The sequence below is a fragment of the Saccharibacillus alkalitolerans genome (genome assembly GCF_011090185.1).
Classification (GTDB): domain Bacteria; phylum Bacillota; class Bacilli; order Paenibacillales; family Paenibacillaceae; genus Saccharibacillus; species Saccharibacillus alkalitolerans.
This window is the reverse complement of the sequence record NZ_JAAFGS010000003.1, coordinates 688,525-731,307: the sequence shown is the minus strand read 5'-3', so window position 1 is coordinate 731,307 and position 42,783 is coordinate 688,525. Positions and strand designations below refer to the sequence as shown.

General features: G+C 56.5%; 38 protein-coding genes and 6 tRNA genes (1 of these 44 only partly in view). 36 read left to right on the top strand and 8 right to left on the bottom strand.

All coding sequences use genetic code 11. The annotated features are described in order from the left end of the window. Positions 1 to 254 precede the first annotated feature (254 nt). From GYN08_RS12025 to GYN08_RS12010, 4 genes are all read left to right on the top strand, one after another. Positions 255 to 2,624, top strand: a complete 2,370-nt coding sequence (locus GYN08_RS12025) for a glycoside hydrolase family 31 protein (RefSeq protein WP_166274415.1) — start codon at positions 255 to 257, stop codon at positions 2,622 to 2,624. 194 nt (positions 2,625 to 2,818) lie between these two features. After that, entirely contained in the window at positions 2,819 to 3,058 is a 240-nt protein-coding gene (locus GYN08_RS12020; RefSeq protein ID WP_166274414.1) for a YkuS family protein, read from the top strand. 241 nt (positions 3,059 to 3,299) lie between these two features. Next, entirely contained in the window at positions 3,300 to 4,292 is a 993-nt protein-coding gene (locus tag GYN08_RS12015) for a 3'-5' exoribonuclease YhaM family protein (protein ID WP_166274413.1), read from the top strand. Positions 4,293 to 4,542: 250 nt separating this feature from the next. Then, complete coding sequence (locus GYN08_RS12010; RefSeq protein ID WP_166274412.1) at positions 4,543 to 5,184, top strand: NAD(P)-dependent oxidoreductase; 642 nt, start codon at positions 4,543 to 4,545, stop codon at positions 5,182 to 5,184. Positions 5,185 to 5,660: 476 nt separating this feature from the next. Here the strand turns inward: GYN08_RS12010 and GYN08_RS12005 are convergent, their stop codons facing one another. From GYN08_RS12005 to GYN08_RS11995, 3 genes are read right to left on the bottom strand one after another with little or no spacing between them, the layout of a single operon-like run. After that, positions 5,661 to 6,584, bottom strand: coding sequence for a glycine betaine ABC transporter substrate-binding protein (locus tag GYN08_RS12005; RefSeq protein ID WP_166274411.1), 924 nt, complete (start codon positions 6,582 to 6,584; stop codon positions 5,661 to 5,663). After that, a complete protein-coding gene (locus GYN08_RS12000; RefSeq protein WP_206023698.1) occupies positions 6,584 to 7,450 on the bottom strand; it encodes an ABC transporter permease in 867 nt (288 codons plus the stop codon). The genes GYN08_RS12005 and GYN08_RS12000 overlap by 1 nt, the downstream gene beginning before the upstream one ends. After that, positions 7,425 to 8,645, bottom strand: a complete 1,221-nt coding sequence (locus tag GYN08_RS11995; protein ID WP_166274410.1) for a quaternary amine ABC transporter ATP-binding protein — start codon at positions 8,643 to 8,645, stop codon at positions 7,425 to 7,427. Before GYN08_RS11995 ends, GYN08_RS12000 begins: the two co-directional genes overlap by 26 nt. Positions 8,646 to 9,042: 397 nt before the next feature. Here GYN08_RS11995 and GYN08_RS11990 point away from each other — a divergent pair, with 397 nt between their 5' ends. The 8 genes from GYN08_RS11990 to GYN08_RS11955 all read left to right on the top strand — a co-directional run bounded on the left by GYN08_RS11990 (position 9,043) and on the right by GYN08_RS11955 (position 17,309). Further along, positions 9,043 to 9,603, top strand: a complete 561-nt coding sequence (locus tag GYN08_RS11990) for a GbsR/MarR family transcriptional regulator (protein ID WP_166274409.1) — start codon at positions 9,043 to 9,045, stop codon at positions 9,601 to 9,603. 203 nt (positions 9,604 to 9,806) lie between these two features. After that, positions 9,807 to 11,021: an alanine racemase gene (gene alr / locus GYN08_RS11985; protein WP_166274408.1), complete on the top strand. Its 1,215-nt coding sequence runs from the start codon at positions 9,807 to 9,809 to the stop codon at positions 11,019 to 11,021. A 166-nt stretch (positions 11,022 to 11,187) separates the two neighbouring features. Continuing rightward, positions 11,188 to 11,469, top strand: a complete 282-nt coding sequence (locus GYN08_RS11980) for a CopG family ribbon-helix-helix protein (protein WP_166274407.1) — start codon at positions 11,188 to 11,190, stop codon at positions 11,467 to 11,469. A 3-nt stretch (positions 11,470 to 11,472) separates the two neighbouring features. Continuing rightward, entirely contained in the window at positions 11,473 to 11,823 is a 351-nt protein-coding gene (locus GYN08_RS11975; protein WP_018975909.1) for a type II toxin-antitoxin system PemK/MazF family toxin, read from the top strand. A gap of 400 nt (positions 11,824 to 12,223) precedes the next feature. After that, the gene (gene sdaAB / locus GYN08_RS11970; protein ID WP_166274406.1) at positions 12,224 to 12,913 is read left to right on the top strand and encodes an L-serine ammonia-lyase, iron-sulfur-dependent subunit beta; all 690 of its coding nucleotides are present in this window, start codon (positions 12,224 to 12,226) and stop codon (positions 12,911 to 12,913) included. After that, entirely contained in the window at positions 12,910 to 13,845 is a 936-nt protein-coding gene (sdaAA, locus tag GYN08_RS11965) for an L-serine ammonia-lyase, iron-sulfur-dependent, subunit alpha (RefSeq protein WP_166274405.1), read from the top strand. The genes sdaAB and sdaAA overlap by 4 nt, the downstream gene beginning before the upstream one ends. 147 nt (positions 13,846 to 13,992) lie before the next feature. Continuing rightward, the gene (locus tag GYN08_RS11960; RefSeq protein ID WP_235946155.1) at positions 13,993 to 14,931 is read left to right on the top strand and encodes a TRM11 family SAM-dependent methyltransferase; all 939 of its coding nucleotides are present in this window, start codon (positions 13,993 to 13,995) and stop codon (positions 14,929 to 14,931) included. A 230-nt stretch (positions 14,932 to 15,161) separates the two neighbouring features. After that, on the top strand, positions 15,162 to 17,309 hold the full coding sequence (locus tag GYN08_RS11955; protein ID WP_408015065.1) for a Tex family protein: 2,148 nt from the start codon (positions 15,162 to 15,164) through the stop codon (positions 17,307 to 17,309). Positions 17,310 to 17,457: 148 nt separating this feature from the next. On the opposite strand, the gene GYN08_RS11950 is transcribed toward GYN08_RS11955, so the two are convergent. Beyond that, positions 17,458 to 18,945 carry a serine hydrolase domain-containing protein gene (locus tag GYN08_RS11950; RefSeq protein WP_166274404.1) on the bottom strand — a complete coding sequence of 496 codons (1,488 nt, stop codon included), beginning with the start codon at positions 18,943 to 18,945 and terminating at the stop codon, positions 17,458 to 17,460. A 160-nt stretch (positions 18,946 to 19,105) separates the two neighbouring features. On the opposite strand from GYN08_RS11950, the gene GYN08_RS11945 reads away from it, so the two are divergent. The 7 genes from GYN08_RS11945 to GYN08_RS11915 all read left to right on the top strand — a co-directional run bounded on the left by GYN08_RS11945 (position 19,106) and on the right by GYN08_RS11915 (position 20,762). Next, entirely contained in the window at positions 19,106 to 19,585 is a 480-nt protein-coding gene (locus GYN08_RS11945; protein ID WP_166274493.1) for a SprT family protein, read from the top strand. A gap of 160 nt (positions 19,586 to 19,745) precedes the next feature. Next, positions 19,746 to 20,051: a hypothetical protein gene (locus GYN08_RS11940; protein ID WP_166273847.1), complete on the top strand. Its 306-nt coding sequence runs from the start codon at positions 19,746 to 19,748 to the stop codon at positions 20,049 to 20,051. Beyond that, positions 20,045 to 20,120, top strand: a tRNA-Asn gene (locus GYN08_RS11935). The genes GYN08_RS11940 and GYN08_RS11935 overlap by 7 nt, the downstream gene beginning before the upstream one ends. An 8-nt stretch (positions 20,121 to 20,128) precedes the next feature. Further along, a tRNA-Ser gene (locus GYN08_RS11930) sits at positions 20,129 to 20,220 on the top strand. Between the two features lie 241 nt (positions 20,221 to 20,461). After that, positions 20,462 to 20,533 (top strand) — tRNA-Glu (locus GYN08_RS11925). A gap of 6 nt (positions 20,534 to 20,539) precedes the next feature. Then, a tRNA-Lys gene (locus GYN08_RS11920) sits at positions 20,540 to 20,615 on the top strand. Between the two features lie 64 nt (positions 20,616 to 20,679). Beyond that, positions 20,680 to 20,762: transfer RNA gene (locus GYN08_RS11915), tRNA-Leu, on the top strand. 301 nt (positions 20,763 to 21,063) lie between these two features. Here GYN08_RS11915 and GYN08_RS11910 read toward each other — a convergent pair. After that, positions 21,064 to 21,336 (bottom strand): hypothetical protein, encoded by a 273-nt coding sequence (locus GYN08_RS11910; RefSeq protein ID WP_166274403.1) that lies wholly within the window; start codon positions 21,334 to 21,336, stop codon positions 21,064 to 21,066. Between the two features lie 169 nt (positions 21,337 to 21,505). Here GYN08_RS11910 and GYN08_RS11905 point away from each other — a divergent pair, with 169 nt between their 5' ends. Then, positions 21,506 to 21,892 (top strand): helix-turn-helix domain-containing protein, encoded by a 387-nt coding sequence (locus GYN08_RS11905; protein ID WP_166274402.1) that lies wholly within the window; start codon positions 21,506 to 21,508, stop codon positions 21,890 to 21,892. 56 nt (positions 21,893 to 21,948) lie between these two features. On the opposite strand, the gene GYN08_RS11900 is transcribed toward GYN08_RS11905, so the two are convergent. Beyond that, positions 21,949 to 22,599 carry an urease accessory protein UreF gene (locus tag GYN08_RS11900; protein WP_166274401.1) on the bottom strand — a complete coding sequence of 217 codons (651 nt, stop codon included), beginning with the start codon at positions 22,597 to 22,599 and terminating at the stop codon, positions 21,949 to 21,951. Positions 22,600 to 22,905: 306 nt separating this feature from the next. On the opposite strand from GYN08_RS11900, the gene GYN08_RS11895 reads away from it, so the two are divergent. Together GYN08_RS11895 and uvrA are read left to right on the top strand one after the other, a co-directional pair. Further along, positions 22,906 to 22,988 (top strand) — tRNA-Leu (locus GYN08_RS11895). A gap of 465 nt (positions 22,989 to 23,453) precedes the next feature. Then, the gene (uvrA, locus tag GYN08_RS11890) at positions 23,454 to 27,377 is read left to right on the top strand and encodes an excinuclease ABC subunit UvrA (protein WP_166274400.1); all 3,924 of its coding nucleotides are present in this window, start codon (positions 23,454 to 23,456) and stop codon (positions 27,375 to 27,377) included. Between the two features lie 250 nt (positions 27,378 to 27,627). Here uvrA and GYN08_RS11885 read toward each other — a convergent pair whose 3' ends face one another. Continuing rightward, a complete protein-coding gene (locus GYN08_RS11885; protein WP_166274399.1) occupies positions 27,628 to 28,107 on the bottom strand; it encodes a glutathione peroxidase in 480 nt (159 codons plus the stop codon). A 165-nt stretch (positions 28,108 to 28,272) separates the two neighbouring features. Here GYN08_RS11885 and GYN08_RS11880 point away from each other — a divergent pair, with 165 nt between their 5' ends. The 13 genes from GYN08_RS11880 (at position 28,273) to GYN08_RS11820 (ending at position 41,209) form a co-directional block, all read left to right on the top strand. Next, positions 28,273 to 28,695: an organic hydroperoxide resistance protein gene (locus GYN08_RS11880; protein ID WP_166274398.1), complete on the top strand. Its 423-nt coding sequence runs from the start codon at positions 28,273 to 28,275 to the stop codon at positions 28,693 to 28,695. A 200-nt stretch (positions 28,696 to 28,895) separates the two neighbouring features. Then, the gene (locus GYN08_RS11875) at positions 28,896 to 29,168 is read left to right on the top strand and encodes a hypothetical protein (RefSeq protein WP_166274397.1); all 273 of its coding nucleotides are present in this window, start codon (positions 28,896 to 28,898) and stop codon (positions 29,166 to 29,168) included. A gap of 264 nt (positions 29,169 to 29,432) precedes the next feature. After that, positions 29,433 to 29,903, top strand: a complete 471-nt coding sequence (locus GYN08_RS11870; RefSeq protein WP_166274396.1) for a thiol-disulfide oxidoreductase DCC family protein — start codon at positions 29,433 to 29,435, stop codon at positions 29,901 to 29,903. Positions 29,904 to 30,077: 174 nt separating this feature from the next. Continuing rightward, complete coding sequence (locus GYN08_RS11865; protein ID WP_166274395.1) at positions 30,078 to 31,244, top strand: P-loop NTPase family protein; 1,167 nt, start codon at positions 30,078 to 30,080, stop codon at positions 31,242 to 31,244. 23 nt (positions 31,245 to 31,267) lie between these two features. Then, the gene (locus GYN08_RS11860) at positions 31,268 to 32,518 is read left to right on the top strand and encodes a CpaF family protein (protein ID WP_166274491.1); all 1,251 of its coding nucleotides are present in this window, start codon (positions 31,268 to 31,270) and stop codon (positions 32,516 to 32,518) included. Then, positions 32,515 to 33,393: a type II secretion system F family protein gene (locus tag GYN08_RS11855; RefSeq protein WP_328802931.1), complete on the top strand. Its 879-nt coding sequence runs from the start codon at positions 32,515 to 32,517 to the stop codon at positions 33,391 to 33,393. Before GYN08_RS11860 ends, GYN08_RS11855 begins: the two co-directional genes overlap by 4 nt. 13 nt (positions 33,394 to 33,406) lie before the next feature. Then, positions 33,407 to 34,285, top strand: a complete 879-nt coding sequence (locus tag GYN08_RS11850) for a type II secretion system F family protein (RefSeq protein WP_166274394.1) — start codon at positions 33,407 to 33,409, stop codon at positions 34,283 to 34,285. A gap of 36 nt (positions 34,286 to 34,321) precedes the next feature. Further along, positions 34,322 to 34,510 (top strand): Flp1 family type IVb pilin, encoded by a 189-nt coding sequence (locus GYN08_RS11845; RefSeq protein WP_166274393.1) that lies wholly within the window; start codon positions 34,322 to 34,324, stop codon positions 34,508 to 34,510. Between the two features lie 6 nt (positions 34,511 to 34,516). Continuing rightward, complete coding sequence (locus tag GYN08_RS11840) at positions 34,517 to 35,221, top strand: TadE family protein (RefSeq protein ID WP_328802930.1); 705 nt, start codon at positions 34,517 to 34,519, stop codon at positions 35,219 to 35,221. Between the two features lie 60 nt (positions 35,222 to 35,281). Further along, positions 35,282 to 37,570: a DUF5702 domain-containing protein gene (locus GYN08_RS11835; RefSeq protein WP_166274392.1), complete on the top strand. Its 2,289-nt coding sequence runs from the start codon at positions 35,282 to 35,284 to the stop codon at positions 37,568 to 37,570. A gap of 16 nt (positions 37,571 to 37,586) precedes the next feature. Next, positions 37,587 to 38,543: a TadE/TadG family type IV pilus assembly protein gene (locus tag GYN08_RS11830; RefSeq protein ID WP_166274391.1), complete on the top strand. Its 957-nt coding sequence runs from the start codon at positions 37,587 to 37,589 to the stop codon at positions 38,541 to 38,543. A gap of 188 nt (positions 38,544 to 38,731) precedes the next feature. Next, on the top strand, positions 38,732 to 39,247 hold the full coding sequence (locus tag GYN08_RS11825) for an A24 family peptidase (protein WP_166274390.1): 516 nt from the start codon (positions 38,732 to 38,734) through the stop codon (positions 39,245 to 39,247). Between the two features lie 12 nt (positions 39,248 to 39,259). After that, positions 39,260 to 41,209, top strand: coding sequence for a DUF6382 domain-containing protein (locus GYN08_RS11820; RefSeq protein ID WP_166274389.1), 1,950 nt, complete (start codon positions 39,260 to 39,262; stop codon positions 41,207 to 41,209). Between the two features lie 123 nt (positions 41,210 to 41,332). Here the strand turns inward: GYN08_RS11820 and GYN08_RS11815 are convergent, their stop codons facing one another. After that, on the bottom strand, positions 41,333 to 42,235 hold the full coding sequence (locus GYN08_RS11815) for a TIGR01777 family oxidoreductase (protein WP_166274388.1): 903 nt from the start codon (positions 42,233 to 42,235) through the stop codon (positions 41,333 to 41,335). A 323-nt stretch (positions 42,236 to 42,558) separates the two neighbouring features. On the opposite strand from GYN08_RS11815, the gene GYN08_RS11810 reads away from it, so the two are divergent. Beyond that, positions 42,559 to 42,783, top strand: partial view of a deoxyribonuclease IV gene (locus GYN08_RS11810; RefSeq protein ID WP_166274387.1) — the 5' end (the start) only. It continues 903 nt past the right edge of the window; 225 of the gene's 1,128 nt are visible here — the first part of the coding sequence; it begins with the start codon at positions 42,559 to 42,561; its stop codon lies off the right edge, out of view.

Sequence of the window (42,783 nt, the reverse complement as noted above, 5' to 3'; positions counted from 1 at the left end):
TTTTGATGTGAGCAGACGTCGCCCGTTTTCCCGCTGCTCTTCCGCTTTTACGGTCGCAGACTTCTTTTTCGCCCGAAAAAAATGCGTTGGGATTAAGCGTACCGCTGCTATCCTTTCGATTCGGACGAGAGGGACTTGTTTGCCGGCCTGCCCGGCCCTTGTTCGGGACCGATTTGACAACGTTCTCATTTTGCTGCAAGGTAGAGAATAGAGGAATAGAGCAAACGATTGCACAAAAGGAGGAAAATAAGCAGATGTGGGGCAAACGGACAGGGTACGACAAGGAAGGCCGGCGGGTACATATTCATTTCGAACACGGCGAAGGGCAGATCGAGGTCGTAAGCCCTTGGGTTGTCAACGTATTTTCGCCGCTGTATACGCAGGAACGGGAATCGCGGGCCGTCGAGCATCCGAATGCCGCGTTTGAGGAGTGCGAGTTCCGGCTCAGCGAACGCGACGGACGAATCGAGATCGCGACGGAGCAGTTGACCGTGCGCGTCTACGACCATTTCCATGTGGATTTCTACGATGCCGCCGGCACGCCGCTGTGTCTCGATTATCGCGGCGGCCGCGATCCGTTCGTGCGCCGCGGCAACGTGGATATCGCCGAAGAAGAAGGGCATGACGCCATGCGGACGAGCGGAGAGCACAAGATCCAGATTCTCAAGGCGATGGAAGGCGGAGAGAAGTTCTACGGACTCGGGGACAAGACGGGCCCGCTCAACAAGAAGGGCTACGAATACGAGATGTGGAACACCGACGATCCGTCTCCGCATGTGGAAAGCCATAAGTCGCTGTATAAAAGCATTCCCTTTTTCATCACGCTGAAGGAACGGGCGGCGTACGGGCTCTTTTTCGACAATCCGTTCAAAACGTTCTTCGATCTGGGAAAGGAAAACGCGGATTATTATTACTTCGGCGCCGACGACGGCAATCTGGATTATTACTTCATCTACGGACCGGACATGAAAAACGTGGTCACGCGCTATACGGGACTGACGGGCCGCACGCCGCTGCCGCAGCTGTGGACGCTCGGGGCGCATCAATCCAGATGGTCGTACGCGCCGGAAGCGAGAGTCATGGAAATCGCGGAGAAGTTCCGGGAGCATGACCTGCCGCTGGACGCGATTCATCTCGATATCGATTACATGGACGGCTACCGCGTGTTTACGTGGGACGGCGAGCGCTTCCCCGACCCGGCCGCGATGATGGACAAGCTGAAGGAGCAGGGCATCAAGATCGTGACGATTATCGATCCCGGCGTGAAGAAGGACAGAGGCTATTCGATTTACGACGAAGGATTGAACAAAGGATACTATGCCACCGACCGCGACGGCGTGACGTACGTGAACACGGTGTGGCCGGGCGATTCCGTCTATCCGGACTTTTCCGACGAGCCGGTGCGCCGATGGTGGGCGGGCAATCAGAAGATCATGACGGACGCGGGCGTGGCGGGCATCTGGAACGACATGAACGAACCCGCAAGCTTTACGGGTCCGCTGCCGGACGACGTGCGCTTCAAAAACGACGGACGGGAGACGGATCACCGCGAAGTCCACAACGTCTACGGGCATCTGATGTCGAAATCCACGTTCGACGGCATTTTGGAAGCGACGGGAAAGCGGCCGTTCGTCATCACGCGGGCCGCTTACGCGGGCACGCAAAAATACTCGACGGTGTGGACCGGCGACAATCAAAGCTTCTGGGAGCATCTGCGCCTGTCCATCCCGATGACGCTGAATCTCGGCCTGAGCGGCTTCGCCTTCAACGGCTGCGACGTGGGCGGCTTCTCTCACGACTGCACGCCTGAGCTGCTGGCGCGCTGGGTGCAGGTCGGCGCTTTCAGTCCGCTCTTCCGCAACCATACGGCGATCGGCACGCGGGACCAGGAACCGTGGGCTTACGACGAAGCGACGCTGGACGCGTACCGCAAAGCGATGAAGCTGCGCTATCGGCTGCTGCCGTATCTGTACGACCTGATGCGCGAAGCGGAGCAGACCGGTCTTGCGCCGACCCGTCCGCTCGTGCTGGAGTTCCCGGAAGATCCGGCCGTGCACGAGATCGACGATCAATTCCTGTTCGGCAGCCGGATGCTGATCGCGCCGGTGGTGGAGCAGGGCAAGCGGCATCGTGCCGTCTACCTGCCGGAAGGCAAATGGTATGACTTCGTCACCGGCGAAGCGCAGGAAGGCGGACGTGCGATTCTGGCCGACGCGCCGCTCGACGTCTGTCCGATCTATGTGCGCGCGGGAGCGTTCCTGCCGACCTATCCGGATCAGAAGTACGTCGGCGAGCGAAAGATCGAAGAGCTGCTGCTGGACGTGTATCCGGGCACCGGAGAATACGTGCATACCCAGGACGACGGCGAAAGCTTCGATTACCGCAGCGGAGGCTACAACGAATATCGTTTTGAACAGACGGAGCGGGACGGGGAATTGGAGATCGCCTTGGAAAAGACGCATGCCGGTTACGCGGACGCTTATCGTTCGTTCCGGATCACGGTACACGGCCTGAACGCTTCTTCGGTCGAGCTGGGCGGGCAAGCGGTCGAGTTCTCGTCGGGAACGGAAGGGACTACCTTCTCGGTTCCGGCGGACGGCGGCAGAATTCGGTTGACGCGGTAAATCGGCATCCGCGCAGCTTCCTTGTTCGTCCGATTCCGAACGTTCGCGAGAGGGTGCTGTCCGCGCTCGAGCGGGGCCCGGCTTAAGTCTGGTCTGGACGGTCCCGGTTTCAGCAAGCGCCGAAAAGGGGAAGAATAAGATGGACGGCGGAAACGAACAACCGCCCATATTCTTTGAACCGGAGGTGCCTGACCATGGCCAAGATTGCAGTGGAACAGCCGTTTGCCGACGTGAAAGAAGCGCTGGAGGAAAAAGGACACGAAGTGAAGCTGTTCGAAAGCGACGAGAACATCAGCGGATACGATCTCGGCGTGGTGCGGACGCTGAACGACGGAAATTCGGATCAGTTCGACTTCCCGGTCGTAAGCATCGAGGGAATGTCGATCGACGAAGTCGTATCCCGCGTCGAAGACACGCTGAGCCGGCTCTCTTGAGCGCTCTGCCGGACTAACCCAGCTCCAAACGGATACCCTGCAGCGAAGGACGCGGCACAGTCGCGTTCCCGGACCGCAGGGTATTTTTTGTCAGGCGGAGGAGAAGGGGAATGAGCGGACCGATTTTTCCGGCTCCGGGGCAAAGGGGTTTTATTCCTGGACGCGGACTCTATATAATAGAAGAAAGAGATTCGGTCCGACAGGGCTTCGATCCATGACTCAACACAACCGGAGGAATCAAATGAAAACGATCAAAGAATTTATCGAAGGCGACGACATCACGGGGTTCTACCTGCTGAAATCCGCCGAGTTGAAACAGACGAACGCCACTCCGCCGAAAGATTACTTCGATCTGGTGCTGGCCGATTCGAGCGGCGAAATTCCGGCCAAGTTCTGGGACGTCAGCATTGCGGACAAAGAGACCTTTTTCGCGCCGATGCTGGTGAAGGTGCGCGGCGTGGTTCAGAAGTATAGGGAAAAGCCGCAGTTCAAAGTCGTCAAGCTGCGCCCGGCCGATCCGGCCGACGGCTATACGCTGACCGATTTTATCCGTTCCGCGCCGGTGCCTCCGAACGATCTCGTCTATACGATCAAGACGACGGCCGCGGGCATTGCGGACACGGATCTGCGCCGCATCGTCGACTACTGCGTCGAGAAGGTCGGCGACAAGCTGATGCATTATCCGGCGGCCAAGGGCATGCACCATGCTTTCTATGCGGGGCTGGCCTATCATACGGTACGCATGCTGGAGCTGGCCGAGTTCATCTGCAGGCAGCGTCCGTTCCTGAACCGGGACCTGCTGCTGGCGGGCATCATTCTGCACGATATCGCGAAGACGGAAGAGATGACCGCCGAACTCGGCGTCGTGTCCGAATACAGCTTTACCGGCAAGCTGATGGGACACTTGGCGCTGGCTTCCACCTGGGTGACGGAAGCGGCGATCAAGCTGGACATGGACCCGACATCGGAAAAAGTGATCCTGATGCAGCATATGATTTTGGCGCATCATAACAAGGGCGAGTGGGGCAGCCCGGTGCAGCCGCAGACGGCCGAAGCGATCGCGCTGCATTACATCGATCAGCTGGACGCCAAGCTCCAAGCGGCCGAAGACGCGCTCGACATGATGCCGGACAACGAACAGTGGACGATTCCGCTGCGCGTGCTGGAAGGCAAAGCGCTGTACCGGGGGCCGAAAGACGGAGCCGGACCGGCGGAAACGGAAAAGACGGAATAATTGACGCGACGAAGCAGCATTTTCGACCTTAAGAAAAAGGCGGGAATGCTGCTTTTTTTAGAAGCTCGAAATTCTGCGTCAAGACTTGGCCGCGAACATTCCGGATGACTTTCAAAAAGAGAGTTGACAAACGAATTATAATGTAACTATAATAGTTACAAATGAAACGGAACCGTTCGCCTCTCCGATAACCGGTATTCCGGCGGTTGGCGAACGGTGTCCGAATTCTAATTAAATGGAGGTTTTACTTATGAAAATCGCAGTTATCGGCGCTACAGGCAAAGCGGGAAGTCTGATCGTTCAAGAAGCGAAGACGCGCGGCCATGAAGTGACGGCCATCGTGCGCGACGCGTCCAAGTTTAAGGAAGAAGGCGTATCCTCCGTCCAGAAAGACGTCATGAACTTGACGGCCGAAGACGTACAGGGCTTCGACGCCGTGGTGAACGCGATCAACATGCCTATGGGTCAAGAATCCGGTCATGTAGAAGCCGGCCGCAAGCTGATCGAAGCGTTCAAGGGCGCTCCTGAAACTCGCCTGATCGTCGTCGGCGGCGCGGGAAGCCTGTTCGTGGACGAAGCGAAAACGACCCGCCTGATCGATACGCCGGATTTCCCGGACGAGTACAAGCCGACCGCTTCCAACCAGGGCCAGAACCTCAAAGACCTGCAGGCTTCCGAAGGGCTTAAGTGGACATTCGTCAGCCCGGCGGCGTTCTTCGACGACCAAGGCGGCAGAACCGGCAGCTATCAGGCTGCGGGCGACGTTCTGACGACGAACGCCGCAGGCGACAGCTACATCAGCTACGCCGACTATGCGATCGCGATCGTCGACGAGATCGAGAGCGCCAAGCATGTGAACGAGCGCTTCAGCGTGGTGGGCGAGAAAGCCTGACTCCAAGGGCTAACAGCCGGTAAAGGCTTCGGAGAGCGGACTTTCAAGACAGCCTGAAGCCCTTTCTCCTGAAGGGGCGTCAGCGTATCCCAAATTCCAGTAAACCCGCCTCTCCAAACGGAGGAGCGGGTTTTTGTCATAGGCTCAGAGCTTAGGCATAACTGCGTATGAACAGCTAATTGGTCGCTTTTGGCTCAATCATCAGAAATAACGGCTTCAGAGCAGCTGTTTCACAAAAAAGAGGGGCAAAAAGCGCTCGAACACAAAATTAGCTGCTCTCCTGCATCTATTTCCTTAAAAAGATCGGTTTGAAGTAAAATAAGTGCTTCTATGCAGTTATCGAAGCACAACGACTCGCAGTATCAGGTCTACGCGAAAGAAGCTCTCTCCGGAAAGGCCTCCGGGCCTTGCTAAACGAAAAGGAATCGCACAAAAAAAGCGATCCCCGAAAGGATCGCTTCCATTTCTTGCTTCTCTTACTTCCCGTCGACCAAGTCTTCGATCGAAGTCGCTTCGACGTAAGCCGGAACGACCAGACCCGTCTTCACGCCGGTCATGTTGGCGCCGAGATCTTCGACTTTGTCTTGGTATTTCGCCCAGTAGTCGGCGTGGGTCAGCGGCAGCCATGCGGCAAGAGTCGCGTCGGCGTCGCCCTGCGCTACGCCCAGCCACATCGGGCCGGCGTCGACCTGCAGTTCTTTGACCGTATAGCCGAGTTTTTCGTGCAGGACGTATTTCGCGAGGTTCGTGCTGGCAACTTCCGAATCCCAGTTGACGAGAGCCAGCGTAATGGTGTCGCCGCTTACCGGCGCAATGCCGTCGGTCCATTCGGCGATGCGGTCGGGGTGAGCTTCGGCAAAGTCGGCCGCCGCCTTCTCGGGCGCGGTGCCTTCTTGAATCGCGACCATGATCTCGCCCATTTCGTCTTCCGTCCATTGGAAATTGTCCAGGAACTGATAAGCTTCCGGCTTGTCTTCTTTCAGCCCGAGACGGGCGATCGTATGAATCTCTTCGGCTTCGCCGTACGATTTCTTCGGATCTTCCAGATACTTCAGGTCATACTTCGCGAACATCCAGTGCGGCGTCCAGCCGGTTACGATGATCGGTTCTTTTTTCTTGATCGCTTTGTCGAGCGAAGCGGTCATCGCCGCGCTGGAGCTTTCCAGCAGCGTCCAGTCGCTGAGGCCGTAATCGTCGATCGCTTTTTGCGTGGCGTTCATGATGCCGGCGCCGGGATCGATGCCGGTAATTTTATGAGCGACTTGATCGCCCAGCGAAGCGTCCGAGCCGGAAGCGCTGGAGGAAGATCCTCCGCCGCCCGAGCAGGCCCCCAGTACCAGTACAGCCGCGAGGCTTGTCATGCCGAACCATTTTTTCGTGCCGAGTTTGATCTTTTTCATTACGCATTTCTCCTTTTTTGTGCAGGTTTGAAAATATTTTGGGACAAACGGTCGAGTACGATGGCGAGTACGACAACGGCCAAGCCGGCTTCAAAGCCTTGACCGATATGCAGCTGCGTGACGGCGCGATACACTTCGACGCCGATGCCCTGCGCGCCGATCATCGAAGCGATGACGACCATCGACAGCGACAGCATGATCGTCTGGTTAATGCCGGCCAGAATGGTCGGCATGGCCAGCGGAAGTTGGACCTTGAACAGCTTCTGCGCGCCGGTCGATCCGAACGCGTCGGCGGCTTCCACCAGTTCGCCAGAAACCTGCTGAATGCCCAGGTTCGTAAGGCGGATCGTCGGCGGAATGGCGAAGATGATCGAGGCGATCACGCCGGGAACCACGCCGAGGCTGAAGAACGTGACGGCCGGCAGCAGGTATACGAAGGCGGGCATCGTCTGCATGAAATCGAGCAGCGGCGTGATGATGTTCGAAGCGGCGCGGCTTTTCGCGCACCAGATGCCGATGGGGATCCCGATGATGATCGAGATCAAGCCGGACGTCAGCACGAGCGCCAAAGTGCTCATCGTCGCGTCCCAGTAGCCCAGATCCCAGATCAACAGGAAACCGAGCACCGTGAAGAGCGACAGCTTCCATTTGCCCGCGAAGTAGGCGATAACGGCCAGGATGACGATGAACACGATAGGGTGGGGAAAAGTGAAGATGTTCGTAAAGGAAGTCACGACTTTGTCGATCGCGGTAGAGATTCCTTCAAAAATTCCTTCCAGATTCATGCTCATCCAATCGACCGCCTTATCCACCCACTCCGCGATCGGAAGCTTGGGCAGCTCAGCCGATATCAAGTTGCTGTACATTCGCGTTCACCCCTTCGTTTTCCACTTCTCCGGCCATGGCGCCCAGCAGGCTGCCCCTGACCACAACCCCGAGCAGGCGGTTTTCCACATCGACGACCGAGATCGGAATCGGCGACGTGCTGCTGAGTTCGAACATTTCGCCGATCAAGCGATCGGGCGGAGATACCGGACAATCCGGAATCAGAATATCTTCGATCGAAAGCTTTTCTTTCGCGGCACGCGAGGCGTCTTCGGCCGTAATGGCGCCGAGCAGCCGTTTGCCTCGGTCGATGACGAATAGGTTCGAGACGCCGCGCTCGCGCATCAGCTCCAGCGCGACGCGAGGGCCGCGATCCCGCGTAATGGTCTCGGGGCGGCGCATGACGTGCGAAGCCGTAAGAACCTTCGACAGATCGACGTCTTCGACGAAGCGCCGCACGTAGCCGTTGGCCGGCTGAATCAGGATCTCTTCCGGCGTGCCGATCTGTACGACCTCGCCGTCTCTCATCAGCGCGATGCGGTCTCCGATGCGGAGCGCTTCGTCCAGATCGTGCGTGATAAAGATAATGGTCTTCTTCATTTTCTCCTGCAGATCAAGCAGTTCGTCCTGCATGTCCCGGCGAATGAGCGGATCGAGCGCGCTGAACGCTTCGTCCATGAGCAGCACTTCCGGATCGTTGGCGAGCGCCCGGGCCAATCCGACGCGCTGCTGCATGCCGCCGCTGAGTTCGTCGGGCCTTTTGTCTTCCCAGCCCTTAAGTCCGACGAGTTCGAGCGACTGTTTGGCTTTCTCGCGGCGTTTGGCCTTGGCCACCTTTTGAATTTCAAGCCCGTATTCGACATTGTCGAGCACGGAGCGGTGGGGGAAAAGCGCGAATTTTTGGAACACCATGCTGATCGTTTTGCGGCGCACCTCGCGCAGCTGCTCGGCATTCATCTTCATAAGATCTTTGTCGTGTACGAGAATTTGCCCGGCGGTCGGCTCGATCAGCCGATTGAACATGCGGACGAGCGTGGATTTGCCGCTGCCCGACAGACCCATAATGACGAAAATTTCGCCCTGCTCGATATCCATGTTCACCTGGTTGACCCCGACGGTGATTTGTTTCTCTTTGGCCAGCTTTTGTTTGTCATAGCCCTGCTCCAGTAACTTGACGCTCTGGGCGGCGTTAGGTCCGAACAATTTGCTTACGTTGCGGATGCTTAGAATCGGCATTTCGTTCACCCCTTCTGTTATTCAGTAAAAACGTGCTGCGAAACGGATCGCGAGTGCGGCTTGACGAACGAGCCGGGCTCCCGGAACCAAGCGAGTTTTGTGATACCAACGTCCTAAATGGTAACAAATTAATCCTTTGCTTTCAACCTGTAATTCTGTACATTAAGTACGTACAGTAAAAACTGTACAAAGTTATAGTCGAAAATGCTCGAAATTACTTGCGAATGCTCGCTCTTTGAAATCTTTACAATTATCAAACGTTCTCCTAGAATGAAGATTGGCAAATCGTGTGATGATCATGCAAAACGTGCATTGGCGCGCGCATGAAACGTGTACGACGCGCGTATTCGAATAGATTAAGTAGTTGAAAAGGACCGATATTAAGGAGGTTTCAGGCATGGGCTTGGACCACGGCCAGTGGAATGAACAAGAACACGAGATCGTGCACCGAATCCGCAAGCGCGTAATCGAAGTTGTGGGAAGGAATATGGAGCTGTACGGCGTAACGTTATCGACCGGCCATCTGTATGGGCTGCTTTTTTTTGCCGATAAACCGATGACCCTGGACGAAATGGGACGCGAAATGCAGATGAGCAAGACCAGCATGAGTACCGGCGTACGGACTTTGCTTGATTTGAAGATGGTGAATAAGGTCTGGGAAAAAGGATCCAGAAAAGATCTGTACGAGGTCGAATACGACTGGTATCAGACTTTTACGGATTACTTCGCCAACGAATGGAGAAGCGCGGTCGAGAGCAATCTTCAGGTGCTCCGCAGAGCCGTCAAAGAGATCGAACGGCTGCTGGGGTCGGAAGACACGAGCGAGTTCGCCCGCGGCGTGCTGGAAAGGGATCTCGAAAAAATCCGCCAAGCCGAAAAATACTACCGCTGGCTGGATCGGCTGATCGACGCGATGGAGGACGGAGAAATCTTCGACTTGGTGCCGCGGGAGCCTTAAGTTTCGAAAACGATATAAAAGACGCCGCCCGCGCTTCTAAAAAACCCGGCGCGGGTAATGTTTGGATTGTAGGCGGATTTCGTCCTCTGGCCTGCTTTTCGCGTATAATTCTATGGCTTTGTGGACTGGTCTGACGGCATTGACAGCCCCGCTTCCCGAGCTTACGCTGGAATTAATAAATTTTAAGTTTAGAGGTGGCTGTTTTGCCTATGCAGTATCGTCCTACTCAAGCCGTCGTGGATCTGGATGCGCTTCGCGCCAACTACGAGGCTTTTCGTTTGCATCTGGACCCTTCGACTCTTCTGCTGGCCTGCGTCAAAGCGAATGCTTACGGGCATGGAGCGGTAGAAGTCAGCCGAGAGCTGGAACGCCTGGGAGCCGATTATTTAAGCGTGGCGTTTCTTGACGAAGCGCTCGAGCTCCGCGATGCGGGTGTCGGGTTGCCGATTCTGGTTCTGGGCTACACGCCGCCCGAAGGGCTGCGAGTCGCGCGGGAGCGCGGCATCACGATCGCCCTGTTCAGCGAGGAAGTGCTGGAAGCGGCGCGCCGTCTGGAACGTTCGTCTTCGGGCCGCCGGCTTAAGGTCCACATCAAAGTGGACAGCGGGATGGGGCGTCTGGGACGCGCGGCAGGCGCCGACGCGACGGCATTCGTCAAAAGAGCGGTCGAGACGGAAACGATCGAGGTCGAAGGAATTTTTACGCACTTTGCGAGGGCGGATGAAGCCGACAAAACCTATACACGGTTCCAGTATGAAGCGTTCCGCAGCACGGTCGACGCGCTTGCGCAGGAGGATATCGATATCCCGCTGATACATACCGGCAACAGTGCCGCCGCGATCGACACGCCGGGGTTATCCCCGAAAATGGTTCGAATCGGGATTTCGCTGTACGGTTTTTACCCTTCCTGCGAAGTGAACCGCGCCGCCGTGAAGCTGCAGCCGGTGCTGTCGCTCACAACGCGCGCGGTATTCGTCAAAACGCTGCAGCATCCGACGGGCATCAGCTACGGTTCTCTTTATACGGCCGAAGCGGGCGAGCGGATCGCCACGCTTCCCGTCGGTTACGCCGACGGTTACTCGCGGATGCTGGGCGGCAAGGCGGAAGTGCTGATCCGAGGCCGCCGCGCGCCGGTAACGGGAACGATCTGCATGGATCAGTGTATGGTATCGCTCAAATCTTTCGCGGATGCGGAAGATATCCAAGAAGGCGAGGAGGTTGTCCTGCTCGGCAGTCAGTCCGGGGAAGCCATTACCGCGGACGAAATTGCCGCCAAGCTGGGAACGATCCACTATGAAGTGGTGTGCATGCTCGCCCACCGCGTGCCGCGAATTTATGTTCGCAAAGGCGCGGTTATTGCACGATTAAACCCCCTTTTTGATGAAAACCCGGCCGCCGTCCATGTTTTTTCTGAGTAAATTGTGAAGAAATGGGCTGTACGGATGAAAGATTGTAGGCTATAATGGGTGGCAGCATAGGTGATATACGCATCGTATATACGCTTTTCAACAGTTCCCGCAACAAACGGCCAGTCCGTACGGAAGGAACCGTTGACGGGTATAAGCTCATGGGGGTGGACAAACGGTGGCGAACTTGCAAAGCACCAAGAGAGTGATGATCAGCTTGCCGGATCATCTTCTGCAGGAAGTGGATGGAATCGCAGCTTTGGAAAATTCCAATCGTAGTGAACTGATCAGGCTGGCAATGAGACAGTATTTGGTCGACCGGAAGAAGCGGTATATCCGCGAGTCGATGCAGCGGGGTTACATGGAAATGGCCCATATCAATTTGTCGATGGCCTGTGAGGCTTTTCATGCGGAGGAAGATGCGGACATCACTCTGGTTCGCTTAGTAAGCGGGGTGTAACTATTGCTTGTAAAACGCGGTGACGTATTTTTTGCGGACCTGTCGCCGGTGGTGGGGTCCGAGCAGGGCGGGGTGCGTCCGGTTCTGGTCATTCAGAACGATATCGGCAACCGCTTCAGCCCTACGGTCATCGTCGCGGCGATTACCGCCCAAATTCAGAAAGCGAAGCTGCCGACCCACGTGGAAATCGATGCGAAGACGCACGGATTCGACCGTGATTCCGTCGTTCTGCTCGAACAGATTCGAACGATCGACAAGCAGCGTTTGACGGACCGGATCACAAGACTCGGCGAGGAAACGATGAAAAGGGTCGACGAATCTTTGCAGATCAGCTTGAGTCTGGTCGATTTTTGATTGTCGATGCGGCGCCGTACAAGCGGCGTTTTTGCACGGCTCTCCTACGGCAGGGGCGCCGGGGAGCAAGCAGTGAACGAAAGAGGAGCACGACCTGTGCGAAACATTCGCACGGGACGGCTCCTTTTTTTTGCGCGCGGTCCCGCGGCGATCGGAACGGTTAGGGCGAGATTATGATCAATCAAACCTAAACATGACGCATACCTGACAAGGATAGAGCCTGCGGAAGGTGAAGGTCCTTGTTCGGACATAGCTTCGCTGCGGTATCGAAGCAGTGCGAAGGAGTCGACGTAAAAGCTTTTGGCGTGTAAAATAGCGGTTGAAGCCGAAGAAAATAAACGCTCCAACCTATAGACATATAATCGGCATTTATTACGGGATAAGCGAGGAGAGCTCACAGATGCGTTTTAAAAATGTGTTTTCCATTATAGGACCTTCCATGGTAGGTCCTTCTAGCTCACATACTGCAGGGGCCGTTCGCATCGGACTGATTGCAAGGCAGCTGCTCGGCACGGAGCCGGTCAGCGTGAAAATCGCCTTGTACGGATCGTTTGCCGAGACGTATTGGGGACATGGGACGGATCTGGCCCTGGCGGGCGGCCTCCTCGGCTACGCGACCGACGACTCGCGGGTGGCGGAAGCGTTGGAAGAGGCGGAGCGGCGAGGCATCGAGATCACGTTTGTCAAAGGCGTGGGGCTCGCTCCGCATCCCAATGCGGCCAAGCTGGAATTGAAAGACGCGGACGGGCGCACGGCCCAGGTGGTCGGCGCTTCGATCGGCGGAGGCACCGTCATGATCCACGAGATGAACGGATTCGACGTTCGCTGCAGCGGGGAGTATCCGACGATCGTCGTGCTGCACCGCGACCGCCCGGGGGTCATCGCTTCGCTGACCGCCGTTCTGGGCGCCAGCGACACGAACATCGGCTATATGGGCGTCGACCGCAAAGGGCGCAGCGCCGAAGCGATGACGGTCATGGAACTCGACTCCGTGCCGAACCGTTCGCTGCTCGAAGCGCTGCGCCGGATCGACGATGTCATAGAAGTGACCGTAATCAACTTGAGCAGCAGGGAGGCGAAGGACGAATGAGATTTCGGACACTGAAAGAACTGGCGGCAATCAGCCTGAACGAAGGCAAAACGCTGGCCGAGGTCATGATCGAGGATCAGGCGGCGGAAACGGGCGTCCCGCGCGAGGAAATCGTGGCGCAGATGGCCGACTATTACGAAAAGATGAAAGAAGCGGTACGCCGCGGGTTGACGGAACAGACCGTGTCGCGCAGCGGGCTCAGCGGCGGAGACGCGGTGAAGGTGCTCGACTTAGCGGAAAACGGCACGCCTTCCTCGGGAGACCCTTCGTCGCGCGCCATGGCTTACGCTCTCGCGGTGTCCGAAGTGAACGCCTCGATGGGCCGCATCATCGCCACGCCGACGGCAGGTTCCTGCGGCATTATTCCCGGCGTGTTCGTCAGTTCGCAGGAGCGCTTCGGCTGGAGCGACGAGCATATGGTGAACGGGCTGTTCGCGGCGGGAGCTATCGGCTACGTCATCGCCAACAACTCGTTCATTTCCGGAGCCGAAGGCGGCTGCCAGGCGGAAGTGGGCTCGGCGATCGGCATGGCGGCCGGCGCGCTTGTCGAGCTGCGGGGCGGCAGCGCCGAACAGGCGATGCATGCCGTCGGATTGGCGCTCAAAAATACGCTGGGCCTGATCTGCGACCCGGTGGCGGGCCTTGTCGAGATTCCGTGCATCGTGCGCAACGGGCTCGGCGCGGTCAACGCGTTGGCCGCGGCCGATATGGGTTTGGCCGGCGTGCGCAGCGCCATTCCGTCCGACGAAGTGGTCAGCGTCATGCTGGAAGTGGGCGCGGCGATGCCGAGCGGACACCGCGAGACGGGACAGGGCGGGCTTGCCCAGACGCCGACGGGACGCAAGCTGACCGAAGGGCTGATGAAAGGGCGCAAACCGCTGGAGCCGGAAGCGGAAGAAGCGGCGGCTCCGGTCGGCGAAGGAGCGGAATAAGCCGGATTTTATATTTTTGCAAAAGAGAGCATGAACGTTTGCGGACAAAAGTTGAAAGAATCGAAGTCTGCGCGAAAGAACGGCGGAGCGGACCCGGGCGGCATGAACGACCGGGCGCTCCGTCTTTTTGATGGGGGAATGGAGCGGATGGAGAAAGTGGAACGGGATTCCGTTTATTTGTACGATTTCGCCTGCCACGAGGATGAACGGCCGCTCTGCGAGCTGGAGCTCGGTCTGCTGCTGAACGGTGAGCCGGGGGAGCGCTTCATGCTGTCGGACCGTCTCGTCGATCCGTCGCGCAGCCCTTTTCTGCGCGGCCGTTTGACGGTCGAAAAAAGGGGCGGCAGCCTGGAGGAGGCCTCGGAAGCGGCTTCGGAACTGGCGCTGAACGGGGAAACGTTCAAGCTTCGGTATATCGAGGCGGACGGCGAAGCCGATTACGACGAGCGCCGGCGCATCGAGCGGACGGTAGGGGCGAATATTCGGGGGAAAGCCGAAATGAAGCGGCCGCAGCGGCTGTACGGCATCGCGCGTTCCGGCGAGGAATGGCTGCTCGGTCCGTATACGGAGAGCGAGCCCGTCTGGCTGCGTCATAACGAGAAGCCGCGCCAGTATTCGACGGCGCTCGGCACGCGGACGGCCCGGGCGGTGGCGAATATCGCCGTGCCCGTGCCGGAAGGGATCAAGGCGGTCGATCCCTGCTGCGGCATCGGGACCGTATTGATCGAGGCGAAGTCGATGGGCATCGATATGGACGGCTTCGACTTGAATCCGCTGGCGGCGATCGGAGCGCGGGAAAATCTGGCGCACTTCGGCCTGCCCGGCACGGTAGTCGTGGCGGACATGCGAACGCTCGAAGGGCATTACGATGCGCTCGTTCTCGACCTGCCGTATAATCTGTGCTCGGTGCTGACGGCAGAGGAAAGGCTCGAAATGCTCCGAGCGGCGCGGAGATTGGCGAAGCGCTGCGTAATCGTGGCGACGGAAGAGATCGGTCCCCAAGTCGAAGCGGCCGGCTTCCGGCTCGCGGAGCACTGTATCGTGCGCAAAGGACGTTTCGCACGCCATATCCGCGTGGGCGTATGAATGTCCGCCGGGTCGACCGAACATTTTGGTTTGCCCAAGGACGCGTTCGTCTGTCATAATAAAAACACCGTTTTTCGCGGCGAACGCCCGCGAAATGCGCCGGAACGTCCGGGCGTAAGCCGGGACGGCCGGAGAACAAGCAGCAGCAGAAAGAGGGAGATTTTGTGTCGGATCTGGAAGTGACCACGGAAACCGGCTCGTCCGAAATGACGGCCGCCGAACGCGACGCGATGTTCCGCCGGACGGCGGAAGCGCTGGGCATAGCCGCCAAGCAGGTGAAAGCGGCGGTATCGCTGCTCGACGAGGGCAATACCGTGCCGTTTATCGCGCGTTATCGCAAAGAAATGACCGGAGAGCTGGACGAGAACCAGCTTCGAGATATCGAAGACAGCGTGCAGTACGCGCGCGGCCTTCACGTGCGCAAGCAGGAAGTGCTGCGCATCATCGAAGAGCAGGGCAAACTGACGGGAGAGCTGAAGCGCTCCATCCTGGACGCGGTCAAGCTGCAGCAGGTCGAAGACCTGTACCGCCCGTTCCGTCAGAAGCGCAAAACGCGCGCCAGCGTAGCGAAAGAGAAAGGGCTTGAGCCGCTGGCGGAATGGCTGATGAGCCAGCCGGGACGCGCCGACGTCGATAAGGAGGCGGCCCGCTTCGTTTCCGACGAAAAAGGCGTGGCTTCCGCCGAGGAAGCGCTGCAGGGGGCGCTCGACATCGTGGCCGAGCAGCTCGCCGACGACGCGAAGATTCGCGCCTGGGTGCGGACTTATACGCTCGATCACGCGATTCTCGTCACGGAAGCGAAAGACGCTGCCGCCGAGTCCGTGTACGAAATGTATTACAAATACAGCGAGCTGGCCAAAAAAATGCCGCCGCACCGCATTCTCGCCATCAACCGCGGGGAACGCGAAAACGTGCTGAAAGTATCGCTGGAGACGGATTCCGCGCCGATTCTGCGCTATATCTCCAAGCGGATCATCAAAGGCTCTTCGCCCGTGCATCCGCTGCTGGAGCGCGCGATCGAAGACGCCTACAAGCGCCTGATCGCCCCGTCGATCGAGCGCGAAGTTCGCGGCGAACTGACGGAAAAAGGAGACGCCCAGGCGATCTCGATCTTCGCCGGCAACCTGCGCAGCCTTCTGCTGCAGCCGCCGGTGCGCGGCAAGCGCGTGCTGGGCGTGGACCCGGCTTTCCGGACGGGCTGCAAGCTGGCGGCGCTCGACGAGACGGGCAAACTGCTCGAAGTCGCCGTCACTTATCCGACGCCGCCGCGCAGTCAGGTCCGCGAAGCCGCCGAGAAATTCAGCGAGCTGGTGGAAAAGTATGACCTGGAGCTGATCGTGATCGGCAACGGCACCGCTTCGCGCGAAACGGAACAATTCGTCGCCGATTGGATCGCCGGCCACGCCGGACGCCGCAAGCTGGCGTATCTCATCGTCAACGAAGCCGGCGCCAGCGTATATTCGGCGTCGAAGATCGCCCAGGAAGAATTCCCGGACATGGACGCCGCGGAGCGCAGCGCCGCTTCGATCGCCCGCCGGGTGCAGGACCCGCTGGCGGAACTCGTCAAGATCGATCCGAAAGCGATCGGGGTCGGGCAGTATCAGCACGACGTCTCCCAGAAGCAGCTCGAAGGCCAATTGAAAGCCGTCGTCGAATCCGCCGTTAACCACGTCGGCGTCGACGTGAATACGGCTTCGCCGTCGCTGCTCTCCTATGTCGCGGGCATCAACCAGACGACCGCCCGCAACATCGTCAAATACCGCGAGGAGAACGGTTCGTTCGCCAGCCGCGCCGAATTGAAAAAAGTGCCGCGTCTCGGCGCCAAAACGCTGGAACAGTGCGCGGGCTTCCTGCGCATCGAGGGAACGAATCCGCTCGACCGGACGCCGATTCACCCGGAATCGTACAAAGTCGTCGACCGGCTGTTCGCCGAACTCGGCGTGACCGCGGCCGACCTCGGCACGGTGAAGATGCGCGAAGCGCTGGAAGCGGCGGATGCCCAGGCGCTGGCGGACAAGCTGGAAGTCGGCCTGCCGACGCTGCGCGACATTATGGAGAGTCTGCTGCGTCCGGGCCGCGACCCGCGCGAAGAACTGCCGGCGCCGATCTTCCGCACGGACGTGCTGAAGATCGAAGACCTGCAGCCGGGCATGGAGCTGCAGGGCACGGTGCGCAACGTCATCGACTTCGGCGCGTTCGTCGATATCGGCATCAAGAGCGACGGCCTGGTGCATATTTCGCAGCTCAGCTCGAAATTCGTCAAGCATCCGATGGACGTCGTGGCTGTCGGCGACACCGTGACGGTCTGGGTATTGAACGTGGACCTCAAAAAAGGCCGCGTCGGTCTGACGATGCGCGGGCCGGTGGAGCGGGGCTGAACCGCGTTCCTTGCTTCATGATTGAATAAAGCGGCAGCTGCCGCGCATGCGAAAAGCGCCTCCGGAATTTATTCCGGGGGCGCTTTTGTCGATGCGGCGAGATGCCGAACGATTGCGAAGAACGCGGGTCGGCCTTTTTTAATCAAGTTTAGTTTGCCGGATTTTCCGCTTGACCGCTGACCGTTACGGCTTTGATTCCGAGTTCTTCGCTGCCGAGCTCGGTCAATTCCAAGCGGCCGCCTTCGAAAACGGCTTTCAGATTCAACTGGATCGGCTCTTCGGCGAAGCGGATCGAGAGCCGGAGCGACCCGTCTTCGCGGCGGCTGACCCAACCGTGCGCAGGTCCGATGTCCGGCGCGAAGTTCAGGCTGCTGCCGGATATCGGCGCTTCGGCAAGGTTCCATTTCCCGGCGCCGCAGCTTGCCGTGATGCGGGACTTTCCGGGCGACCCGTCGTTCGCGGCTTCCGACAGCTCGACGAGGACCGAACTGTCTTTGTCCGCCGTAAAGCGTACGCTTTCGGGCTTCCAGCCGTTCTCCACTTCCCCTTCCAGCCGATATGTCCGGCCGGACCACGGCTCTTCCGCCGGGATTTCGCCCGCCGGCTCCGGCGCGTATTCCAGCGCTCGCAGCCGCGCGGCGGCTTCTTCGCCCGACGCGCCGGGCGCAAGCGGCTCGTCCCGCATCGCCGGCAGCAGATGCTTCCAGACTTCCTCGAGCAGCTCCTGGGTCCGGGAGATGGCGGACGTAAATACGACTACCGCCTCCTGATCCGGGAGGATCAGGCAGAACTGCCCGAACGCCCCGTCGGCGCGGTAAGCGTTGTGGCGGCACATCCAGAATTGGTAGCCGTAACCGCGCGTCCAGTCGCCGCCCTCGTTATCTCCGTTATCGATACGTTTCGATGACGCGAGTTCCACCCATTTTTCCGGCACGAGCCGCCGCCCGTTCCACCTGCCTTTTTGCAGATAAAGCTGTCCGAATTTGGCGAGATCCTCGCTGGACAGCTTCAGTCCCCAGCCGCCGGTCGTGACGCCCTGCGGGCTTTCCTGCCAAGTCTTTCGCTGTATGCCGAGAGGGGCGAACAGCCGCGGTTCAAGATAATCGACGATCTTCTGTCCGGTCAGCTTCTGCAGAATGACCGACAGCATGTAAGTCGCCCCGCTGCTGTAGGAGAAGACGGTTCCGGGAACGTTTTCGACGGGCGCGGACAGAAACGTGCGAGCCCAGTCGCTGTCCGGAACGGGGCGAACCGCGTTCAGCGGATCTTCCTTCTGACCCGTGCCCATGACAAGCAGATCATGCACGGTCATTTTTAATAAATTCGGATGCGGCTCCGCGGGCAGCAGTTCAGGCAGCAGATCGGCGACTTTGTCTTCGACCGCGAGCAGCCCTTCTTCGACGGCCAGGCCGACGGCGGTCGACGTAAAGCTTTTGCTGACCGAGTACATCGCGTGCCGGTCTTCCGGCGCATGCGGCGCCCACCAGCCTTCCGCCGCGACTTCGCCACGACGCAGCAGCATGAAGCTCCGCAGGTCGAATTGTTCTTTCGCTGCGGCATCCAGGAAATCGATAATGCCCTGCGGATCGACGCCGGCTTCTTCGGGCCGGCGTCTCGGCAGTGTGTTCATATTCATGATATGCGCCTCCAGACGACTTTGTGATTTGGATCATGCAGCTTGCATCTTGATTGCGCTTACGCGCAACCTGTCCTTGACAGTGTAGTCCAAGGACAAGTTACAATTCAATAGAAGGATTCATATAAAGGGGGGATGCACATTGCACAGCGAGCGGACCATGACCGACGATGAGCTTCAGCAGTGGATCGAAAAGGTATCGCTCGAACACTTCGGCGTACCGTTCCGTCACCGCGCTTTTTTCAATGCCAGACTGCGATCGACCGGAGGGCGTTATGCGCTTCGGTCTCACGATATCGAAATCAATCCGCACCAGCTTCGGATACACGGCGAGGAAGCGGTGGAAGGGATTATCAAGCACGAGTTATGCCACTACCATTTGCACATCGCGGGAAGAGGCTACCGTCACCGGGACGCCGACTTCAAGCGCCTGCTTGCCAAGGTAGGCGGAAGCCGGTACTGTCAGGCGCTGCCGGATAAGGCCAAGCGCACGCTTCCGTTCAAATATAAGTTGACCTGTTCCGCCTGCGGCATGGAATACAAGCGCAAGCGACGGATGGATGCTTCTCGCTATCGCTGCGGGCGCTGCGCAGGGAAGCTTCGTCTGGAAGAACTGCGGCCCGAAGCGAGCGGGAGCTGAAAGCCGAAAGAAATTCGCCTGTTCTTTTCCCGGGGAAACGGTTCTTCGGTGGAATCGCGCGAGAGCGGAGGTTTTCGTCATGAAAATAAGATATAATAAAGAGGTCTCCCGGCTGCGGGAGACCGATATCTTTTTTCAAGACGAGAAGGAGGAACCGCACATGGCCAAATCGGCGGCGAGAAAATTGCGCGACAAGCGGATCAGGGAAGGGAAGTTCGATGCGGCGGAGCTCAGAAGCCCGTATGCAAGCGCCGACCTGCGAACCCGGAGAACGAAGACGAAACAGGAAACGCTCGAGAAAATCAAACACAAAGGCCGTTATAAGAACCCGAATTTCACCGGAGGTGATGAGGGTTCTTTTTGTATTCCGATTTTTTTGAAAAAAGGGTTGACGAAAAAGTCCCGGCATGCTAAATTATATCTTGTTGAAACGTTAGACGTTCCGACGCCAAACAATGTTCCCTGATAGCTCAGTTGGTAGAGCACTCGACTGTTAATCGAGTTGTCACAGGTTCGAGTCCTGTTCGGGGAGCCATTTTTTTTGGAGAGATACCCAAGTGGCTATAAGGGGACCCTCTGCTAAGGGGTTAGACTGCGTTAGCGGTGCGAGGGTTCGAATCCCTCTCTCTCCGCCATATTTTTTAATCATAAGGGACTACTATACTTGACCGGACGAGGAACCTGAGAGGGTTCCTCTTTTTATTGTTTTTTTCTTTTAGGACGGATGCCGAGCAGGGGAAGAGGCGGTGTTCGGTGTTCGATCTGCGGTTTAGAAAAAAATAAAAATAAATTTTAAAAAAGGCTTGCAAACTCGTCTTCGCATTTGCTATACTCTTACTTGTGCTTAAGCGAGAGCGAAAGCCGAATGAACGATAAGGCCCGTTGGTCAAGGGGTTAAGACACCTCCCTTTCACGGAGGTAACAGGGGTTCGAATCCCCTACGGGTCATGCTTTGAGCCATTAGCTCAGTTGGTAGAGCACCTGACTTTTAATCAGGGTGTCGAAGGTTCGAGTCCTTCATGGCTCACCATTTCATTTTCGCGAAGAAAATGAAAGAAGTGGTGAACGTTCGTGATACGAACGATATCGGATATGCGGTAGTGGTGGAATGGCAGACACGCTATCTTGAGGGGGTAGTGGGTGTATACCCGTGGAGGTTCGAGTCCTCTCTACCGCATACGAATACGGAAGGCGCAGGTTCCTATGGAATCTGCGCCTTTTGTATTGCCGGCTCGGCTCGAGGGTACGTGTCGTTCTGGAGCCGATCGGCGACGCTCGCATACTTCGGATACAGAGCGCGTATGCAATCGGGACAGAGATCGTGCGTCAGGATAGCTCGAGCGTATTCCGGCGACGTCGGGGCGTTCCAGCCGCTTTCCATACGGACTCTGCCGCAGCCCGCGCAGACCGTCAGCCATTTTGCCGAATCGCCGGCGTGCCGCGGCTTCTGGCCGGAAGAAGGCGGTAGAGACATGACTTCACCTCCTCGTTCCCGCGGCTTTAAGGAGCCCGGGATATTCGCCGCTGTCGGCGGGGACGTGCGAACGCGCTTCGGGCTGCTCGGACAGGCCGAGCAGGTCGGATACCTGTTTGCGGTATCTGGCGGCCTTGCGGCTGCCGTTAATCAGATTGGAGAGCCGGGAAGGCGGGATATCGTGCAGTTCGCAAAAGGTCTTCTGATCCATTTCGAGTTCCGCCAATCGCCGTTTGATTTCCCAGCCAAACGGAGTAATCGGTTTTTTTCTCTGCACGGCAGTGCTCCTCCTGTTCATGCGCAAAAGGATGAATTATAATCGATTAGAGGTCAATGAGGGATCATTTACCATAAAACCAATTATATACGCATTTACGTAAGAATTCAATGAATTGTTGCGCAAATACGTAATTCCATATGGAAACGGCTTTAAGGAGGAAGACCATTTGCAGTCGATCTACGAGCGGATTGAACAGCTGATCAAGAACAAAGGCATGACGAAAAAGGCGTTCGGCGAACGCCTGAATATCAGCGCGGGCAACTTGGGCGATTGGCGGAGGGGCAAGTCTACGCCAAGCACGCATAAGCTGATCGAAATCGCGGCATTTTTTTCGGTAAGTCTGGATTGGCTGATGACGGGCAAAGAGTGGCAGCCGGAAAGCGTCAAGGAAGCGGGCGGCCGTTATTTTTTTGACGAATCGAGGCAATCGGATTGCCAGCAGAGCGAGCTGTCCGACGACGAAAAAACGTTTATACGCGAATATTTGGCTTTTGCCGCCTATCGGCGCAGCTTGGGTTCGCGCAAATCGGACTCCGAAGAAAGCGATACATAAGGCGGGAGCGAAGAGAACGCCGCACGTCTGCAAAAAAACGCTTTGAAGCCGCCGCTTCAAAGCGTTTTTTGGATCGGAATGTCGTAAGCGGCTTCGGACCCGAAAGAAGGGGCGTCTGATAGGCGCGCGAGCGACCAACGTTCCGATATGTCGTCGATCATGCGCATCAGCAGCTTTCGGCGGGTGACCTCGTCGAGGTTCAACAGCCTGGAACAGTGTTCGACATAGGCGTTCGTATGATGATACAAATAGACCGGTACCGCTTCGCCGCATTCGATCTCCAGCTGAAAGTTGATCCAGGCGTAAAAGACGGCCGGACAGCCGAACGCTTTTTCCGACTGCATCGCGTCCGCCAAAGGGGCGAAACTCATCCAAGGATACAAAGATCTGGCGAGCTTGAGCAGCTTGCGTCCGCAGCGGCGCATTTCCGTGTCGATCTCGTTCGGGCAGGTCCGCGTGCGCAGGCTTCGGTCGATCCGGAACACCGCTTCGTAATCCTCCTGCGCCAGCGCTGCGTAGAGGTCTTCGATCGCCCGGCCTTCGATATGCGCGAGCCGCGGATGAATATACGCATGCATCACTTCTTCAAAAGCTTCGATACCGCTCAATCTCTTGCCGTTCATGTCCTCTTTGATGCAGCCGGCCGGCGATGGGGACGACGATTCGATCAGAGTCATGTAGCTGAGAAGCTTTTGTCCGCTGTGCATGATGCTGCGCCTCCTTAAGCGAAATGTTATATATTTCAAAATGACAGTCCTGATGTTAGGTATATCAATTAAAACCTTTTCGATATTGATTATGGTAATTATTTTTACATGAAAAAGAGAAAAAGGTCAAGCTAAATTCGTTTTATCCTTTTTTTATTCTTTTTATTTACTTTACATGTAATTAAATATGACTCAAAAGACGAAGGGTTGTTTCTTTTAGCTTGGAGAGTCTGGTTTCTAAAAAAAGTGATTGACTGCATGCTTCGAAAAGCGTATGATATAGAAGTTGACTCCTTCTTATGACATGCGGTAGTGGTGGAATGGCAGACACGCTATCTTGAGGGGGTAGTGGGTGTATACCCGTGGAGGTTCGAGTCCTCTCTACCGCATACGAGTAAGCCGGAAAGTCCTGTAATGGGACTTTCCGGCTTTTTTCATGGTGAAGATATCCCGGGAAAGTAGGTGCTCCCGATGTTTAAGCACAAATCCAATTCAAATGCCATATATCTTTCTTTATAAACGTTACGGTCGTAAGCATGCTTTACGCGGCGTTTTTTTGCTCGGAATGAATGCGATTGCGTTTTGGTTGCGCAAAAGCTCTCGAATCGTATCGGTGTCGTAGACCAGATCGGCTAAAACTTCTCGTTCCCTGCACAGAATCAAAATGTTCAACATGCGATTCTAAAAACTTTACAAAAATGCACTTCAAACCCCCTTTTCTCCACTTGGCGACTATTTTTACTCATTAGTGGTTTTGTGTGATATATTCAGTTTTACAAGGGATAAAAACTGCTTGAATAAATTGTGAATAAAAGCACAATAAGAATGACATTACAAGGAGGAGGACAATACTGTTGAATGAAAATGCACTCGCTTATTATTCAGAGCATAGCCCTATGTCAGACCCCAAAGAGTATGGAGTTTTGTTAGATGGCATCGGTTCTGATCCTACTGATATGATTAGAATCATCCAAGGAGTATTGATTAACCCGAACGAAGAAGAGAAAATCTACGATATCCGGTTATCGCAGCAGCACAAGGCGGAAGCGCATTATCGGACTGTTAGGGAAATGCTGGAACAAATTAACAGGATGGATAAGTCGCCTCTTTCGGTATCGCGCAAACCGGCAGAACGCTTATCCTCGACTTACCGGCATTATGCTCTGTTATTGGTCTCGATGCTGCGTAACCATCATATTCCGGCCAGAATGCGTGTAGGTTATTCCCGCTATAGTACCGAAAACATGAATGAAGATCGATGGATTGCCGAATATTGGAATGCCGAACAGTCACGCTGGGTGCTGGTGGACCCTTCCATAAGCGATGAATACCTGAAGTTCAACGAGCTTTATGAAATCAATCCCCTGGATATTCAAAGAAATGAACAGTTTATAATAGCAGGCCAGGCTTGGCAGATGACAAGAAGCGGCGAGCTTAAGGCGGATGAATTCGGCTATAAAAAGTTTCGCGGGATGCGTATGATTCGCGGCAGTCTGCTGCATGACTTAGATGCATTGAATAAAGTCGAATTGCTGCCGTGGGATTTCTTCGGGGAACTGATTACCAAGGATGAAAAAAAGCTTACACGCGAGGATAAAACATTGCTGGATCGGATCGCCGGGCTTACTTTCAGTGTAGATCAGAACTTTGAAGAAATGAGCTTGGAGTATGAAGAACTGCCGTATAGCAAAGCCGTACGCTCCAAGGTTCGTCTAATGGGAAGAGCTGAACAGTCCGCTGAAATGGCGGGCAGCACTATAGCCTCCGTAAGTGATATTTTGATGAAATTTAATAAGGGTGAACAACCGTTACCTGCGAGTTCCAGTTCGATGGAGAATGAATCGATGTTGGATCGTTTTTTTGCTTTGTCTGCACCTGCTGAAACGGATACAGGCCATATCTTGGTCAAAGGCGCAAACCAGCATAATCTAAAAAATGTAACCGTTACGATTCCGCATTCTAAATTTGTCGTGATTACGGGTGTTAGCGGCAGCGGCAAATCGACGTTAGCCTTCGATACGATCCATGCAGAGGGACAACGCAGATATTTGGAGCATTTTGGCAGAATTATGGCCGTTCCGATGGAGAAGCCCGATGTGGAGCAAATCTCAGGATTAAGTCCTACCGTTGCCATCGAGCAAAAAACGATAGGGCTAAATCCGAGATCCACAGTCGGAAGTCTGACTGATATTTTTGACTATCTGCGGCTGCTCTTTTCGCAGGTCGGGACTTCTCATTGCCCCGAGTGTAAGCGCAAGCTTGAAGTCATGACGCCTAATCAAATTGTAGAAACATTAAGATCTTTACATGGAAAAACGGAGATCCGGCTATCGGCCAAACTATCCCTGACAAGCGAAAAGGCTGTACATGCACTGCGTAAAAAGGCTTCCAGTCAGGGGCTTCACCACATTCTTCATCAAGGAGAGCTTATCGACTGGAATGAGAAGGAAAGCATTTCAAACCTCATCAAGGAGAAGTCCTCTTTTGAACTTGTGATCTCGCGATTCGCGCGAAACGCATCGCCGCAAGAAACGGATCTTTTGGAATCAGCTGTCGAAACGGCGCTTGATTTCGGAAAAGGCATATTGTTGGTTACCCTGGATGAAGGGCAGCAGTTCTTTTTGTACACCCATCCGACTTGTCCTTATTGTGATCTTGTGTTTCCTGAATTGACGCCGCAAATCTTCAGTTCCAACAGCCCAAGCGGAATGTGCCCGGAATGTAACGGTCTGGGAGTCAAATTGAACGTAGACATGGACAAAGTTATTACTGATCCTGAAATATCTTTGTTGGACGGAGCTTCTCCCTGGTATGGGGCATTACGGCAGTATAAACGTTCCGGAAACTGGATGAAGAGCGAGATTATCGCTTTAGCCGATGCCTGGAATATTGATTTGGAAGCACCTTGGAAGGAACTCCCCGAACGTTTTAGGGAAGCTGCTTTTCAGGGCACTGGAGAAGAGAATGTTCGTTTCACCTATGAGATGGAGAAGCGGGGCAGAATGGGCGAAATTGTCCGACCGGTGTTCGGGATTATACATCATGTGAACCGTCTTTTTCGTGAGACCAAGGCGGAGAATGTCCGGCAGCAGCTGCTGGAGTTCATGAGCGAGAAACCTTGTACGCTGTGTAAAGGGGAAAAATTATGTCCTGAAGGAAGAGCGGTATCGATCGGGAATGTTCGTTTTCCGGAAGTTTCTCGAATGACGATTAAAGATGTACATGATTGGGTCATCGGCTTGCCGCATCAATTAAACGCAACGCAGCTTGAAATTTCCGGCGATCTGCTTCGTGAATTATTTCTCAAGATTCGTTCGTTGCTGGATGTGGGACTGCATTATTTGTCTTTGGAGCGGACAGCTCCTACATTGTCCGGAGGCGAAAGCCAAAGAATTCGTCTGGCCGTACAATTAATCGGCGGCCTGATCAACATGTGTTATGTGTTGGATGAACCGTCTATCGGTCTGCATCCAAGGGATCATGCGGCGATGATTCGAACCCTGCAAAGATTAAAAGAAACGGGAAATACAGTATTGGTTGTCGAACATGATGCCGCAACAATGTCTGCTGCCGACTGGATTATCGATATGGGACCCGGAGCCGGTATTTTGGGCGGCCATGTTATTGCGTCAGGAACGGTTCAGGATATTATGGATCATCCGCAGTCGTTAACCGGACAATATTTGAGCGGCAGACTGGCTGTTCAGTCGCCCAATTCTTCCACCCGCCGTGAACCCGCAGGATGGCTGACGGTCAGAAATGCCCGGCTGCATAATCTGAAAGGAATTGATGTGAGCATTCCGACAGGCGTATTGACCTGTGTGACTGGCGTAAGCGGCTCGGGGAAAAGTACGCTTGTATCCCGTATTTTCGCTCCTGCTTTATCCACTGCGGTAGAGCAAAGGGGCAAGGGAGGGAGCATGTCTCATCCTCCAATCGAAGGAACAAGTCAGATTGACAAGGTTATCACGATTGACCAAAAGCCGATCGGGCGTACACCGCGTTCGAACCCTGCAACTTATGTTGAGGTATTCGATGAAATCCGCAAATGCTTTGCCGATTTGCCTGAATCCAAGGCTGCAGGATATAAAGTCAATCACTTTAGCTTCAATTCCAAGGGCGGAAGATGCGAAACCTGTGAAGGTCACGGCAAAAAGCAGGTGGAGATGCATTTCATGCCCGATGTGTGGGTGACCTGCGCAGACTGTCAAGGCAAACGTTATAATCAGAAAACACTGGAGATCAAATACAAAGGGCATTCCATATTTGACGTGCTGGAAATGGATGTAAGCGAAGCGCTCGACGTATTTGCAAAGGAACGGAATATTGTACGAATCTTGAGCGTACTCCAGGAAGTAGGTTTGTCATATATTAAGCTGGGTCAGAATGCGCTGACTCTCAGCGGCGGGGAGGCCCAGCGGATTAAACTGGCCAAAGAATTAAGCCGGGTGGATACAGGGAATACCGTATATATTCTGGATGAGCCCACTACGGGGCTGCACTTTTCCGACATCCAAAAACTTGTGGATTTGCTCCACCGTCTGGTGGATGCCGGCAATACGGTCATCCTGGTTGAACATAATATGGATGTTGTAAAAGCAGCCGATTGGATTATTGATATGGGACCCGAAGGCGGGGATGGCGGAGGCCAGATCGTGATCGAAGGGACCCCTGAGAACGTGTCCGGTTGTGAAGAGAGTTATACCGGCCGCTTCTTAAAGCAAGAAAGGGGATTGGGAAGCCTTCGGAAAGGGGACGTTCGTCTAGGGTCTGTATGATTATCGGAGTCTCGGCAGCTATCGGTCCTAAAATTGGAGGCATGATCACTCAGTATTTGAACTGGGCTTGGGATATTGGTGTGTTTCTTTTGGGTTCCGCTTCGTAATGAACTGCGTGAGCAGGTTAAAATTGACTGGAGATGATATTCTCTTCGATTGCTATTTTTCTGCGGAAAACCAATAGCAAAGAACCCTATCGCCTGCGCGGGAAGGGTTCGGAGCAGAAGCGGTATGAAGCTGAAGAGGCGGATCAGCCCAGCAGCTTCTCGATGTCTTTTTCCAGCTGTTCCGGCGACGTTTGCGGAGCGAAGCGTTTGACCGGCTTGCCTTCTTTGTCGATGAGGAACTTCGTGAAATTCCATTTGACCGATTTGGAGCCCATCAAGCCAGGCGCTTCTTCGCTCAAATATTGGAACAGCGGGTGTGCGCCGTTTCCTTTCACGTCGACTTTTTCGAACATCGGAAACTTGACGCCGTAGTTCAGCTGGCAGAACTCCACGATTTCTTCGTTGGTACCCGGGTCCTGCTCGTTGAACTGGTTGCTCGGGAAGCCGAGAATTTCCAAGCCGCGCTCGTGGTACTTGTCGTACAGCTCCTGCAGACCTTGAAACTGGGGCGTGAAGCCGCATTTACTGGCCGTGTTGACAATCAGGACGACTTTGCCTTGATAATCGGACAGCTTGACTTCTTTCCCGCCGGACATGCGAGCTTCGTATTCGTAAACGGACATCTTGTTACTCCTCCTTCAAAGAAATAATCACTCTCTTTTTGATTGTAAACAATTTAATTGAGTTTTGCAATTCGCTTTTCGTTTCATTCCTTCCCTTTTGCTTTATAGATTAGGTAGTTTGGCAAAAGGGCTATGGCTCAAATTTCATATGAGGAGTGACGGAACATGGATGCTTTGTATACGGCAAAAGCAACGGCGCGCAGAGGCGGCAGAAGCGGCGTGGTGGAATCGGCGGACGGAGCGCTGAATCTGCAGCTGTCGATGCCGAAAGGTTTGGGCGGCGGCGGAGGCACGGGTACCAATCCGGAAGAACTGTTTGCGGCCGGCTACAGCGCCTGCTTCGAGAGCGCTCTGGCCAATATCGCGCGCAAGGAGAAGATCGACATTCCCGATACCGAAGTCACCTGCAACGTGATGATCGGCAAGGACGATTCGGACGACGGTTTCAAACTGGCGGCGAAGCTGGAAGTTCGCATTCCGGGACTGGAGCCCGACAAGGCCAAGGAACTGGCGGAAAAAGCGCATGATTTCTGCCCGTATTCCAAAGCGACGCGCGGCAACATCGACGTGGAATTAAGCGTAATTTAAGCGGAGCCTCGCAAAATTTCAATGAAGAACGGCCGGGAACCGGACAGCCTTTCGAAGGCGCGGTTTCCGGCTTTTTTTTCGCGGCTGGAGCGGGGATGCGCGGTTGACACGAAAGGTGAAATTCATTAAGCTATATAAGCACGCGGAATGGGCGGAAATTTGGGTCCATGACGAAACTATGAATAACGGGTGATTATAATATGACTTACAGACCGAAAGTCGTAGGTGTGGATAAGGCCGGAAGCAACGATAAGGACGGACTGTACGAATTCGTCGTACATTTGGAAGACGGCACGATGTGCCGCGTTTTCTATAACCGTTTCCCGGAGTGGAAGCTGACCAACGTCAGCCGCCTGCTCAAGACGCCGTGCCCGATCTGCCGCAAGGACTACATCTGCAACTGCTTCGACAAGTTTAAGGGCGAACTCGACGCACAGCTGCAGGACGGAAAAATCGAACAAGTGCTTGCCTGAACGGGAGAACCCGGGCGGGGAGATTTTGAACGGGAAAAGCGCGCATGATGCTTTTGCGGTTCGGATATCGAAGCAGCGGACGTACGGAATTTCCCGTGCGTCCGCTGTTTTATTTTTTTCGGGATGTCGAAAAGCGGAAGCGTTCGCGGTCCGCGGCAGGGAAACGGGGCGAAAGAAGGTTCAAGCCGGAAGACGCGGTTAAAGAAATAGTATCGGAACAACCTGCATCAAGCGTCAAAAAATTTCAGAAGAGGAGGCGGCATCATGAATGCGATAACCGATAACGAACGGGTCGGCGGTCAGGCTGCGGAACAAACGCGGCATCCCGTCGTGCTGATCGACGGCGTCTGCCATTTTTGTCAGGGCGCCGTCCGCTTCATCGTCAAACGCGATCCCAAAGGCACGTTCCAGTTCGCGTCGCTCCAGTCGGAATTGGGCGCGGAACTGGCGGGCGGCACGGGCTTCGAAGCATCCGGCGAGCCGAATACGCTGGTGCTGATCGAAAACGGGCGCAAATACGTCCGCTCGACCGCCGCGCTGCGCATCGCCCGGAAGCTGCGTTTTCCGTGGCCGCTGCTGTATGCGCTCATCGTCTTGCCCCGTCCGCTGCGGGACGCGGTATACCGCTATATCGCGCGCAACCGCTACCGCTGGTTCGGCAAAGACGATACCTGCCCGATCCCGCCGCCGAGCGTGCGCAAGCGGTTTTTGGATACCGGCGCGGGTCGGGCGTGAATGCGCCGGCGGCGGTTTAAAAAAGAAAAAAATGGGTCTTGCCGGCTTGCGAACCCTGTGCTATTGTGTGAGTAAATAAATGGAACACGGCGGAAGCACCGCTCCTGACCTGCCTATACGGCAGGTTTGCGAGCGGTGCTTTTTTGTGTTGCGAGGAAAGGAAGGAAACAGGAGATGCGTAATCTGCAAATGGTGCTGGCGGTGGCGGACGAACAGTATATCGAGCCGTTCCTGCTGTACGCGCGCACCGGAGAATTCGCGAAGCAGGTGAGCGTGCGGGCTTTTTCGAAAATTGAAGCGTTTCTCGCCGCAATGAGGGAAGAGCGGCCGGATTTCGTGCTGGGCGAGCCGTCCTTTCTGGCGCCGTGGCTGGAAACGGAAGGAGGCCGGGGAGTACCCTGGGCGGCGCTGGGCGGGGGAGCGGAGAGCATCGCGCTCGGGGGGCCCGTTCTGCTGCCGTTTCAGCCGCTCAATCTGCTGCTGACGGCGGTGATGGATTTGGCCGGAACGGCGCGGAATACGACGGGGGAGACAGTGTCCGGAGCCGAAGTCATCGCCGTATACTCCGCCGCTCCCGGCGCAGGCAAAACGACGGTGGCGTTAAACCTGGCAAAGCAGCTCGGAGGAGGGGGGCTCAGAGTTTTTTATCTGAATTTGGAAACGGTGGACAGCGCGGCCGGATTTCGCGGCGTGAGCGGCGGTCCTCAAGGAACGGGAGGGCTGCCGGAGCTGCTGTACGATCTGCGTGCCGCCAAAGAGAACGGCGAAGCTTGCGCGGCCGCTTTGTCGAAGTATGCCACTTTCCAGGAGAAGATGAAGGCGGCTTCCTTCGCTCCGCTCGAACGCCCGGACGAGCTGCTGCAGATGAGCGCGGCGGATACGGAAGACCTGATCGACTACATAGCCGCAAGCGGCATGTGCGACATTCTTATCGCCGACACGGATACGGAAAGTCATGAGCGTTCCAGGGCACTGCTCGAACGGGCGGACCGCGTGCTGTGGCTGCTTACCGACGACCTGTTTCATTTGCAGAAAACATCGGGCTGGATGAGCTGCCGGGAAGCCCACGAGCCCGACCGGTTCTACGCGCTGCTCGGCAAAAGCCACTTTATCGTTAACCGTTACGGCGGCCGTCTGGAGAACCGTCTGCCGCGTTCGGATATTCGCCCGTCTGCTTTCCTATCTTATATTCCGTCATGGAAATACGTGTCGAGGGAAGACGTGCTGCTCGGTTCGCCGATCTTCCAACGGGACATTTTGGCGCTGTGCGAGCAGTTGGGATTCGGCCAGTCTCGGGCATCCCGGCAGCGGTCGGTGCAGAACGTAGGAGGCCGAGGATGAGAAGCGAGGCGGCAGAGACGGAATTGCAGGAGGAACTGTTCCGCTCCATGCGCGCCGAAGTGCGGGCCGCGCTGGACGTCACCCAGTCGGCGGACGACGGCGAACTGATGAAGCTGATCGAGCGCAAGGTGCTGTCGGACCTGCGCGCCGCGGCTCTGACCTCGGGAGAGAAGCGTCTGCTGGTGCGCCGGGTCTACGATTCGTTTCGGGGGCTCGACATTTTGCAGCCGCTCATCGACGACAAAAGCGTCACGGAGATCATGATCAACGGGCATACGGAAATTTTTATCGAACGTGAAGGCGAAGTGCGGCGCGTGCCGCAGACTTTCGAGTCTCGCGAGAAGCTGGAAGACATCGTGCAGACGATCGTGTCCGGAGTCAACCGGATTGTCAACGAATCGTCGCCGATCGTCGATGCGCGCTTGAAGGACGGTTCGCGGGTAAACGTCGTGCTGCCGCCGATCGCGCTCAAGGGGCCGACCATGACCATCCGCAAATTTCCGGAGAAACCGATGACGATGAACGATCTGGTGCGCCGGGGAGCGCTGGACGAAGAAGCCGCGGAATTCCTGAAAACGCTGGTGCGCAGCCGGTACAACATTTTTATCAGCGGAGGAACGGGCTCCGGCAAGACGACGTTTCTGAATGCTCTCTCGCAGTATATTCCGCCCGACGAACGGGTCATCACGATCGAGGACTCGGCGGAACTTCAGATTGTCACGGTGCCGAATCTGGTGTCGCTGGAGACCCGCAATGCCAACGTGGAGGGCAAGGGTGAGATCTCGATCCGCGACCTGATCCGTTCCTCGCTGCGGATGCGGCCCAACCGGATCGTCGTCGGCGAAGTTCGCGGCGCGGAAGCGCTGGACATGCTGCAGGCCATGAACACCGGACACGACGGAAGCTTGTCGACCGGCCACGCGAACAGCGCCAAAGACATGCTGAGCCGTCTGGAGACGATGGTGCTGAGCGGAGCGGATCTTCCGGTGGAAGTGGTGCGTCAGCAGATCGCTTCGGCGATCGACCTGTTCGTCCATCTGTCCCGTCTTCGCGACCGCTCCCGCCGCGTGGTGGAGATCAGCGAAGTGCTCGGCATGAAGGACGGACAGGTGGAGCTTCGGCAGCTGTTCCGTTTCGAAGAGGACGGAGAAAAAGACGGCCGGATCGTCGGGAAACTGCGCCGCCGCCCCGAATCTCTGCTGCATACCGATAAGCTGCAGGACGCGGGCATGGCCGACTGGCGCCGGATCGCCGGGCTGCCTGAAGGGGGGTGAATTTATTGCTGCGCATGAACGCAAGCGGAGTCCGCAGGCCGGCCGCGGGCAGAGCCGGATCCGGGAAAGGCGCTCCGAATCGGGGGAACCCGCCGAATTCAAAAGGGACGCATGACGCTCCGGCGGATAAACTGCGGGACTACACGACCTATAAGCTGGCGGGATACGAAAAGATGCTCAGCATGATTGTCGTAGGCGGCGTGCTGTTCGCGGTCGGCCTGCTGTTCTACAAAATATGGCTGCTGGCACTGCTGCTGACGCTTCCCGCCTTGAAGGCGCCGAAGATGTGGCAGAAACGCCAGATCGAGCGCAAGCGGATGCTGCTGAAGCTGCATTTCAAGCAGGCGCTCTACTCACTGTCTTCGTCGATGGCTGCGGGGCGGTCGGTGGAAAACGCGTTCCGGGAAGCCGCGGCCGACCTGACGCTGCTGTACCCGGGCGGGAACAGCGACATGATCCGCGAGCTGGAAGTCATTACGACGCGGCTGGAATACGGCGAACCGATCGAGTCCGCGCTGCTCGACTTCGGCCGAAGGGCCCAGATCGAAGACATCGACAATTTTATCGACGTTTTCGTGACCTGTAAGCGAACGGGCGGCGATCTGATCGAGGTAGTACGGCGTACTTCGACGGTAATCGGGGAGAAGATGGACATTCAGCAGGATATTTCGGTCATGATCGCCCAGAAAAAGTTCGAATCGAATATTTTGCTGGGAACGCCGTTTATTTTCATTCTGTTCATCAACGCTTCGGCTCCCGAGTTTATGGCTCCGCTGTACGGTACGCCGATGGGGATTATTCTGGCGACCGTCGGACTCGGCCTGCTGTTTTTGAGCGCCTGGCTGATGGGACGCATCATGAATATTCAAATTTAAACGGGGTGTGGACATGATAGTCACGATCGTTTCAAGCCTGCTGCTGCTGGCATTGGCCGCCGCCCTGCTGCTGGCTTCCGCGCAGCGGACTCCGGCGCACCGCAAAATTGCGGCGCTGCAGATGGACGGTATCCGCATGAGGGGCCTGCTGCCGCCGATGCTGGTGCTGGTGGAGCGGATGCGGGTTGCCGCGCGCTTCCCGATCTTTTTCCACAAACTGCAGTCTTCCGTACAGCGGGGGGAAGGGCTGCGCGACAGCGCGGAGAGAACGATGCTGTTCATGGCCCAGATGCTGCTGTATGCGCTCCTGGTCGCCGCCGCAGGCTGCGGAATGGCGATTGCCAACGGAGGTGCCGCTGCCTGGCTGGCGATCGGGCTCGGTATGGCGGTATTGCTGCCTTTTGCGCTGATCAAGGACTTGGCGTCCAAAGTCAAGCAGCGCGAGGAGCGCATATTGATGGAACTGCCGGAACTGCTGAACAAGATCGTGCTGCTGGTCGGCGCGGGGGAAACGGTCCAGCAGGCGATTTTCCGATGCTCGAAGCAGAAAGAGGGCAGCGACCATCCGCTGTATAAGGAACTCGACCGCATGGTTGCGGAATGCCGCAGCGGGGATCCGTTTCACCAGGCGTTCGAGCAGTTCGGCAAGCGCTGCGGCGTGCAGGACGCGACCGTCTTCGTCACGACGGTGCTGTTGAACCATAAGCGCGGAGGCGGCGAATTCGCGATGGCGCTGAGGGACCTGTCGAGAACGCTGTGGGATAAACGCAAGTCGCTGGGAAGAATCCAAGGGGAAAAAGCTTCGTCGAAAATGGTCTTTCCGATGGTGCTGATTCTGCTGGTCGTCATGCTCATGGTCGGCGGTCCGGCGATGATGCTGATTCAGATGTAAGAGGAATTCGAAAAACTACTTGAAGGAGGAGTAAGCATGCTGCAGGCAATCGGAAACAAAGTTAAAGGGGTTTGGAAAGAAGAGGACGGGTTGGGGACGCTTGAAGTCATTCTGATTATTGGGATTACACTGATTATTGCGCTGTTGTTCAAAACGCAAATCACAAATTTGATCAAAAGTTTGCTTCAAAGCGTCGACACAAAAAGCAAAAGTTTCTTTGAGTAATCGGACATGAAGACGTTTAGGCGAAAAATATTAAGGCCTTTACTTTGCGGTTCGCAAGGCAGCTTCACTATCGAATCCACTCTCGTCATGCCAATCGTCTTCATCTGCGTGATCTTAATCCTGATGCTCTGCCTCTACTTATACCAGAGTGCCATGCTCGTTCAGGCTTCGGCTATTACGTCGGAGCGTGCGGCTTACAGCTGGAACAACCGGCATAAGGAAGCGCGCACGGGGAGTTTCGACAAAGGGCAGACGGAAGACTTGTACTGGCGTCTGACGGAAGATCAACTGCTGACGGCGCTGTTCAGCGGGATAGGCGGCGGGGCTGCGGAGGAAACGATCCGCGTGCCGGGAGGCGGAGGAGAGTCGCTCGGTTCCGCGAAAATGGCGAAAGCGGCGGAAGAGCTGCCGGCGGGCATGGACGGCACCATGACCAGCAGGCGCGGACTGCTGCACCCGATTACGACGGTGCTGCATACGCCTCTTAATCTGGCGCCGATCCGGCGCGTTGCCGGAGACGAAATGGGCGGCTCCCAGTATTCGACGGTGGTGGAGCCGGTGGAGTTCATCCGCAATATCGAATTGGTCCGCTATTACGCCGGTAAATTCAAAGCCGATCAGGCGGTGCCTAATGCGCAAAAAGGCGGAGCGGCCGTAGCGATGACGCCGGAGAACGCGGGCGTGCAGCTGAGCAAGAAAGCCAAGAAATAACGACAGCGAATGAAGGCCGGGGCGCGGGCAAGGAAAGCGTCCCGGTTCGGGGGTGAGGGGTTGAAAGCAAGGTTGAAAGGGATTCGAAGACGGCTGCCGATCCGGTATTGCGGCCGCTTATGGAAAAGAGAGCACGGCTCGATCACCATATTTCTAAGCTTGGTTCTGGCGGTGACTTTGGCGTTCGTCGCCATCTTTATCGATTATTCTCGCATGGCGGCGCTGAAGGCGAAAAGCGAACGGCTGATGCATGCCGCCGCGCGTTCGGCCATGTCGGCCTATGTGCCGGAACTGCAGCGCAGTTACGGGCTGTTCGCTTACGGCGAAACCGACCCGTCGCTGATCTTTTCCGGAGTGCTCGAACGGAGCCTCGAGTATAAGGAGAGAGAAGGCGTACTGCCCATCACGGATGCCAAGCTGGTCTCCTCGTCGGTCGAGCTGAGCCGCGAACTGGGAGATTACGAAATATTCAAAACGCAGATCAACGAAGAGATGAAATACAAAGCGCCGGTCAACTTCGCGATCGAAGTCGTCGGCCGTTTCAAGCCGATGTCCCAGGCGATGAAGGAAGCGTCGGGAGCGGTCGAAGTGCTGGAGAAACTTCAGAAGCTGTACGACAAGCGCGAAGCGGAGCTGGACAGCATGTTGAAGCTGCAAAAGGACGCCGGTAAACGCACGGATAGTCTGGTCGAACAGATCGGCACGAACGGATCCGGAGACATCGGGAACACGCCGCTCGGCGGAGGGGTCTCGACGGCTGTCGATATGGCGGCGCAGTACAACGACTACAAAGCGCAGAAAGAACGGGTATCGTTCGAAACGCCGCCGCCCGAGACGGACGGCGAGGGGAATCCGAATCCGGATTTCATCGAATGGCTGGAGCTGCTCGCGAAAATCTCCGCATATGAGTCCGGCTCGGAGCGTATTACAAGCCGGATGCAGCATACGATAAATGTGGCTTTTCCTCCGCACGCGGAAGATCTGCTCCAGGCGAGGAAGCATCTGCTCAAAGCCAAAGAAATTAACGGCGAGATGGAAGCCGTGATCGCGGCGATGGGAGACCGGAGCGCGGACATTCCTTACGATCAGGTTACCCGCTCGGATATTCCCGGGGCCGAAGGCGGACCTGCGGGCGGAGCTTCGTCGATTCGCGAGCAGGTAAAGGAGCTGCTGCTGAAGCCCGAGTTTTTCACTGCGATGGAAGGCCGGATTACGGGGCAGGAGAACGATTTTTCGCATATGCAGTCCGACGTGAATTCGCTGCAGCAGACGCTGGGCCGCGCATTCGGCGATTCCGGCATGAACGGCTATACGCTAAAACGCATGGTGATCGGAGCTGGAAAGACGGCTTCCGAATATAACGGCCGATACGGCAGCGGAGGCAGCGTCATCGGAGACATCGAAGCGGCTCTCCGGGAACATCGCCAGCATGACGAGGAACGCAAAAAAGCGGAACAAGAAGCGAAAGGCAAAATCAAGGAAGTCCAGGAGATCATCAAGTTTCTGTCGGAAACGAAAGGGCATTACGAAGACTTTCAGACTTTGGAAAAGTACTATCGGGAAAACCTAGCGTTGAACAGCGGGATCGCCGCGGAAGCCGAAAAAGCGGCGCTGGAAGAAGATCCGGAAGCGGCGGGCAAAGACGCGATGGAAAACATGGACGGATTTTTCGGAGGAATCGCCGGCCTGCTGGACGCGACGGGCGATCGACTGCTGCAAAACGAATACGCGTCGGATCATTTCTCCAACTTCGATTATTCCAAAATGCGTCAGATCGCTAAGCCGGGCGAGCCTCTCGACGGTTCGGCAGCGGCGGATCAACTGAGCGTCGAGAAACAGGAACTGGAGTATATCATTTACGGATTCGCCAATCCCGGCGGCAATATCGCGGCGGCTTACGGAGAGATTTTCGCGATGCGTCTCGCGATCCGGACGATGGAAGCCTTGACCGATCCGAAGATTCTCGCTTTCGGCAATCCGCTGGTCATATTGGCTAAAGCCATTCTGCAAGGATTGGTCGAAGCGATCGCCGATATGTTCAAGCTGGCCGAGCAGGGTTACATCGAACTTTCCAACACACTGAAAATCCGGCTCACGTACAAAGATCATTTGAGGCTGTTCTTGTTCGCGCATCCCGGTAACGATAACCGGCTTTCCCGAATGCTGGCCGTAATCCGTTTCGATACCGGAGTCAATCCGGACGATCATTACACGTACCTGTCCGGAGATGCCGCGATCTCCATGCCGATCTGGTTTCTGCCGGGCGTGATGAAGACGATGAACGTCGGCGAAGGAACCTGGTCGGGCAGCGAATATACGGTGGATCTGCAGGCGGATTATTCTTATTGATTCACGGAGGCGGCTCATGAAAGAAGTTCACGATAAAATCCGGCGTGCGGCCGGCGACCGGGGCAGCATTACCGTGGAAGCGTCGCTCGTTCTGCCCATTTTTCTGCTTATGTTCGTTTTCCTCGCTTACATCGTCCAAATGACCGCTTTTTCGACCGTGCTGCAGACGACCGCTTCCGAGGCGGCCAAGCAGGTATCCACGCATCTGTATCCGGTCCAAATGGCGGCGGACCGCTTAAGCAAAGTGGAGCCGGTCGCCAAGGGGCTGGAGGGATTCGCGAAAATTTCGTTCAGCGAACTGGCGGCGAAGTATGCCTCCTCGCTTCCCGAGCCGATCGGCGGATGGGTCGAAGAAGCCGCCGCAAAAGGGGACATTCCTCTCCGGTCGTTGAAAGACGAAGTGTCTTCCGCCGTGCTCGATCCCGTCATTAAGCCGCTGCTTCGGCCGCTGATTGCGGACGGGCCTTTGAATATGGAAAAGCTGCATGTGATCGGCATTACGGTACCGACGACGGGAGAGAGCAACCGGCCCTACTTCGGCGTGGAATTGACTTACGAACTGCCGATCAAAGTTCCGTTTACGGGAAAGCCGATCTCGATCCGCGCCAAAGCGGAAGAGCGTGCCTGGATCGGCGATACCGGAGAGACGGAAGGAACGGCGGAAGCGGGCGCGGGGGAGGAAGCGGGAGGCTCGGCGGTGATCACTTCCGTGCCCAGTCCGGCCTATCCCGGCACCCGGGCAACGGTTACGGCGAAGGTTCAGCCGGGGCAAACCGCGACGATCAAAGTCGTTTACAAGAGCGGGAACAGCACGGCCCGATATTTGGGGCAGCAGACGGCGGACGCTTCCGGCAATCTGTCCTGGACCTGGCTGGTGGGAGGCAATACGACGCCCGGCGAGTGGGCGCTTGTAGTGGAGACGGCCGGGGGCACTCCTGCCGAAGCGTCGTTTGAAGTCCGAAAGCGAGAATGATCGGTGATGCGTCGAAGCTTGGTATTGAAGGAGGCTTTGAACGGAAGGCCGGCCGCAGCGTCGGCGATACCCCGGATCGGACAACAGGATCGGTCCGGTATCGCGGGTGTTGAGGCGGCCAAAGCTTTTGAAAAGCGGCAGCCTTCCCGTTATCCCCCTATTTAATGAAAGAAACGAGGAGACATCCCATGAGCGACATCCTGGCTTTCATCGGCTGCGGCTGCTTTTTGGTCGCGGCGTTTATGACGGATATCCGTACCCGTAAAATTCCGAATGTGCTTAACCTGGCGTTTGTCGTCAGCGGACTGCTGTACCAAGGGGCGGCACACGGGTTGGACGGATTGTATTTTGCGGGCAAAGGGTGCGCGGCAGGGTTCGGCGTGCTGTTCATCCTCTATCTGCTCGGCGCGGTCGGAGCGGGAGACGTGAAGCTGTTTGCGGGAATCGGAGCCTGGACCGGTATATTGTTCGCCGCGCAGACTCTGTTGTACTCGATTCTGTTCGCGGGCGCGATCGGGCTGGGCATCCTTTGTTGGAGGCGCGAAGGTCTGCGGCGGATCAAAAGAATCTTCGGAAGTCTGGCGGGAGTGTTTATGTTTCGCAGCCTCGTTCCGCTGAATGCGGATCGCGTTCATCATCTGACGTTCCCGTTCATGTGGGCGGTTCTGCCCGGCGCTTTGGCCGGATACTTTTATATGTATTAAGGGGTGTTGAAGGTGGAAGACTGGGTCACCGATTTCGTTCAGAGAGATACGACTTATATGGTGCTTAGAGGCGAAAAAAAGCTGGGCGGAGACGACCTGAACCGGGTGCAGGTCAAAATGCTGGCTTCTTCGAACGTGCCGCATGTGCTTGATCTGCATGTGCGCGAAGTCGACGACGAAGCGGAGCTTCACTACAATATCGGCGGCAAGCGGATGCTGTCGACGTGCATGAAAACGGAAAAAATCACGTTGGTCGAATACTACGCGCTGCTGCTGCAGATCGTGACGGCGCTTGAATACGGCATGACGTACATGCTGAATCCGAACGGATTTTTGCTCAAGGAAGATTATATGTTCGTGGAAGGTCCGCTGTCGGAAGGAACCGTATACTTGACTTATCTGCCTCTGAGCAAGTCGATGGAACTCGCGCCGAGCAGAGAACGGATCGGCGGTCTGGCGGCACGCTGGATGACCGCCGTGGACGATTTTCGGGGTACAGGGGTCCAGCGGATTCTGCAGATGTGCGAACAATCTTCCTTTTCGCTGCAGTCGCTCAAAGGCCTGTTGATCGGGCTGCTGGCCGGCAGCGGCAAGCGGCATACCGGAGGTTTGGAGGCCGCGGGCGCGGCCGCGCCGAAGCTTTTTCCTTCGATGAACGATTATTCGGATGCAAGGGGCGGAGCCGGCGGCTTGAACGGAGCTCCTGCCTCGAGTGCTTGGCCGCAGGGACAGCGAGCGGCCGCGGCGGTTTCGCAGCCGCATGCGGGAGGAGCGGCTTACGGTGCTCCCGAATCCGCTTTTTCGGCTAATGCGGACGGCGGTCGGTTGGCCGCGCGGAACGTTTCGCCAGCACGGCAGCCTCAGCCGTACGCTCCGCAGGACGCTCCGCAATACGCTCAAAATTTCGCCGGACAGTGGGGATCTGAGGCGCATTCGGCGCTTCCGCCGGTCGAAGAAGAGGAAGAGGCAAGCGGCCGGCGGAAGCGGATGGGCCGCGGCGGAAAGAAGGAGGATCTTCAGAAAGGACTGCGGAAGGGGAAGGCTTCGGACGGGGAGGACGAATTCGGAGAAGTTCAGCCGGAAGACAGCAAAAACGGCCGATTGGTCATGCCGCTCATCGGCGTGCTGCTGCTTGCCGTGTTGTGGAAATTTTTGTACCTGGATAATCCCGGAAAGACCGGCCTGCTGATCTGCGTCGTGGCGACGCCGCTGCTTATCGTTTTCGCCTACCTCGGCTGGGCAGGCAAGCTGAAGTTCGGAGGAGGAGGACGCCGGCAAGAAGAGGAGGAAGCGGAAGCGCTGGCCGCTTCCTGGCAGAAGCCCCGCGAAGAATCGGGACATCGGGTGTTTTACGGGCAGCCAGGCAATGACGCCGCGGGAACGGGCGGAAGACAGGCCGGCGAGTGGGGAGTCTCCCGCGAAGGCGATGAAGGACCGAGCATACCCGGTTTTCTTCGGCCGTCTTCCTCTTACTCCGAAGGGTTCCGGGAGGAAAGCCCGGCGGATGTTTCGCAGCGAATGCGGGTCGAAGAATTCGAGCGGCCGGCGGCCGTTCCCGGTACCGGGATGTTGGCGGCTCCCGCTTCGCAGCCGACCGTGATGCTGGACGGCGGGCGATCCGCGGCCGCGGCGGGACTATCGGTAGGCGGCGCTTCCGGACCGAGATACCGCCTGGAACGCCTGGAGAACGGCTCGCTTCCGCAAAGCATCGCTCTGCTTCCGGGGAGCTTTACGATCGGGCGCTCCCAGGAAGTGTCCCAGCACGTGGAGACGGCGGCGGGCATTTCCCGCGCGCATGTGGAACTTGAGCTTACGGACAATCAGTGCACGATCAAAGATATCGGTTCGCGTAATGGCACGCTTCTTAACGGCGAGGCGCTTACGCCTTACAAAGCGTACGAGATGCACGAAGGCGACACTTTCAAGATCGCGGGGATTTCGTATACGCTGCGCTGCGGATGATCCGAAGATCAAGAAGACGGGCGAAGGAAATCCCTTATCGCGCGGCACAAGCAAAGAGCCTGTTCAGATCCCGTCTCGAGGGTCTGATACAGACTCTTTTCGTTTCTTTCTATAAAAACGTTGCTATCCCCGCTCCAAATCCCGCACCGCTTCTTCCGCATACGGATGCTTGAATTCGAACCCGGCTTCCAGCGCCGCGGCCGGAACCACGCGCTGACCGCCGGTGACCATGAGAGACATTTCGCCGAGCACGGCCTTCATCAGTCCCTCGGGAACCGGGAACCAGTGCGGGCGGCCGACGGCTCCGCCGATCACGCGGCCCAGCTCGTCCTGGGTAACGGCGTTCGGCGAAGCGGCGTTGACGGGGCCGGAGACGTTCGGATTCGTCAGGCAGAATTCGAACAGCGCCGTCAGATCGTCGATATGGATCCAGGACATCCACTGGCGTCCGCTGCCGAGCTTTCCGCCGCCCATCAGTTTATAAGGAAGCTTGAGCACCGGGTAGACGCCCGCTTCGCGGCCCAGTACGAGCCCGATCCGCATTTTGACCAGACGCACCTCCGGCATCCGTTCGATTTCGTCCGCCGCGGCTTCCCATTTCACGGACAGCCGCGAAGGGAAGTCCTGCCCGCCGGGAGGCGAGCTTTCGTCGAACGTCTCCGTCTCCGACGTCCCGTAGATCCCGATCGCGGACGCCTGAATGAACACGGCCGGCGGTTTGTCCAGCGCTCGAACGGCTTCCGTCAATCGACGCGTCGATTCCAGCCGCGAACGCTCCATTTCCGCCTTGGCCTGCTCCGTCCAGCGCTGGCTGAGCGAGGAGCCCGCCAGATTGACGATGCCGTCGCAGTCCGCCAGCACGGCGGGATTTTTTTCGATTTCGTCCCAGGTCACCGTGGAGGGAGCGGAGCCGTCGCCGTTTGCCGCTTTGCGCGAGATCACGATTACCTCATGTCCCGAACGTATCAGCCTTTCCGTCAACTTTTGTCCGATAAATCCCGTTCCGCCGCCGATCGCAATCTTCATGCCGCGCCTCCTTTTGCGGAATATCCGCTTTTTTCGTTTTTTCTTCCATATATAATACGAACCCGGTAGGGAACTTCGCCTTCTCTCTTTATATTAAACGCCGTTCGTCCGCGCAATACAAATTCCTTCGGTCTCTTCGAAGGCATCCGACCGGGGAACGAAGACGTTTTTGCCGGTAACAGTTCTGTCTTATCCGTGCTTCATCGTAGATTTCTTGCCCGCTTCACGTTAAAATGAGACAAGGTTTGGACGGGCGCCGAATCGAACGGGTCTTATCGGACTTGGAAGAAAGAGGCGGCCGCAGACAAAGAGGAGGATGAATCATGCTTAAAATCGGCTCCCACGTGTCCTTTTCGGACAAGGGACTGGTGAGCGCGGCGAACGAAGCGAACAGCTACGGATCGACGTCGTTCATGATATATACCGGCGCTCCGCAGAACACGCGGCGCAAGCCTATCGAAACGATGAATATCGAGGAAGGCCGCAGGCTGATGGAACAGAACGGAGTGCCGGAAATCGTCGTGCACGCGCCGTACATCGTCAACCTG

Coding starts and splice junctions, on each gene's coding strand:
- GYN08_RS12025 (WP_166274415.1), top strand. CDS start 255: ATGTGGGGCAAACGGACAGGGTACGACAAGGAAGGCCGGCGGGTACAT.
- GYN08_RS12020 (WP_166274414.1), top strand. CDS start 2,819: ATGGCCAAGATTGCAGTGGAACAGCCGTTTGCCGACGTGAAAGAAGCG.
- GYN08_RS12015 (WP_166274413.1), top strand. CDS start 3,300: ATGAAAACGATCAAAGAATTTATCGAAGGCGACGACATCACGGGGTTC.
- GYN08_RS12010 (WP_166274412.1), top strand. CDS start 4,543: ATGAAAATCGCAGTTATCGGCGCTACAGGCAAAGCGGGAAGTCTGATC.
- GYN08_RS12005 (WP_166274411.1), bottom strand. CDS start 6,584: ATGAAAAAGATCAAACTCGGCACGAAAAAATGGTTCGGCATGACAAGC.
- GYN08_RS12000 (WP_206023698.1), bottom strand. CDS start 7,450: ATGTACAGCAACTTGATATCGGCTGAGCTGCCCAAGCTTCCGATCGCG.
- GYN08_RS11995 (WP_166274410.1), bottom strand. CDS start 8,645: ATGCCGATTCTAAGCATCCGCAACGTAAGCAAATTGTTCGGACCTAAC.
- GYN08_RS11990 (WP_166274409.1), top strand. CDS start 9,043: ATGGGCTTGGACCACGGCCAGTGGAATGAACAAGAACACGAGATCGTG.
- sdaAB (WP_166274406.1), top strand. CDS start 12,224: ATGCGTTTTAAAAATGTGTTTTCCATTATAGGACCTTCCATGGTAGGT.
- sdaAA (WP_166274405.1), top strand. CDS start 12,910: ATGAGATTTCGGACACTGAAAGAACTGGCGGCAATCAGCCTGAACGAA.
- GYN08_RS11960 (WP_235946155.1), top strand. CDS start 13,993: ATGGAGAAAGTGGAACGGGATTCCGTTTATTTGTACGATTTCGCCTGC.
- GYN08_RS11955 (WP_408015065.1), top strand. CDS start 15,162: ATGTTCCGCCGGACGGCGGAAGCGCTGGGCATAGCCGCCAAGCAGGTG.
- GYN08_RS11950 (WP_166274404.1), bottom strand. CDS start 18,945: ATGAATATGAACACACTGCCGAGACGCCGGCCCGAAGAAGCCGGCGTC.
- GYN08_RS11945 (WP_166274493.1), top strand. CDS start 19,106: ATGACCGACGATGAGCTTCAGCAGTGGATCGAAAAGGTATCGCTCGAA.
- GYN08_RS11940 (WP_166273847.1), top strand. CDS start 19,746: ATGGCCAAATCGGCGGCGAGAAAATTGCGCGACAAGCGGATCAGGGAA.
- GYN08_RS11900 (WP_166274401.1), bottom strand. CDS start 22,599: ATGCACAGCGGACAAAAGCTTCTCAGCTACATGACTCTGATCGAATCG.
- GYN08_RS11885 (WP_166274399.1), bottom strand. CDS start 28,107: ATGTCCGTTTACGAATACGAAGCTCGCATGTCCGGCGGGAAAGAAGTC.
- GYN08_RS11880 (WP_166274398.1), top strand. CDS start 28,273: ATGGATGCTTTGTATACGGCAAAAGCAACGGCGCGCAGAGGCGGCAGA.
- GYN08_RS11875 (WP_166274397.1), top strand. CDS start 28,896: ATGACTTACAGACCGAAAGTCGTAGGTGTGGATAAGGCCGGAAGCAAC.
- GYN08_RS11870 (WP_166274396.1), top strand. CDS start 29,433: ATGAATGCGATAACCGATAACGAACGGGTCGGCGGTCAGGCTGCGGAA.
- GYN08_RS11865 (WP_166274395.1), top strand. CDS start 30,078: ATGCGTAATCTGCAAATGGTGCTGGCGGTGGCGGACGAACAGTATATC.
- GYN08_RS11850 (WP_166274394.1), top strand. CDS start 33,407: ATGATAGTCACGATCGTTTCAAGCCTGCTGCTGCTGGCATTGGCCGCC.
- GYN08_RS11845 (WP_166274393.1), top strand. CDS start 34,322: ATGCTGCAGGCAATCGGAAACAAAGTTAAAGGGGTTTGGAAAGAAGAG.
- GYN08_RS11840 (WP_328802930.1), top strand. CDS start 34,517: ATGAAGACGTTTAGGCGAAAAATATTAAGGCCTTTACTTTGCGGTTCG.
- GYN08_RS11830 (WP_166274391.1), top strand. CDS start 37,587: ATGAAAGAAGTTCACGATAAAATCCGGCGTGCGGCCGGCGACCGGGGC.
- GYN08_RS11825 (WP_166274390.1), top strand. CDS start 38,732: ATGAGCGACATCCTGGCTTTCATCGGCTGCGGCTGCTTTTTGGTCGCG.
- GYN08_RS11815 (WP_166274388.1), bottom strand. CDS start 42,235: ATGAAGATTGCGATCGGCGGCGGAACGGGATTTATCGGACAAAAGTTG.